60 protein-coding genes and 2 pseudogenes (1 of these 62 cut by a window edge) are annotated in these 54094 nt (G+C 65.1%); 35 read left to right on the top strand and 27 right to left on the bottom strand.

Annotated features, from left to right (window positions below; genetic code table 11):
- Together ASF45_RS14485 and ASF45_RS14480 are read left to right on the top strand one after the other, a co-directional pair.
- Positions 1-263, top strand: partial view of a tripartite tricarboxylate transporter substrate binding protein gene (locus tag ASF45_RS14485; RefSeq protein WP_056663512.1) — the 3' portion only. The gene continues 727 nt to the left of window position 1, outside the view; only the last 263 of its 990 coding nucleotides appear in the window; its start codon lies beyond the left edge, outside the window; its stop codon occupies positions 261-263.
- Between the two features lie 43 nt (positions 264-306).
- Positions 307-708 (top strand): RidA family protein, encoded by a 402-nt coding sequence (locus ASF45_RS14480; protein WP_056663509.1) that lies wholly within the window; start codon positions 307-309, stop codon positions 706-708.
- Between the two features lie 68 nt (positions 709-776).
- Here the strand turns inward: ASF45_RS14480 and ASF45_RS35310 are convergent, their stop codons facing one another.
- Complete coding sequence (locus ASF45_RS35310) at positions 777-1112, bottom strand: EF-hand domain-containing protein (RefSeq protein WP_063887687.1); 336 nt, start codon at positions 1110-1112, stop codon at positions 777-779.
- 163 nt (positions 1113-1275) lie between these two features.
- On the opposite strand from ASF45_RS35310, the gene ASF45_RS14470 reads away from it, so the two are divergent.
- The 4 genes from ASF45_RS14470 (at position 1276) to ASF45_RS14455 (ending at position 4246) form a co-directional block, all read left to right on the top strand.
- Positions 1276-1851, top strand: coding sequence for a cob(I)yrinic acid a,c-diamide adenosyltransferase (locus ASF45_RS14470; RefSeq protein WP_056663503.1), 576 nt, complete (start codon positions 1276-1278; stop codon positions 1849-1851).
- A gap of 109 nt (positions 1852-1960) precedes the next feature.
- Positions 1961-2887 (top strand): DMT family transporter, encoded by a 927-nt coding sequence (locus tag ASF45_RS14465; protein ID WP_235580919.1) that lies wholly within the window; start codon positions 1961-1963, stop codon positions 2885-2887.
- Positions 2884-3588 (top strand): glutathione S-transferase family protein, encoded by a 705-nt coding sequence (locus tag ASF45_RS14460; RefSeq protein ID WP_056663497.1) that lies wholly within the window; start codon positions 2884-2886, stop codon positions 3586-3588. The genes ASF45_RS14465 and ASF45_RS14460 overlap by 4 nt, the downstream gene beginning before the upstream one ends.
- Before the next feature lie 43 nt (positions 3589-3631).
- Positions 3632-4246 carry a TetR/AcrR family transcriptional regulator gene (locus ASF45_RS14455; RefSeq protein WP_056663495.1) on the top strand — a complete coding sequence of 205 codons (615 nt, stop codon included), beginning with the start codon at positions 3632-3634 and terminating at the stop codon, positions 4244-4246.
- On the opposite strand, the gene ASF45_RS14450 is transcribed toward ASF45_RS14455, so the two are convergent.
- On the bottom strand, positions 4218-4640 hold the full coding sequence (locus ASF45_RS14450; protein ID WP_056663491.1) for a hotdog fold thioesterase: 423 nt from the start codon (positions 4638-4640) through the stop codon (positions 4218-4220). The genes ASF45_RS14455 and ASF45_RS14450 overlap by 29 nt on opposite strands.
- A 151-nt stretch (positions 4641-4791) precedes the next feature.
- On the opposite strand from ASF45_RS14450, the gene ASF45_RS14445 reads away from it, so the two are divergent.
- From ASF45_RS14445 to ASF45_RS14430, 4 genes are all read left to right on the top strand, one after another.
- A complete protein-coding gene (locus tag ASF45_RS14445; RefSeq protein WP_056663488.1) occupies positions 4792-6063 on the top strand; it encodes an AsmA-like C-terminal region-containing protein in 1272 nt (423 codons plus the stop codon).
- A 131-nt stretch (positions 6064-6194) separates the two neighbouring features.
- On the top strand, positions 6195-6626 hold the full coding sequence (locus ASF45_RS14440) for a GNAT family N-acetyltransferase (protein ID WP_056663482.1): 432 nt from the start codon (positions 6195-6197) through the stop codon (positions 6624-6626).
- Positions 6627-6690: 64 nt separating this feature from the next.
- Entirely contained in the window at positions 6691-8700 is a 2010-nt protein-coding gene (locus tag ASF45_RS14435; protein WP_056663477.1) for an acetoacetate--CoA ligase, read from the top strand.
- Positions 8701-8704: 4 nt separating this feature from the next.
- Positions 8705-9760, top strand: coding sequence for a DUF72 domain-containing protein (locus tag ASF45_RS14430; protein ID WP_056663475.1), 1056 nt, complete (start codon positions 8705-8707; stop codon positions 9758-9760).
- Here the strand turns inward: ASF45_RS14430 and ASF45_RS14425 are convergent, their stop codons facing one another.
- The 3 genes from ASF45_RS14425 to ASF45_RS14415 are packed head-to-tail and all read right to left on the bottom strand — an operon-like array spanning position 9761 to position 11792.
- The gene (locus ASF45_RS14425; RefSeq protein ID WP_056663472.1) at positions 9761-10339 is read right to left on the bottom strand and encodes an amino acid synthesis family protein; all 579 of its coding nucleotides are present in this window, start codon (positions 10337-10339) and stop codon (positions 9761-9763) included. It lies immediately after the preceding gene.
- Between the two features lie 31 nt (positions 10340-10370).
- Complete coding sequence (locus ASF45_RS14420; protein ID WP_056663468.1) at positions 10371-11270, bottom strand: DMT family transporter; 900 nt, start codon at positions 11268-11270, stop codon at positions 10371-10373.
- A 3-nt stretch (positions 11271-11273) separates the two neighbouring features.
- Positions 11274-11792, bottom strand: a complete 519-nt coding sequence (locus tag ASF45_RS14415; protein ID WP_056663466.1) for a flavin reductase family protein — start codon at positions 11790-11792, stop codon at positions 11274-11276.
- A 197-nt stretch (positions 11793-11989) separates the two neighbouring features.
- On the opposite strand from ASF45_RS14415, the gene ASF45_RS14410 reads away from it, so the two are divergent.
- The 5 genes from ASF45_RS14410 to ASF45_RS14390 all read left to right on the top strand — a co-directional run bounded on the left by ASF45_RS14410 (position 11990) and on the right by ASF45_RS14390 (position 16299).
- On the top strand, positions 11990-12247 hold the full coding sequence (locus tag ASF45_RS14410; protein ID WP_056663464.1) for a hypothetical protein: 258 nt from the start codon (positions 11990-11992) through the stop codon (positions 12245-12247).
- A gap of 122 nt (positions 12248-12369) precedes the next feature.
- Positions 12370-14694, top strand: coding sequence for a xanthine dehydrogenase family protein molybdopterin-binding subunit (locus tag ASF45_RS14405; RefSeq protein ID WP_056663461.1), 2325 nt, complete (start codon positions 12370-12372; stop codon positions 14692-14694).
- A gap of 83 nt (positions 14695-14777) precedes the next feature.
- The gene (locus tag ASF45_RS14400) at positions 14778-15035 is read left to right on the top strand and encodes a ParD-like family protein (RefSeq protein WP_056663458.1); all 258 of its coding nucleotides are present in this window, start codon (positions 14778-14780) and stop codon (positions 15033-15035) included.
- A 10-nt stretch (positions 15036-15045) separates the two neighbouring features.
- Positions 15046-15837, top strand: a complete 792-nt coding sequence (gene map / locus ASF45_RS14395) for a type I methionyl aminopeptidase (protein ID WP_056663722.1) — start codon at positions 15046-15048, stop codon at positions 15835-15837.
- 54 nt (positions 15838-15891) lie between these two features.
- Complete coding sequence (locus ASF45_RS14390; RefSeq protein WP_056663455.1) at positions 15892-16299, top strand: GFA family protein; 408 nt, start codon at positions 15892-15894, stop codon at positions 16297-16299.
- A gap of 57 nt (positions 16300-16356) precedes the next feature.
- On the opposite strand, the gene ASF45_RS14385 is transcribed toward ASF45_RS14390, so the two are convergent.
- The 3 genes from ASF45_RS14385 to ASF45_RS14375 all read right to left on the bottom strand — a co-directional run bounded on the left by ASF45_RS14385 (position 16357) and on the right by ASF45_RS14375 (position 18909).
- On the bottom strand, positions 16357-17007 hold the full coding sequence (locus tag ASF45_RS14385; protein ID WP_063887677.1) for a DsbA family oxidoreductase: 651 nt from the start codon (positions 17005-17007) through the stop codon (positions 16357-16359).
- A 1-nt stretch (position 17008) separates the two neighbouring features.
- Complete coding sequence (locus ASF45_RS14380) at positions 17009-17584, bottom strand: DUF2889 domain-containing protein (protein ID WP_056663454.1); 576 nt, start codon at positions 17582-17584, stop codon at positions 17009-17011.
- Between the two features lie 95 nt (positions 17585-17679).
- Positions 17680-18909: an MFS transporter gene (locus ASF45_RS14375; protein ID WP_056663453.1), complete on the bottom strand. Its 1230-nt coding sequence runs from the start codon at positions 18907-18909 to the stop codon at positions 17680-17682.
- Positions 18910-18967: 58 nt separating this feature from the next.
- On the opposite strand from ASF45_RS14375, the gene ASF45_RS14370 reads away from it, so the two are divergent.
- Positions 18968-19873 carry a LysR family transcriptional regulator ArgP gene (locus ASF45_RS14370; protein ID WP_056663452.1) on the top strand — a complete coding sequence of 302 codons (906 nt, stop codon included), beginning with the start codon at positions 18968-18970 and terminating at the stop codon, positions 19871-19873.
- Between the two features lies 1 nt (position 19874).
- On the opposite strand, the gene ASF45_RS14365 is transcribed toward ASF45_RS14370, so the two are convergent.
- The 3 genes and pseudogenes from ASF45_RS14365 to ASF45_RS14360 form a co-directional block, all read right to left on the bottom strand.
- The gene (locus ASF45_RS14365) at positions 19875-20411 is read right to left on the bottom strand and encodes a hypothetical protein (RefSeq protein ID WP_056663451.1); all 537 of its coding nucleotides are present in this window, start codon (positions 20409-20411) and stop codon (positions 19875-19877) included.
- A gap of 120 nt (positions 20412-20531) precedes the next feature.
- Positions 20532-20654 (bottom strand): annotated as a pseudogene (locus ASF45_RS35305) (metallophosphoesterase); the annotation flags it as partial.
- A 574-nt stretch (positions 20655-21228) separates the two neighbouring features.
- The gene (locus tag ASF45_RS14360) at positions 21229-21483 is read right to left on the bottom strand and encodes a helix-turn-helix domain-containing protein (protein ID WP_056663448.1); all 255 of its coding nucleotides are present in this window, start codon (positions 21481-21483) and stop codon (positions 21229-21231) included.
- Between the two features lie 181 nt (positions 21484-21664).
- On the opposite strand from ASF45_RS14360, the gene ASF45_RS35300 reads away from it, so the two are divergent.
- From ASF45_RS35300 to ASF45_RS14350, 3 genes are all read left to right on the top strand, one after another.
- Complete coding sequence (locus ASF45_RS35300) at positions 21665-22189, top strand: hypothetical protein (protein WP_156473005.1); 525 nt, start codon at positions 21665-21667, stop codon at positions 22187-22189.
- An 854-nt stretch (positions 22190-23043) separates the two neighbouring features.
- Positions 23044-23874: a BPSL0761 family protein gene (locus ASF45_RS14355; protein WP_056663445.1), complete on the top strand. Its 831-nt coding sequence runs from the start codon at positions 23044-23046 to the stop codon at positions 23872-23874.
- Positions 23875-23977: 103 nt separating this feature from the next.
- Positions 23978-24493 (top strand): hypothetical protein, encoded by a 516-nt coding sequence (locus ASF45_RS14350; protein ID WP_156473004.1) that lies wholly within the window; start codon positions 23978-23980, stop codon positions 24491-24493.
- 27 nt (positions 24494-24520) lie between these two features.
- Here ASF45_RS14350 and ASF45_RS35295 read toward each other — a convergent pair whose 3' ends face one another.
- Both ASF45_RS35295 and ASF45_RS14345 read right to left on the bottom strand, forming a co-directional pair.
- Positions 24521-24985 carry a hypothetical protein gene (locus ASF45_RS35295; RefSeq protein ID WP_156473003.1) on the bottom strand — a complete coding sequence of 155 codons (465 nt, stop codon included), beginning with the start codon at positions 24983-24985 and terminating at the stop codon, positions 24521-24523.
- Positions 24986-25050: 65 nt separating this feature from the next.
- Entirely contained in the window at positions 25051-25437 is a 387-nt protein-coding gene (locus ASF45_RS14345; RefSeq protein WP_056663438.1) for an H-NS family nucleoid-associated regulatory protein, read from the bottom strand.
- Between the two features lie 442 nt (positions 25438-25879).
- On the opposite strand from ASF45_RS14345, the gene ASF45_RS14340 reads away from it, so the two are divergent.
- Entirely contained in the window at positions 25880-27064 is a 1185-nt protein-coding gene (locus ASF45_RS14340) for a hypothetical protein (RefSeq protein WP_156473002.1), read from the top strand.
- 86 nt (positions 27065-27150) lie between these two features.
- Here ASF45_RS14340 and ASF45_RS14335 read toward each other — a convergent pair whose 3' ends face one another.
- Both ASF45_RS14335 and ASF45_RS35290 read right to left on the bottom strand, forming a co-directional pair.
- The gene (locus ASF45_RS14335) at positions 27151-28659 is read right to left on the bottom strand and encodes an SH3 domain-containing protein (protein WP_082551022.1); all 1509 of its coding nucleotides are present in this window, start codon (positions 28657-28659) and stop codon (positions 27151-27153) included.
- Positions 28660-28758: 99 nt separating this feature from the next.
- Positions 28759-28911 carry a hypothetical protein gene (locus tag ASF45_RS35290; RefSeq protein ID WP_156473001.1) on the bottom strand — a complete coding sequence of 51 codons (153 nt, stop codon included), beginning with the start codon at positions 28909-28911 and terminating at the stop codon, positions 28759-28761.
- Between the two features lie 419 nt (positions 28912-29330).
- Here ASF45_RS35290 and ASF45_RS37095 point away from each other — a divergent pair, with 419 nt between their 5' ends.
- The 3 genes from ASF45_RS37095 to ASF45_RS14325 all read left to right on the top strand — a co-directional run bounded on the left by ASF45_RS37095 (position 29331) and on the right by ASF45_RS14325 (position 32375).
- Positions 29331-29780 (top strand): HNH endonuclease, encoded by a 450-nt coding sequence (locus ASF45_RS37095; protein ID WP_156473000.1) that lies wholly within the window; start codon positions 29331-29333, stop codon positions 29778-29780.
- Between the two features lie 290 nt (positions 29781-30070).
- Entirely contained in the window at positions 30071-31585 is a 1515-nt protein-coding gene (locus tag ASF45_RS14330) for a hypothetical protein (RefSeq protein WP_156472999.1), read from the top strand.
- A 163-nt stretch (positions 31586-31748) separates the two neighbouring features.
- The gene (locus ASF45_RS14325; RefSeq protein ID WP_056663424.1) at positions 31749-32375 is read left to right on the top strand and encodes a hypothetical protein; all 627 of its coding nucleotides are present in this window, start codon (positions 31749-31751) and stop codon (positions 32373-32375) included.
- Positions 32376-32504: 129 nt separating this feature from the next.
- On the opposite strand, the gene ASF45_RS14320 is transcribed toward ASF45_RS14325, so the two are convergent.
- Positions 32505-33020 (bottom strand): arsenate reductase ArsC, encoded by a 516-nt coding sequence (locus tag ASF45_RS14320; protein WP_056663718.1) that lies wholly within the window; start codon positions 33018-33020, stop codon positions 32505-32507.
- A gap of 51 nt (positions 33021-33071) precedes the next feature.
- Between ASF45_RS14320 and ASF45_RS35285 the strand changes: the two genes are divergently transcribed.
- The gene (locus tag ASF45_RS35285; RefSeq protein ID WP_156472998.1) at positions 33072-33254 is read left to right on the top strand and encodes a hypothetical protein; all 183 of its coding nucleotides are present in this window, start codon (positions 33072-33074) and stop codon (positions 33252-33254) included.
- A gap of 10 nt (positions 33255-33264) precedes the next feature.
- Positions 33265-35625, top strand: coding sequence for a DNA/RNA non-specific endonuclease (locus tag ASF45_RS14315; protein WP_056663421.1), 2361 nt, complete (start codon positions 33265-33267; stop codon positions 35623-35625).
- A gap of 45 nt (positions 35626-35670) precedes the next feature.
- On the opposite strand, the gene ASF45_RS35280 is transcribed toward ASF45_RS14315, so the two are convergent.
- Entirely contained in the window at positions 35671-36417 is a 747-nt protein-coding gene (locus ASF45_RS35280) for a hypothetical protein (RefSeq protein WP_235580922.1), read from the bottom strand.
- Positions 36418-36535: 118 nt separating this feature from the next.
- On the opposite strand from ASF45_RS35280, the gene ASF45_RS14300 reads away from it, so the two are divergent.
- Entirely contained in the window at positions 36536-37615 is a 1080-nt protein-coding gene (locus ASF45_RS14300; RefSeq protein WP_056663413.1) for a DUF2252 family protein, read from the top strand.
- A 170-nt stretch (positions 37616-37785) separates the two neighbouring features.
- On the opposite strand, the gene ASF45_RS14295 is transcribed toward ASF45_RS14300, so the two are convergent.
- The 4 genes from ASF45_RS14295 to ASF45_RS14280 form a co-directional block, all read right to left on the bottom strand.
- Entirely contained in the window at positions 37786-38052 is a 267-nt protein-coding gene (locus ASF45_RS14295) for a hypothetical protein (RefSeq protein WP_056663410.1), read from the bottom strand.
- A gap of 304 nt (positions 38053-38356) precedes the next feature.
- On the bottom strand, positions 38357-39196 hold the full coding sequence (locus ASF45_RS14290; protein WP_056663407.1) for an ImmA/IrrE family metallo-endopeptidase: 840 nt from the start codon (positions 39194-39196) through the stop codon (positions 38357-38359).
- Positions 39193-39591, bottom strand: a complete 399-nt coding sequence (locus ASF45_RS14285) for a hypothetical protein (RefSeq protein WP_056663404.1) — start codon at positions 39589-39591, stop codon at positions 39193-39195. Before ASF45_RS14285 ends, ASF45_RS14290 begins: the two co-directional genes overlap by 4 nt.
- Positions 39588-40205 carry a hypothetical protein gene (locus ASF45_RS14280; RefSeq protein WP_056663402.1) on the bottom strand — a complete coding sequence of 206 codons (618 nt, stop codon included), beginning with the start codon at positions 40203-40205 and terminating at the stop codon, positions 39588-39590. The genes ASF45_RS14285 and ASF45_RS14280 overlap by 4 nt, the downstream gene beginning before the upstream one ends.
- Before the next feature lie 163 nt (positions 40206-40368).
- Between ASF45_RS14280 and ASF45_RS14275 the strand changes: the two genes are divergently transcribed.
- The 4 genes and pseudogenes from ASF45_RS14275 (at position 40369) to ASF45_RS14265 (ending at position 44950) form a co-directional block, all read left to right on the top strand.
- On the top strand, positions 40369-41373 hold the full coding sequence (locus tag ASF45_RS14275; protein WP_056663397.1) for a nucleotidyltransferase: 1005 nt from the start codon (positions 40369-40371) through the stop codon (positions 41371-41373).
- Positions 41373-43115, top strand: coding sequence for a ThiF family adenylyltransferase (locus tag ASF45_RS14270; RefSeq protein WP_056663394.1), 1743 nt, complete (start codon positions 41373-41375; stop codon positions 43113-43115). The genes ASF45_RS14275 and ASF45_RS14270 overlap by 1 nt, the downstream gene beginning before the upstream one ends.
- Positions 43090-43392 (top strand): annotated as a pseudogene (locus ASF45_RS37090) (Mov34/MPN/PAD-1 family protein); the annotation flags it as partial. The gene ASF45_RS14270 and the pseudogene ASF45_RS37090, both read left to right, overlap by 26 nt.
- A gap of 160 nt (positions 43393-43552) precedes the next feature.
- The gene (locus ASF45_RS14265) at positions 43553-44950 is read left to right on the top strand and encodes a dsDNA nuclease domain-containing protein (RefSeq protein WP_056663392.1); all 1398 of its coding nucleotides are present in this window, start codon (positions 43553-43555) and stop codon (positions 44948-44950) included.
- A 158-nt stretch (positions 44951-45108) separates the two neighbouring features.
- Here the strand turns inward: ASF45_RS14265 and ASF45_RS36440 are convergent, their stop codons facing one another.
- Together ASF45_RS36440 and ASF45_RS35275 are read right to left on the bottom strand one after the other, a co-directional pair.
- Complete coding sequence (locus tag ASF45_RS36440) at positions 45109-45384, bottom strand: DUF5710 domain-containing protein (RefSeq protein WP_082551016.1); 276 nt, start codon at positions 45382-45384, stop codon at positions 45109-45111.
- Positions 45385-45444: 60 nt separating this feature from the next.
- Positions 45445-45633 (bottom strand): hypothetical protein, encoded by a 189-nt coding sequence (locus ASF45_RS35275; protein ID WP_156472997.1) that lies wholly within the window; start codon positions 45631-45633, stop codon positions 45445-45447.
- A 285-nt stretch (positions 45634-45918) separates the two neighbouring features.
- Between ASF45_RS35275 and ASF45_RS37085 the strand changes: the two genes are divergently transcribed.
- The 4 genes from ASF45_RS37085 to ASF45_RS14255 all read left to right on the top strand — a co-directional run bounded on the left by ASF45_RS37085 (position 45919) and on the right by ASF45_RS14255 (position 50412).
- On the top strand, positions 45919-46362 hold the full coding sequence (locus tag ASF45_RS37085) for an HNH endonuclease (protein WP_082551015.1): 444 nt from the start codon (positions 45919-45921) through the stop codon (positions 46360-46362).
- Between the two features lie 81 nt (positions 46363-46443).
- Positions 46444-48816, top strand: a complete 2373-nt coding sequence (locus tag ASF45_RS14260) for a DNA polymerase II (RefSeq protein WP_056663390.1) — start codon at positions 46444-46446, stop codon at positions 48814-48816.
- Between the two features lie 191 nt (positions 48817-49007).
- A complete protein-coding gene (locus ASF45_RS35850; RefSeq protein WP_162244001.1) occupies positions 49008-49325 on the top strand; it encodes a hypothetical protein in 318 nt (105 codons plus the stop codon).
- Between the two features lie 10 nt (positions 49326-49335).
- Positions 49336-50412 carry an ImmA/IrrE family metallo-endopeptidase gene (locus tag ASF45_RS14255; RefSeq protein WP_162244000.1) on the top strand — a complete coding sequence of 359 codons (1077 nt, stop codon included), beginning with the start codon at positions 49336-49338 and terminating at the stop codon, positions 50410-50412.
- On the opposite strand, the gene ASF45_RS14250 is transcribed toward ASF45_RS14255, so the two are convergent.
- From ASF45_RS14250 to ASF45_RS14235, 4 genes are all read right to left on the bottom strand, one after another.
- Positions 50409-51350, bottom strand: a complete 942-nt coding sequence (locus tag ASF45_RS14250; RefSeq protein WP_056663383.1) for a phage DNA packaging protein J — start codon at positions 51348-51350, stop codon at positions 50409-50411. The two genes, ASF45_RS14255 and ASF45_RS14250, sit on opposite strands and share 4 nt — an antisense overlap.
- On the bottom strand, positions 51347-52159 hold the full coding sequence (locus ASF45_RS14245) for a hypothetical protein (protein WP_156472996.1): 813 nt from the start codon (positions 52157-52159) through the stop codon (positions 51347-51349). The genes ASF45_RS14250 and ASF45_RS14245 overlap by 4 nt, the downstream gene beginning before the upstream one ends.
- The gene (locus tag ASF45_RS14240; protein WP_063887683.1) at positions 52156-53100 is read right to left on the bottom strand and encodes a thymidylate synthase; all 945 of its coding nucleotides are present in this window, start codon (positions 53098-53100) and stop codon (positions 52156-52158) included. The genes ASF45_RS14245 and ASF45_RS14240 overlap by 4 nt, the downstream gene beginning before the upstream one ends.
- A gap of 351 nt (positions 53101-53451) precedes the next feature.
- Entirely contained in the window at positions 53452-53817 is a 366-nt protein-coding gene (locus ASF45_RS14235) for a hypothetical protein (protein ID WP_156472995.1), read from the bottom strand.
- Between the two features lie 82 nt (positions 53818-53899).
- Here ASF45_RS14235 and ASF45_RS14230 point away from each other — a divergent pair.
- Positions 53900-54094: transposase (locus ASF45_RS14230; RefSeq protein WP_156472994.1), on the top strand; the 195-nt coding region annotated here is incomplete at its 3' end.

Here is a 54094-nt window from a genome sequence, read left to right as displayed (position 1 = left end):
CCTTCGCGGAGAGTGGCATCCAGGGCCTGGAGCCCTATGGCTGGTACGGCATCTTCGCCCCGGCCGGCACGCCCGAGAAGGTGGTGCGCAAGCTCTCAGCGGCCTGGGTCGACGCCGTGCACGCCGCGCCCATCCACACGCGCATGGTCGACATGGGCCTGGTGCCGGTCGGCGAGCCGTTCGACGCCTTCGCCACCATGCTGCGCACCGACACACCCATCTGGGGCAAGGCCATCCAGGACGGGGGCATCACGCTCGATTGAGGGTGCGAACATGGCCGCCCGTCCACCAACCCAGGGAGCCGCCATGTCCACCACCATCGAACACTTCGCCCCGGTCCGCGCCAAGACGCCGCCGCTGTCCTCCGCCACGCGCGTGGGCCATCTGGTCTTCGTCTCCGGCACGCCGGGCTACCACGACGACGGCCGCATCGACGAGGACGACTTCGCGGCCCAGTTCGACCAGGCCCTCGTGAACCTGCGTGCCATCCTGGCCGAGGCTGGCAGCAGCCTGCGCGGCATCGCCAAGGCCAATGTGCTGCTCACGCGCGCGCAGGACGTGGCCGAGATGAACGTGCGCTACGCGCTGGCCTTCGGTCCTGCGCCGTTCCCGGCGCGCACCACCTGCGTGGTGGCGGCGCTGCCCGACCCGCGCATGCTGATCGAGATCGAATGCGTGGCCGTGGTGCAGGACGGGGCCGGTTCATAGGCCTTGCGCGTGCTGCCCGCTGAACGGCGCGCAGCGCAGCTGCCGGGCGCTCCATGCCCGGCCATGCGTCAGTCGATCACGCCGCGCTGGAATTCCTCGCGCGACAGGGTGCGGTTGCCGTTGCGGTCGATCTCGTCGAAGCGCTCGGCCACGGCCGGCAGGCGTTGCGCCTCCTCGCGGCTGAGGCGGCCATCGCCGTTGGCATCGGCACGGTCAAAGGCTGCATCGACGCGCTGGTGGGCCGCGTCGCGTGCGGCGCGCGGCGCGCTCTGCTGCACCTGGGCCTGCACCAGGGTGCCGTACTCGCGCGCGTGCACCGCGGCGCCCGTGCCCCCCATCACCAGTGCGGCGAACAGGGCCAGGCTGTGTTCTTCGAAGCGGGCGAGGGGGCGGAACTTGCGCATGCAGAACAGGTGGTCGGAGTGATCAAGCTGCCATTGCAGCAAACGCACGCGCGTGGCGCCAGCACTCTTGCGCCCTGTTGCCGGGCTCACATCTGGCGGCGCGACTTCACATTTGGAAGCGGCACAATGCCTCGCTTTGCACTCACCACCACGGGGACATGGCATGGGCAAGCGCCTCACGCAGATCGCCACGCGCACCGGCGACGATGGCACCACCGGCCTGGGCGACAACACGCGCGTCGCCAAGGACAGCCTGCGCATCACCGCCATCGGCGATGTCGACGAACTCAACTCTCACCTGGGCCTGCTGCTCTGCGAGCCGCTGCCGGCCGAAGTGCGCGAACTGCTCGTGGACGTGCAGCACCAGCTGTTCAACCTGGGCGGCGAGCTGTCGATCCCGGGGTTCGAGCTGCTCAAGCCCGAGGCCCTGCTGCAGCTCGACCAGGCCCTGGCCGACCACAACGCGCAGCTGCCGCGCCTGGCGGAGTTCATCCTGCCGGCCGGGACGCGCGCCGCAGCGCAGGCCCATGTGTGCCGCACCGTGGCGCGCCGCGCCGAGCGGGCCGTGGTCGCGCTGGGCCGCGCCGAGGCCGTGCGCGAGGCACCGCGCCACTACCTGAACAGGCTGTCGGATCTGCTGTTCGTGCTGGCGCGCGTGGTCAACCGCATGGACGGGGGCGACGACGTGTACTGGAAGAGCGAGCGCATGGCGCGCGCCGAGGGCGACAGCGCCGACTGAAGACGGGCCGCTGGCCGCAGGGCGGCGCTGCGACGGGGCCACCGCGACGGTTTTATATCGATCGATCTAGAATTCATTCTTCATCGATCACCGGATGCCGCGCAGCCCCATGCCCGCACGCAACGAAACCACGCCCCCTTGGCTGGCGGGCTTGCTCTGGGCTGGCCTCACCGTGACCATCTTCGCCGGCTGGTTCGTCGTCACGCGCTTCAGCGTGACGCGCGAACTGCGTCTGTGGGATGTCACCGCGTTGCGCTTCGGCGTCGGCGCGCTGCTGCTGTCGCCGGCCTTGCTGCGCCGCGGCCACCGGCTGCCGGCCGCGCGCTGGGGCGAAGGCCTGCTGTATGCCTGCCTGTGGGGCTTGCCCTTCGTGCTGCTGGTGGCGTTCGGTTTGCAGCGCACCTCGGCCGGCCAGGCCGCTGCCATCGCGCCGACGCTGATGCCGGTGTTCGCCGGGCTGTTCGCCTGGGCGGTGCTCAAGGAGCTCCAGGGCCGGGTGCGCTGGCTGGGCCACGGGATCATCGTGGCGGGCATCGTGTGCATGGTCGCCGCCGGGGCCGCGGCACACGGCATGGCCGATCCGCTGGGGCTGGCGGCGCTGGCGTGCGGATCGTCCATGTGGGCGGTCTACACACTGCTGTTTCGCCGCAGCAGCCTCACGCCCGTGCAGTCGGCCGCGCTGATCTGCGTGTGGTCGGCGCTGCTGTTCCTGCCGGTCTACGTGCTGGGCGGGTTGAGCCGGCTGGGCCAGGCCTCGGGCGCTGAGATCGCGCTGCAGGTGCTGTACCAGGGCGTTCTCATGAGCGGCGTGGCGATCGTCTCGTTCAACCGGGCCGTGGCGCTGCTGGGGCCGGCGGCGGCCTCGGCCATCATCGCGCTGATCCCGGCCGTGGCCGCGCTGGCCGCCATTCCCGTGCTCGGCGAATGGCCTGCACCGGTAGAGGCCGCGGCACTGGCCTGCGTCGTCGGCGGCGTGCTGCTGTCGGCCCGCCGGGCCCCTTCCATCACCACCACCCACGGAGACCGCACACCATGATCCGCTTCTACTTCCACCCGACGCCCAATCCGGCCAAGGTCGCGCTGTTCCTCGAGGAAACCGGCCTGGCCTGCGAAACCGTGCCGGTCGACACGAGCAAGGGCGAGCAGCACGCGGCGGCGTTCCGCGCGGTCAACCCGAACGGCAAGGTGCCGGCCATCGTCGACACCGAAGGCCCCAGCGGGCGCGAGGCGCGCGTGTTCGACTCGACCGCCATCCTGCTGTACCTGGGCGAGAAAACCGGGCAGCTGATGGGCACGCCGGCCGACCGGCCCGAGCTGCTGTCGTGGCTGATGTTCATCGCCTCGGGCCTGGGACCGTTCTCGGGCCAGTCGGTGCACTTCCAGCATGCCGCGCCGGCCGGGCTGGACTACGCCGTCACGCGCTACCGGCGCGAGGCCGAGCGCCACTACCAGGTGCTGGACCAGCATCTTCAGGGGCGCGACTTCATCGTGGGCGACCAATACACCATCGCCGACATCTCGGCCTGGGGGTGGATCGACCGGGCCGCGCGCGTGCGCAAGGGTGAGGCCGAGCCGCTGGCGCCGTTCCCTGCGCTACAGCGCTGGTTCGCCTCCGTGGATGCGCGCCCGGCCACGGCGCGTGCCCGCGCCATGCTGAAGAGCCACGCCTTCAAGAGCGTCAACGACGACGAGACCAAGCGCGCGCTGTTCCCCACCAACTACGCCCCCATCGTCTGACCGCAGGCCGGCAGCCCAGCGCACGCGACGGGAGGAAGGAACCATGGCACGCCCCCGCCAGTTCGACGAAGCGGCCGCGCTCGATGCGGCGATCCGCTGCTTCTGGTCGCGCGGCTACGCGGCCACCTCGGTGCGCGATCTGGCCGAGGCCATGGGCATCACCGGCCCCAGTCTGTACAACGCCTTCGGCGACAAGCGTGCGCTGTACCTGAAGGCCATCGACCACTACGTGGAGAACGGCTTTTGCGACCGCGTACGGCGCTTCGAGCACCAGCTTGCGCCGCACGCGGCGATCGCTGCCTTCTTCGACGAGATCGTCGCGCTGTCGCTGGCGGACGCCGAGCACAAGGGTTGCCTGGTCGTGAACGCGGCGCTCGAGGTCGCGCCGCACGACGCGGAGTTCCAGGTGGCGCTGGCGGCGGTGCTTGGCGACATGGAGTCGTTTTTCCTGCGCTGCGTGCAGGCAGGGCAGGCCGATGGCACGGTGAATGCCACACAGGCAGCCACCGACCTCGCGCGCATGCTGCTGGGCCTGCTGATGGGCTTGCGGGTGCTGGCGCGCGCGCGGCCCGAGCCTGCCCTGCTGCGCGGCATGGTCCGGCCGGTGCTGGCGCTGCTGCAGACCGGCGTCAGCGCGGTGCCAGCACCGCCATCGTGATGCGCGAGACGCAGGTCAGCTCGCCCGCTTCGTTGACCAGGTCGATCTGCCACACGTGGGTGCTGCGGCCCATGTGCACCGGCCGCGCGGTGCCGGTGACCCAGCCGCTGGTGGCGCCGCGCAGGTGGTTGGCATTGATGTCCAGGCCCACGGCGCGCCAGTCCTCGGGCACGGCGAAGGCCGCGCCGCACGAGCCCAGCGTCTCGGCCAGCACCACGCTCACGCCGCCGTGCAGCAGGCCGTAGGGCTGGCGCGTGCGCGCGTCGACCGGCACGCGGCCGCGGATGAAATCGTCGCCAACCTCGAGGAACTCGATGCCCAGGTGTTCCACGGCCGTGCCGCGGTTGCCCTGCGTCAGCAGCTCGACGGAGATCGGTTTTTTCCAGATGGGCATGGTGGACTTGGGCAGCAGCGGTTGGTCGTGGGCAGCGCCGCACTATACGGGGCGGCCGGCCAGGCCGCTGGCCCGCAGGCGACATGCGCCTACGCGCGCATGCGCTCCATGGTCGGGTGGCGGCGTGCGTCGCGGGAGCACACTGCGCGCCATGCGCAAGACCTTGCTCGCCCTGGCCGTCGCCGTGCCCGCCGCCGCGGCACTGGCGGCATGGTGGTGGTTGCCCTCCAGGGAGGAACTGGCCGCGCGGCTGGCCCAGGAGGCCGAGGCCGCGCTGGGCGTGGGCGTGCGCGTCGGCGCGCTCGACTGGCGGCTGCTGCCGCGCCCTGCGCTGGAGTTGCGCGACATCGCCACCGACCAGCAGCGCCCGCTGGAACTGCGCCGCGTGCTGGTGCAGCCACGCCTGCTGCCACTGCTGGCCGGCCGCATGGAGCTGCACAGCCTGGAACTCGATGGCGGCACCATCGTGCAGCGCTCGCTGCGCGAATTCAGCCGCGCAGCGCCCAAGGAGCCGGATCGCGAGGCGCCTGCTTTGGAACTGGACCGGCTGGCGATCCGCGACCTGACCTGGGTCTCGTACAGCGGCGTGGCCGTGGTGTACGCGGGCGATGTCGAATTCGACGCCGGGCTGCAGCTGCGCCAGGCCAGGTTCTGGCGGCCCGGCCTGGAGCCGGTGGCCGATCTGCGGATCACGCGCCTGGCGCCCGCGCCGCAAGCGGCCACGCAGCGCTTCGGCCTGCGCCTGCGCCTGGCCGGCGGCAGCGCCGAGGGCGAAGCCACGCTGCACACCGCGGCCGACGGCCGGCTGCGCCTGCAGGGCGAACTGGCGCCGCGCGGGGTGGAGCTGCAGCAGGCGCTGGCTGCCTTCAACCGGAATTCGCCGGTGGAGGGAAAGGCCGACGGCCAGACCCGTCTGTCCGCCACCGGCGAGAACGCTCTGGCCCTGGTCCAGGGCCTGCACACGGCCACGCGCTTCACGGTGCGGCCGGCCACGCTGCTGCGCTTCGACCTGCAGCGCGCGGTGGACACGCTGGGCCGCGAACACCAGGGCCAGACGCGGCTGGACCTGCTGGAGGGCCAGGTGGACACGCAGAACACGCCGGGCCAGGGCATGGAGATCCGCTTCACCGACATCCGCGCCCAGGCCGGCGCCCTGACGGCCTCTGGCTCGGCGCGGCTGCACCAGAGCCGGTTGCAGGCCAAGGCCGCGGTCGATGTGGTCGACGGTGTGGTCGGCGTGCCGATCTCGGTGCGCGGGCCGCTCGGCGACCTGCAGGTGCAGGTCTCCAGGGCGCCGGCGATCGGCGCTGCCGCCGGCACCGTGGTGCTGCCAGGCATCGGCACGGCCATCGGCGCGGCGATCGGACGCATGCTGGGCGGGGACGACGTGCCCGAGCCATCCCAGCCAGCGCCCCGGCGCTGAGCCCCCGTCGGTCTTCCGTCGGCGCTGCCGCCATCGTCCGGAGGGCCAGCCCTGGGGTGTGGCTCGGGGACCCGGCCTGGAGCGGCCCGACTGCGCTACGCTGCCAGCTTTCGGCCGACACGGAGAACCGCATGCCGCTGCAATGGAAGTACGACACCGAGTCCGTCGACTGGGAGGCGCTGTCCGCGCTGTACCGCGCCGCGCCGCTGGGCGAGAAGCCGCCGCAGCTGCTGCAGACGGTGTTCGGCAACAGCATGTTCAAGTGCTTTGTCTACGACGGCGCGCGGCTCGTGGCGGCGGGCCGCGTGCTGGCCGATGGCGCCGATTGCGCCTACGTCTGCGACATCGCCGTTCTGCCCGAGCAGCAGGGCACGGGCCTGGGCAAGCAGGTGGTGCAGCACCTGGTGGACGCTGCGCGTGGCCACAGGAAGATCCTGCTGTATGCCGTGCCGGGCAAGGAACCGTTCTACCGCCGCTTCGGCTTCCTGCGCATGAGGACGGCGATGGCGATCTTCGAGAACCAGGAGGCGCAGCTGGCGCGCGGCTACCTCAGCGAGGACTGACGGCCTGCCTATCATGCAGGCCGCAGGCGCCACGCACGGCGCCGCCAGGAGGAGATACCAGCACATGCGATCCGACCCGACAGACCGCACCCCGCACATCACGCACTACCTCGACTGGCTGCAGCGCACGCGCGGCCTGGCCTTCGCCGACTACGACGCGCTGTGGCGCTGGTCCACCACCGACCTGGAAGGCTTCTGGCAGAGCATCTGGGACTACTTCGCCATGCAGTCGCCCACGCCGCACCACGCCGTGCTGGCCAACGACGCCATGCCGGGCGCCGAGTGGTTCCCCGGCGCCCAGACCAACTACGCGCGCCAGGTGCTGCGCCATGTGGACGCGGCCCACGCCGCGGGCTGCCCGGCCATCGTCAGCGACAACGAGCGCGGCCAGCGCCGTGACCTGTCCTGGCCCGCGCTGCGCCGCCAGGTGGCGGCCCTGGCCCTGCACCTGCGCGCCCAGGGCGTGCAGCGCGGCGACCGCGTGGCCGCCTATCTGCCCAACATTCCCGAGACCATGGTGGCCTTCCTGGCCGTGGCCAGCATCGGCGCGGTCTGGAGCGTCTGCGCGCCCGACATGGGCCAGGCCGCCGTGCTCGACCGCTTCCGCCAGATCGAGCCCGTGGTGCTGATCGCCTGCGATGGCGTGACCTACGGCGGCCGCGACCTGGACCGCGCCCAGACCGTGGCCGAGCTGCGCGCGGCCCTGCCCAGCGTGCGCCACCTGCTGGTGCTGGACAACCTGGGCGGCCGGCCGCCCGTGGCCGGCAGCCATCCGCTGGCCGCGGTGCTGGCGCGCGACGACGCCGATACCGCCGCCTTCGAGCCCGACTGGCTGCCGTTCGACCACCCGCTGTGGATCGTCTACTCCAGCGGCACCACGGGCCTGCCCAAGCCCATCGTGCACGGCCACGGCGGCATCGTCCTGGTGGCCCTGGCGCTGTCCACGCTGCACAACGACATTGGCTGCAGCTACGAGGGCCCGGGGAAGGGCGAGCGCTTCCTCTGGTACAGCACCACGGGCTGGATCATGTGGAACTGCCAGGTCGCGGGCCTGCTGGCCGGCACCACCTGCTGCATCTTCGACGGCAGCCCGGGCGGCAGCCGCGAGCAGCCCGACTGGGAGGTGCTGTGGCGCTTCGCCGACAGCACGGGCGTGACCTTCTTCGGCGCCGGCGCGGCCTACTTCGCCAACTGCATGAAGGCCGGCGTGGACCTGGCGCGCTACCCGGGGCTGGCGCGTGTGCGCGCGCTGGGGACCACGGGCTCGCCGCTCGCGGAAGACGTGCAGCGATGGGGCACGGCGCAGTTCCAGCGCCTGGGCGTGCAAGACATCTGGTGGTGCAACATCTCGGGCGGCACCGATTTCGCGGGCGGCTTCATCGGCGGCCTGCGCACGCTGCCCCTCGTGCCGGGCAAGATGCAGTGCCGCATGCTGGGCTCGGCCGTCGAGGCCTGGAGCGATGAAGGCAAACCGCTCATCGGCGAGGTCGGCGAACTGGTCTGCACGCGGCCCATCCCCTCGATGCCGCTGCACTTCTGGAACGACCCTGGCAATGCGCGCTACCTGGCCAGCTACTTCGACACCTTCCCTGGTGTCTGGCGCCATGGCGACTGGCTGCGCGTGGACCCCGACGGCAGCTGCGTGATCTTCGGCCGCAGCGACGCCACCATCAACCGCCACGGCCTGCGCATGGGCACCAGCGAGATCTACAGCGCGATCGAGGCGCTGCCCGAGGTGCTGGACGCCATGGTGGTCGATCTCGAGTACCTGGGCCGGCCGAGCTGGATGCCGCTGTTCGTGGTGCTGCGCGACGGGGCGGTGCTGGACGATGCGCTCAAGGGCCGGCTCAACGAGGCTGTGCGCCGCGCGCTGTCGCCGCGCTTCGTGCCCGACGCCATCTTCCAGGTGCCCGAGATCCCGCGCACGCTGTCGGGCAAGAAGCAGGAGCTGCCGATCAAGAAGCTGCTGCTGGGCCAGAGCGCCGACAAGGTGCTCAACCGCGGCACCATGGCCAACCCGGCCTGCCTGGCCTGGTACGAAGACTTCGCGCGCCGGCGCGCGGCCGAGGGCTGAGGGCTTGCAGGACCGGCTGTTTCCCGAGGCCGAGGCGCCTCCAGTGGCGCCGCCGCCAGCACCGGCACCGCCCGCCGTGGCCGCGCCGCGCTCGCGCCTGCGCCAGGTCAGGCCCGCGCCCTGGCCGACAGAGTTGGCCGACCTCGCGGCGCGCTTGCCCGAGCGGCTGCATCTGGGAACCTCGTCCTGGTCCTTCCCGGGCTGGGATGGGCTGGTCTGGGAGGGCGAGTACACCGAATCCATGCTCGCGCGGCGCGGCCTGGCCACCTACGCCCAGCACCCGCTCATGCGCGCGGTCTCGCTGGACCGGGCCTTCTACCAGCCCCTGACCGTGGCCCAGTACGCGGGCTACGCCGAGCAGGTGCCGCCGGACTTCCGCTTCGTGGTCAAGGCGCCCAGCGTGGTCGCCGACGCGCTGGTGCGGCGCGAGGACGGGCAGGGCATGCGGGCCAACACCGGCTTCCTCGATCCGGGCCTGGCCTGGTCGGCCTTCGTCGAGCCGGCTCTGCAGGGGCTGGGTGCCAGGGCTGGCGCGCTGGTGTTCCAGCTGAGCCCGCTGGCGCCGGCCATGCTCGGCCGCATGCCGCACTGCATCGAACGCCTGCAGGCCATGCTGGCCGCGCTGCCGTCCCTGGCGCAGCTGCGCGCGCAGGCGCCCGACCTCGTGATCGCGGTGGAGGTGCGCAACGCCGAATGGTTGACGCCGGCTTTCGCCGAGGCCCTGCGCGCCAGCGGTGCCACCTACTGCCTGGGCGGCCACGCCAAGCTGCCGCCGATCGCCGAACAGCTGCCCGTGCTGCGCGCGCTGTGGCCTGGGCCCATGGTCTGCCGCTGGAACCTGAACCGCCTGCACGGCGCCTATGGCTACGAGGACGCCAAGGCGCTGTACCTGCCCTTCGACAAGCTGGTCGACCCGGACCTGGAGACGCGCACGGCGCTGGCCCGCGTGGCGCGCGCGACCACGGCCGCGGGCCACCACGCCTACCTCACGATCGGCAACAAGGCCGAGGGCTCGGCGCCACTGACGGTGGAGGCGATGGCGCGGCTGCTGGCCGATTGATCAGCGCTGCCCGTCGTGGACGGACACGTTCTCCTTGAGCAGGCCGCCCAGCCGCGAGTGCACGCGCCCGCCCGTGCCCATCACGAGCGCGAACAGGATCTCCTTGGGCCGCGGCGCATCCTGGATGCCGACCTCGATGCTGTTGAAGTGGCTGCGCACGTAGCAGGCGTGGATGTAGTGCACGGGCACCATGAGCCGGTAGCCCGCGCCGGCCACGGCCTTGGCCGCCGGCACGATGGCCTTGGGCTCGCCCAGCACCGTGCGCATGGCCCAGCCGCCGGCCTCGTGCCAGACGGCGCCGTGTTCCATCTCGCCATCCACGCCCACGATGGCGGCCTTGCTGTAGACCTCCACCTTGTCGCGGCCCAGCGTGTCCACCAGCTCCTGCGCGAGCAGCGTGCCGAGGCTGCGCAGCTCGGCCATGAAGGGCATCAGGTCGGGCTCGTAGCGGCCCGCGTAGGGGTTGCGGATCACGGCGCAGGCCGCGGCCAGCTTGAGCGGCGTCTCCACCGGTGGGCCACCCTCGTGGTAGGTGGTTTCGATGGTCAGGCTGCGCTTGCGGATCTCGATCAAAGACATGGGGCTTCCTTGCAAGGGAGGAAAGGGGCGATCATCGCCGAAGCGGCGCACGGTTGACCAGCCAGATGCCGGCCGCCACGAGCGCCATCGCGCCCAGCAGGCTGGGCGTCAGCAGCTCGTGCAGCGCCAGCGCACCGAACACCAGCGCGCACAGTGGCGTCAGGAAGATGAAGGCCGACAGCCGCGTGGCCGGGTAGCGGCCCAGCAGCCACATCCATGCCAGGTAGCTCGCGAAGGCGCCGACCACGGTCTGCAGCAACAGCGAGGTCACGACGAAAGGCGTGAACTGCACGTCCCAGCGCTCGCCCATGGCCAGCGACAGCGGCGGGAACAGCAGCGCGCAGACCGCCAGCTGGTAGAACAGCAGTTTCTCGGGCGCCAGCCGCGTGAGGCCCGTGGCGCGGATCAGCACCGTCGTCAGCCCCCACAGCAGCGCCGCCAGCAGCGATAGCAGGTCGCCGCGCCAGGTGTCCAGCCCGGTGCCGAAGCCCTCGCGCAGCGCGAAGGCCACGGCCACGAAGGCGAAGGCCAGCCCGGTCCACTGCGCGGGCCGCAGCCGTTCGCTCGGCACCCACCAGGGCAGCAGCAGCGCCACCCAGAACGGCGAGGTGTACAGGAACACCGTGGCGCGCGAGGCCGTGGTGTGCACCAGGCCCAGGTACAGGCAGACGAACTCGCCGAAGAACAGCAGCCCGGCGGCCAGCCCGGCCTTGAGCGAGCCGTCGCGCCCGAACAGCGCGATGCCGCGCCAGCGGCACCAGCCCATCAGCAGCAGCGTGGCCGCGACGAAGCGCAGTGCGCCCTGCAGCACCGGTGGCATGTGCGCGATGGTGGCCTTGACCAGCACCTGCTGGCCGCCCCAGAGCACGCAGCAGACCAGCAGCAGGCCGACCGCCAGGCCATCCAGGTGGTCCTTGCGCTGGGGTTGCATGGTTCAGAGGGGATGCTCGGTGTAGAAGCGCCCGCCATGGAACAGCAGTGGCGAGGCGCCGGGCCGGTGGGCGCAGTGCTCCACCTCGCCGACGAAGATGACGTGGTCGCCTTCCTCGTAGCGGCTGCGGTTGAAGCACTCGAACACGGCGGCTGCGCCGTCCAGCAAGGGTGCACCGGCCACGCCCTCGTGCCAGGCCACGCCGCTCCAGCGGTCGGCGCCGCGCTTGGCGAAGCGTTCGGCCAGCGCCTTCTGGTCCGAGGCCAGGATGTTGATGGCGTAGTGCGAGCCGGCGCTCAGCGCGGCCATGGACGAGGCCGCCTGCGCCAGGCTCCACAGCACCAGCGGCGGGTTCAGAGAGACGGAGTTGAAGGAATTGGCGGTCAGCCCGATCAGCTGGCCGTCGGCCCGGCGCGCGGTGACGATGGTCACGCCGGTGGCGAACATGGACAGGCCCTGGCGGAACTCGGCGGCGGAAAAACTCGGTGCGCGCGCTTGCGGCGGCACGGCGGGAACAGGCATGGACCGGGAATCTACCCGAACTGCCGGGTGGCCCCGCGCCGCGCCCCCGATTGGCGGGCCTCGCCAGGGCGAATGGTGGCGCGGCTGTCCTACGGCACCTCTGCTCGCTCTCCGACAACGCCGGCGCGTCGGCGGTCGCAGAGTTCGCAGCTTGCCCATTGCTGCCCGGCTCTGCCTGGCGGCCAGGAGAACACCACATGGCAGCCAACGACAGGCCCCCCGGCTCTTCCAAGCCCCGCGTCAACTACCTGCGCCGCCGTCCCCGGCCCGGGGCGTTGGTGCGGCCGGTCGACGACCTGGCCTTGCCGCACGAGCGCGACCAGTCTGAGCAGGGCATGACCGATGGCGGGGTCCCTGCCGAAGGCCGGCAGGCGCATGGCGACCTGCAGCGCGGTGTGCAGGACACCAGCAAGGCGCCCGAGATGGACCGCGCCTACCGTCACCAGAAGGACTGAACACCGGTCGCCCAGGCGCCGCACCGCGGCCCGATTTCTGTTAATTTCCGGCGCTGCTCCGCTTCGCAGCCATCCGGGCCCGCGAAGTGCCCGATGGACCCTGATCCCCGAAAGGCGCAGCTTTGGACACCCTCGCTTCCCCCACCCGTTTTGGCAGCGGCCAGGCGGTTCGCCGGCTCGAAGACGACGCTTTGCTGGCCGGCCGTGGCCAGTTCACCGACGACGTGGTGCCCCAGGCCCAGTTGCGCGCGGTGTTCGTGCGCTCGCCGTATCCGCATGCCAGCATCGTGTCGGTGGACGCCGAGACCGCGCGCGGCATGGCGGGCGTGGTGGCCGTCTACACGGGCGCCGATCTCGTGGCCAAGGGCGTCAAGCCGCTGCCGGGCACGGCCGGCTTCAAGCGTGCCGATGGCGGGCCGGGCGTCACGCCGCCGCTGCACGCGCTGGCGCACGAGCGCGTGCGCTTCGTGGGCGAGCCCGTGGCCCTGGTGGTGGCCGAGACGCTGCAGCAGGCACGCGACGCGGCCGAGGCCGTGTTCGTGGACTACGCCGAACTGCCCGCCGTGACCACGCTGGCGCAGGCCCTGTCCGCCGGCGCGCCGGTGTTGACCGAGGCCGCGCCCGACAACATCGCCGCCGAAATGCGCCACGGCAATGCCCAGGCCACGGCCGAGGCCTTCGCCCGCGCGCGCCACCATGTCACGCTGGACCTCACGCACCAGCGCCTGGCCGCGCTGACGCTGGAGCCGCGCAGCGTGTTGGCAGGTGTCGATCCGGACGATGGCCGGCTGACCATCCGCATGTCCACGCAGATGCCTTCGGGCGTGCGCAACACCGTGGCCGACGCGCTGGGCATCGCCCGCGAGCAGGCACGCGTGGTGGTGGGCGACGTGGGCGGCGGCTTCGGCATGAAGACCGGTGCCTACCTGGAGGACGTGGCCTTGGCGCATGCCGCGCACCAACTGCGCCGCAGCGTGAAGTGGGTGGCCGACCGCAGCGAGGAATTCCTCTCGACCTACCATGGCCGCGACGTGCAGACGCATGCCGAACTGGCCTTGGACGCGGGGGGCCGCATCCTCGCGCTGCGCATCGCTTCGCAGGCCAACGTGGGCGCCTACGCCACCGGCACCGGCGTGGCGATCCAGCTCTTGATCGGCCCCTGGGTGCAGACCAGCGTCTACGACATCCAGACCATCGACTTCCGCTTCCAGGCCGTGCTCACCAACCAGGCGCCTACCGGCGCCTACCGCGGTGCCGGCCGGCCCGAAGCCATCTTCAACATCGAGCGCCTCATGGACGAGGCGGCGCGCCAGACCGGCATCGACCGCATCGCGCTGCGCCGGGCCAACTTCATCCGCCCCGAGCAGATGCCGTACAAGAACCCGATGGCTCAGACCTACGACACGGGCGCCTTCGAGCAGCAGATGAACCAGGCATTGGCCCTGGCCGACTGGACCGGCTTTGACGCGCGCGCCAAGGCCTCGGCCGCGCGCGGCAGGTGGCGCGGGCAGGGCATCGCCACCTTCCTCGAATGGACCGGCGGCAACGTGTTCGAGGAACGCGTGACGGTGGAGGTGCAGGCCGACGGCATGATCGAGGTGTTCTCGGCCGTCAACGCCATGGGCCAGGGCATCGCCACCTCGCTCGCGCAACTCGTGGTCGACGCCTTCGGCGTGCCGGCCGAGAAGGTGCGCGTGGTGCTGGGCGACACCGACCGCGGCGATGGCTTCGGCAGCGCCGGCTCGCGCTCCATCTTCACGGGCGGCTCGGCCGTGCGCGTGGGCAGCGAGCGCACCATCGACAAGGCGCGCGCACTCGCGGCCAAGGAACTCGAGGCCGCCGCCGAGGACATCCGCTACGAACAGGGCGCGTTCACGGTGGCCGGAACCGACCTCAAGATCGGCCTGTTCGAACTGGCCGCGCGCCAGCCCGAGCGCCGGATCTTCATGGACTCCACCAGCAGCGTGGCCGGCCCGACCTGGCCCAACGGCTGCCACATCAGCGAGATCGAGCTCGACCCGCAGACCGGCGCCGTGGAGGTCGTGGCCTATGCCTCGATGAACGACGTGGGGCGCGTGATCAACCCGCTGATCGTGACGGGCCAGCTCGACGGCGGTGCCGTGCAGGGCATCGGCCAGGCGCTGTGCGAGGAGGTGGTCTACGACCGCGAGACCGGCCAGCCCGTGGCCGGCAGCCTGATGGACTACGCCGTGCCGCGCGCCGACATCCTGCGCGCCGACTTCGTCACGCGCATGGACCAGAGCGTGCCCTGCAAGAACAACCCGCTGGGCGTGAAGGGCGTGGGCGAGCTCGGCACCATCGGCGCCACGCCGGCCATCGTCAACGCTGTGGCAGATGCGCTGGCGCGCAACGGGCTGGCGGGCAAGACGACGCAGCTGCAGATGCCGGTGACGGCGGCGCGGCTGTGGACGCTGATGCACGGCTGAGCGGGTGGGCGCCCGCCCGCCCGCGCATGCGGCGATGCCGGCCGGCATATATGGTTCATATACGTTCCATATAGAATCTCCGCATGGGCATCGTCAAGATTTCAGACCTCATGCACGAGAACCTGCGCGTGGCAGGCAACGCGCTGAGCCGTTCCATCAACGCGCAGGCCGAGCACTGGATGCGCATCGGCATGCTGAGCGAGATGCATCCGGAACTCGACCACCGCGACATCTGCCAGATGCTGGTGCGGGCCGAGTTGGCGGGTGGCTTCGACATCACGGCGGCCGTGGCGCCACCGCCCAGCGGGAAGCCCCGGGTAGCAGCGAAGGCCAGGCACTGAACCGATGCTGATGCCGCGCACCATCGCCATCAAGTCGCCCGAGGAAATCGCCAAGGCGCGGAAAGCCGGGCGCCTGGCCGCAGAGGTGCTCAGCGTCATCGCACCGCATGTGGTGCCGGGCGTGAGCACCGAGGAACTCGACCGCATCTGCCACGCGCACATCGTGCAGGTGCAGCGCGCCAGGCCTGCCAACATCGGCTACCAGGGCTATCCGAAGACCGTGCTGACCTCGGTCAACCACGTCGTGTGCCACGGCATACCTTCGCCCGACAGGATCCTCAAGAAGGGCGACATCGTCAACATCGACGTGGCCGTCATCCACGACGGCTGGTTCGGCGACACCAGCCGCATGTTCTGCGTCGGCAGCCCGAGCCCGCTGGCGCGCCGCCTGGTCGACACCACCTACGAGGCCATGCGCGCCGGCATCCGGCAGGTGCGCCCCGGCGCCACGCTGGGCGACATCGGCCATGCCATCCAGACCGTCGCGCAGCACGCGCACTTCAGCGTGGTGCGCGAGTACTGCGGCCATGGCATCGGGCGCAACTACCACGAGGCGCCCGACGTGCTGCACTACGGCAATCGCGGCGAAGGGCTCCGGCTGGAGGCCGGCATGGTGTTCACCATCGAACCGATGCTCAACGCGGGCAAGGCCGGGACGCGGGAACTGGCCGATGGCTGGACCGTGGTGACCCAGGACGGCTCGCTGTCGGCACAGTGGGAGCACATGGTGGCGGTGACGCCGCAGGGGTATGAGGTGCTGACGGCGTGGCCGGAGGGCACCGGGGACTACGCGCCAGTGTGAGCCCGTCGCGGTGAGCGATCATCGAAGCGGTCCGCACCAACACCGAGGAACAGCATGAAAGTCGAAGGCCAATGCCACTGCGGTGCGATCGCGTTCGAGGCGCAGGTGGAACCGGGCACCACCACGGTCTGCCATTGCACGGACTGCCAGACGCATTCCGGCTCAGCCTTCCGGGCCAACATTTCCGCACCGGCGGCCAGCTTCCGGCTGCTGCGGGGCGAGCCGCGCACTTACGTCAAGACGGCCGCCAGCGGCGCGAAGCGGCTGCTCGCGTTCTGCGGCAACTGCGGCAGCCCGCTCTACGCCTGTGCCGTGGAAAAACCGCCGTCGTATTCGCTGCGCACCGGCGTGCTGCAGCAGCGGCATGCACTGGGCACACCACAGCGGGAGATCTGGACGCGTCGGCGCCTGCCTTGGGTGGGCCTGGCCGGCGTGGGGCAGAGCTGCGACGGCCAGCCGTGAGCGGCTCCCGTGCCCAGCGAAACAGGCGCTGCGCGCGGGTCTCCTGCTTGCAGGAGCTCAGGCCTGCTCGACAGCCTGGCGCATCGCGCCGATCAGCGTGGCCGGCTCCTGCGCGCCCGACACTGCGAGCTTGCGGTTGAAGATGAAGAAGGGCACGCCGCTCACGCCCATCTGGCGCGCTTCCTGGTCGGCCTGGTCGATGGCGGCCAGGGCTTCGGGGTCGTTCAGGTGCGCGCGTGCGGCTGCGGCGTCCAGGCCGGCCTCGGCCGCGATGGCGGCCAGCACCTCGGCATCGCCGACGAAGCGGTTCTCGATGAAGTAGGCGCGCAGCAGGCGCTCCTTCATGTCGGTGGCGTCGGCACCGCTGCGCTGCGCGAAGTCGATCAGCGCGTGGGCCAGGCGCGTGTTGGGCTGGCGCGTGATGCCGTCGATGTTGAGCTCCAGCCCGGCCGTGCGGCCGGCGGCGCGCACGCGCTCGTAGATCGCGGCGGCGCGTTCGGGGCCGCCGAATTTCTCTTCGAGGTAGGCCTTGCGGGCGATGCCTTCGGCCGGCAGCTCGGGGTTGAGCTGGAACGGGTGCCAGGTGATCTGCACGGGCGGCAGGCCGGCCGCCTCGGGGCTGGCCAACGCGGCCTCGAGCCGGCGCTTGCCGATGTAGCACCAGGGGCAGACCACGTCGGAGACGATGTCGATGCGCAGCGGATCCATGTCAGTTCTCCTGGCGGCGGTGCCAGCCGATGAATTGGGGGGCGATGCGTGCGATCACCGGGCCATCGAAGTCCCAGGACATGCAGCCGCCCATGAAGAAGGGTGGGGTGGTGCGCACGGGCTCGGGCTCGCCGCGCTGCTGGCGCAGGTGGTCGCGGTAGGCCCCCAGGGTCTGGAACGCGGCCGTGGCCGTGCCGAACAGCAACTCGCGCAAATGGGTGCAGCCGCGCGTGCTGCCGATGGCCTCGTCCAGTGCACGGCGCCAGCCGCGGCCCAGCGTGGCGCCGATCAGCTGGCGCACGGGGGGCTCGGCGCGCGGGCATTCCTCGAACGGGGTGGTCAGCATCGCGGCGTGGATGTCGACGATGGTCATGTTGTCGTCGATGGTCACGCGCACCTCCATGTCGTGCACGGGCGCACCGGCGGCGCGCTCGCGGCCACGCACGGTCTTGCCGTAGGGCTTGGTGTCGCGCAGGTGGCCCTCGATGTCCCACAGGCCGTCCTCGCGGTGGAAGCCGCGGTAACTGATGTGGCGGTCGTGGGCGGGCGCGCGGGGGGCTGGCGGCGGAAGAGGCATGGCGCTGGTGGCTGGCTGGCAAAGCGAAAATTCTAGGAGCCCCATCCCGGCCGTGCTCTGAAGGGGCCAATGGCCCCGACGCGCGGGCGACAGGCTCAGCCGGGCTTGCGCGCGAGCAGGAACAGCAGCGAGCCGCTGGCCGCCAGCAGCGCCAGCACCGTGAAGCCGGCGCGGTAGTTGCCTGTCAGGTCGACCAGCACGCCGGCCACCAGCGGCCCTGCCACCTGGCCGATGGCGATGATCAGCGTCGACAGGCCCAGGATCATGCCGATCGCGTTGCGGCCGAAATAGTCGGCACGGATCGCCTGCATGAGCGGGCCGCGCAGGCCCCAGGCCGCGCCGTGCAGCACCGCGAAGGCGGCCACCATGGCCGTGGCGTGGTGGCCGTAGGTCAGCAGCAGCAGCGCTACGCCGTGCGCCAGCATGCAGCCGGCCGAGAGGTAGCGCTTGTCGTAGCGGTCGCCGATCAGCCAGCCCAGCAGCACGCCGCCGATCTGCGCACCGGTCAGGAGCGTGATGACCAGCGCGGCCTGCGCCACGCTGTAGCCCAGGCCTTCCTTCATGTGGCTGATGGCGTGCACGTTGACGGCCGTGACCACCAGCAACGCGAAGCCGTGGCCCAGGCCCAGCAGCCAGAAGGCGCGCGTGCGCAGCGCCTCGCGCGCGGTGAACTCGCGTTGCGGCACCACGGCGGGTGCCGCACTGCTGCCGTCAGCCGGTGGTGGCGCGACGGGGTCGCCGTCCACGGTCGCGCCGTGGTCCTCGGGCCGGCTGCGGAACATCGAGGCCAGCGGCCAGCCGACCACGATGGACAGCACGCCCGAGGCGAAGGCCGTGGCGCGCCAGCCGTTGGCCACCAGCGACCAGGCCACGATGGGCACGAACAGCCCGCCCATGGCCATGCCTAGGTTCATGGCCGAGAGCGCCCGCGCACGCTTGCGCGAGAACCAGCGGATCACGGCGACGTTGATGGGGAAGTAGCCCGACAGGCTGGTGCCGATGGCGATGACGGCCACGGCCATGTAGAAGCCGGCCACGCTGTCGATGCGGCTCAGCAGCATGAAGCCGACACCGAAGGCCAGCACGCCGGCGCGGATCATGGCGCGCGGGCCGATCCGGTCCACCAGCCAGCCCAGCACCGGGCCCAGCAGTGCCGATTCCGCCGACTGCATGGCGGCGGCCCCCGACAGCGTGGTCTTGCTCCAGCCGCGCTCTTCGGCCAGCACGGCGACGTAGGCGCCGAAGGCCTGTTGCAGCAACATGGCCTGCAGGAACTGCAGGCCGCCACCCGCGCCGACCATGCGCCAGCCGTAGAAGATCTTCATCGGTGTGGCGCGCGGCGCCGTCTCCTCTTGTGATGGCGCTGACCATACCATCGCCCCCATGCACATGTTCGATCCCGATGCGCTGGAATGCCTGGCCGCCATCGTCGAGGAGGGCGGCTTCGAGCGCGCCGCGCAGCGCCTGCACATCACCCAGTCGGCGGTGTCGCAGCGCCTGCAGGCACTGGAGGCGCAGGCCGGCACCGTGCTGCTGGTGCGGCGCCCGCTCAAGGCTACGCCGGCCGGCCAACTGCTGCTCAAGCACACGCGCCAGCTGCGGCTGCTGCGTGCCGACCTGGACCGCGACATGCGCGCCTTCGCACCGCAGTCCGGCGGCCGGTTGCGCGAGCAGGAGCGCGTGGCCGTCGCGGTGAACGCCGACAGCATCGCCACCTGGGTGTTGCCCGCGCTGCAGGAGCCCGTGGCGCAAGGCCTGCCGCTGGAGATCATTGCGGACGACCAGGATTTCACGCAGGAGTGGCTGCGCGAGGGCCAGGTGCTGGGCTGCGTGACCACGCTGGACCAGGCCCTGCGCGGCTGCCGCATGGTGCCGCTGGGCGCGATGCGCTATGTGGCCGTGGCGGCGCCGGCGTTCGCGCAGCAGCGGCTGGGTGGTGCGCTCACGCCGCACAACTTCCACCAGGTGCCGTTCGTGGCCTTCAACCGCAAGGACGACATGCAGCGCGAGTTCGTCTCAAGCCGGCTGGGCCTGCCGCGGCTGGCACTGAACCAGCTGTTCGTGCCGAGTTCGGAAGGCCAGGTGCGCGCCGTGCTGGCGGGCTGGGGCGCCAGCGTGGTGCCGGAACTGCTGGTGCGCGGGCTGCTGGCGGCCGGCGAACTCGTGGACATCGCGCCTGGCCACGCCGAGCGCGTGGCGCTGTACTGGCACTGTTGGAACCTGGAGTCCGAGGTGCTGGACGGGCTCAGCCAGGCGCTGACGCAGGCCGCGCGCGCGGCGCTCGATTGATCTATTCGCCCAGCGTGGCGCGCAGCGCGCGGGCCTTCTCGGCGTCGAACGGACCTTCGACACGGGCCAGCACCTCGCCGCGGCGGTTCAGCACCACCACATGCGGCAGTTCCACGCCGGACAGGCCGGTGGAGCGCGCGAAGGCTGCACGGTCGGTGAACACAGGCACCACGGTGGCCTTTTCCTGCGCGTAGCGCTCGCGCAAGCGGTTCTCGATCATGCCGCGCTCGGCTGCGTCGCCGGGATCGTTGACCACCAGCATGCGCAGCCAGCGCACGGAGGCATCACCGCCCAGCTGCAGGCCGTCGATCCAGCTGTCGACGGCGGGACGCTGGTCGCGGTGGAAGCTGATGAGGGCCAAGGTGCGGTCGGCATCCAGGCCTTCGGGCAAGGCCAGCGGCCGCTGGTCGAGTTGGCGTGCCTGCAGGTTCGGCAGGCGTCCCATCACGCTCGATTCCGTGGGCGCCGCCACAGCGAGCAACAGCGCGGCCAGGATGGCAAAAAACCATGCCAGGGTAGGTGACCAGACGCTTTTCATACGGTGGCTCCTGTGCGCGATGACGGGATGGACGAAGAGCAAGATAGCGCGCGTGCGACAACCCTGGTCGCACATGGTGATTTCGAAACGTAAGAAGTTGCGACGAAATGCTGGGCGCGCTCAGATCTCGATGAGCAACTGGGGGCGGAAGCCTTCCTGCTCGCCGTTCTTGGCATAGCCCAACGGGTTGGCCACGACACGGCAGCCGCGGTGCACGTAGTCGCTGGGCGCATGCAGGTGGCCGTCCTTGGCAAGTGCGACAAAAATGGACATAGCTTAACTCATTGTTTTTTCGTGACTTTCCCGTTTCTGGTCCAACCCCAACGGTGTCCGTGAGCAAGCTTCGCACATGGACACCTTCGACCCTACTTCTGTCGTGGTCTTGGGGCCCCTTGATGCTCATGATGATGGCTTTGAGGCTTTGCGAGCACCCGTTCTGTGGTGTTTTCTCTGTGGGAAAGTTAATTCTTTCTAGTGAGGCAAGCCCGAAGGGCGCGTCAGCGCAGTTGTAGCGGGGAGAGTGCGAGAGGGTGTGAACAACATGTGAATCACCTGTTTAATTCCAGTGGAAAACTTTGGGCGGCGGTTACCGCTCTGGCAGCAAGGAAGGGGAGCAGCGCAGCCGTGGCGAGTGTGGCTTCCAATTCAGTGCGAGCCTGCTCACATCGCTTCCAACGAGGCAGGAGCACTGGAACTGAATGACCGCGCAGACGCTTGCCGCCGAAGAGCAATGCATCTCCATGACGCCAGGAGCGACTAGCCCGCTGCAGGCCTCCAGCTGCCGTTGAGGCATCAGCGCAAGACGCCGATATGCCCTCTACTTGTCAGGTGCTTCACCGCCACTAGGCTTCTCTAGCAAGGAGGCGACCGGTACTCCGAGCACGGCGGCAAGCTTCTCTATGTTGTCCACAGTGACGTTTGAGAGACCACGCTCAAGTTGGCTGATGTAGGTCCTGTGGAAGCCGGCCAATTCACCCAAGCGCTCCTGAGAAATCCGCTGCTTCATTCGCAGCGCGGCTACGTTCGCCGAGAGGAGCATCCGCGCAGTCAACACTTGATTCGGCTCACTCATCGACCGTTGGCTCTCACAGGGGCTGTCTAAAAAGAACGCGCAGCCTAAACATCTACTGCGCAGACTTCTACAGCCCAAACATCTACACGCTATACATCTACTGCCTATACATCTACACTCCCGCCTCTTGGCGACATGGCCTCACGTCGGTGCGCCTGATACGAGATAAGTGACGACAACCATGACCGAACCCTTTGGAGCATTCCGCGTTTCGCTGGATGACGAGCTGTCCCCGCGCGACCCCAGCCTTCATCTGCTCCAACACAGCTACTACTCAGCGGCGCAGGTTCTGGGTTGCATGGTCTTTCTTGTGGGCGGCAGGCTGAAAACGTCCTATGACGACGCCCGAGTGCAGTTCGTACATGTGTCAGCCAGCAGCGTTATCCAACTGACGCGGGACCCGCGTGTGCACATCGACCGCCTGATGGTCTCGTGCAGCCACGAGGACTCAGGGTCACATGAATTTGGTGAAGTGGAGTGCCTGTCTGCTACCGCGGACCACCAGCAGGTCGAGCTCAAATTGAGAACAGGCTGCGTTCTCCAGATAGCGGAGGGCGATGTGCGCCGCAGCGCGAACCTCCGGAACGCGCTGCCAGTGGTTTGGCGCGCGCCTCATACCGGCATCGCATATGGCGTTCAATCAAGAATTTCCACGAGAAAGACGGAACCGCTTATGGCACCGGCGCCGCTTGAGTCATGTGCTTGAGCGACTGTTCAGCCACTGCCTATACCCATCTCCTCCTGTGAAACGGCACTGAATGGACTGGAAGGTTTCGCCAATTGCTTCGGCTCCCACCAAAACTCTGGACGCATGGTCGGCGCTGTCGGTGCCCCTGTATGGTCGGACGAAGCCATGGCCCACCTTTCTCATCGGATTTCGCCGAGAAGGATGCACAGGGCAGGTCAGTTCGCCAATTGCCGTAGTTGACCCAGTCACGAGACGAGTCGTCACAGCTGATGGCCACGTCTACCTGCTCAGCAGACGCCCAGGATTGAATAGCGACGCATTTTGCCTTTGGCGGCTCTTTCGAGAGCGACACAGCATCGTCGAGGAGCGCGACATGACCGATGACATTGCCTCGCTGTTCACCGAGCCGAATCAAGCGGAGGAGGAGAGTCCATGAGACAACCGAACCCGCATCTTCAATCACCACCTGCGACAAGCCGCCACGGCGGTATCGACCCACGCGGTGCCGTGCTAGCAATACGCAGCGAAGAAAATCCAGCCGATACCGCTTCCAACGCGGAGCCTCCAATTGCTGCGCAGCGCCGTGCACCAAAAGGTCGAAGCGTCGCAATGGACGAGTTCTTGCGGCGGGTAAATGGGAGCTCCAGATTCACCTTTGCTGCTATCGAAGCGGCTCTGACAAAGTTTCGCGCCGAGCGCCCAAACTCGGACGCAATGCCTCCCCAGCCACTCCCGCTCGATGAATGAATTAGTTCTGTTGGGCTCGTTTCGCGCGCAGCTGAATTAACTTCTTGGAAGGTCGCATGCGCTCATTGCTGTCTAGAATTTTCTCGCACCGCACTGATGAAGCACGTCAACCAAGGAGCCAGCCGATGACCATGCCTGACGAACGAACGCGTGCCCTGACGGAGACGCGTGCATTCCTGGAGCAGCTGCAATCACGTGAAGCAATCCCCAATGTGCCGGACGATGTTCGAGACATTGCGCGATGGTTGCTGCGGCACTACCCCACGGCGGGCAATCTGCACTCTGCGCATCTCGGCATGCCGCATCTCTACGCACCGGTTCTGGGGTCCAAACAACCTGATGAGCTTGCGCAAAGACCGGAGCAAAGCGGCTTCTTCTGGCAAGACGACGCGACAGGCGAGGACCGGTCGGAGGCCGACGTCAGGCGGACGCTCACATGGCTGACCGACCCGGCACACAGCACCATCGCAGACGAACTCGAGTCTAAGCTGCCAGTGGACGTCTCCCTTCGTCGAGGGCGCCCAGTCTCATGCGATGACGCTCCGCCTGCAGCAGGAGAGCAGGCCAGCATTGCGGTGGAGCTCCGCCGGCCTCGCAGCGAGTGGTACGAGTACATGTCAGACGACCGCGACCGAGACACTGAACGCGCGACCACCGGCACTGCCGCTGCCGCGCGGGCATTCGAGCGCCTACTCTCGTTCGCAGAGCGCTCTGGGACGAACCAAACTGGAGTAGTTTCGAAATTCATCGCGTCCGTGGTGGGATGGACTCATTTCGACCTCTACGACCTGCGCAGACTAGACAGCCCCATTGCCGACGACATCCTGCTGTGCATTGATGGCATTCGCTGGGGCCGTTGCGCGATTCCCGACCTGCTTCCGGATGGGCCACAACGAGCTTTGCGGGTCTCGCAGAGCATTGGCTTTGGGCCGCGCGACCTACCGTCGAAGGGATAAGCCTTTGCTATGCGTTGCGGGAGAGAGGGGGCATGACGACGATTGCCGGCTATTCGCCCTTCCAGCCGAAGTTTTGCGCAATTCGATAGTGAAGTACCCGCTGATGGAAGCATTTGACGGTCTGCCTATGGCGCGTTCGACCGAAGAGCTTGGCGCTCCATGGGGACCGAGCACATGCTTCGACCGTTCAGCCAATCGTGCCCTTCGAATGGCTCCGCAAAGTTCAGCAACGACGGGTCAGCACAGGCGATTTCTGTACCTCGATTTCGACGGGGTGCTGCATCCTGCGGATGTGTGGCTGATTCCCGGACAAGGCTTCCGATTGGGAGCTAGTTCCGAGGGGCACACGCTCTTCGAACACGCCAATCTCCTGGCGGTCAACCTCCCATTCGGCATCACCATTGCCGTCAATGAAGACCGCGGCGCAGCCATCTCGGCGAGCAAGCTAGAGCGCGAGTTTTACTTGCCAGACGACGAGATTGGAAGCAAATCGGAGGTAGCGGCGGCGGCGTTTGAGTGCCTGCTCTTGGCGCTGATGGATGCTGGGTTCGAAATGGACTCGCCGCAGGGCCATCGGGCTATTCAGCGTGCGGTCGCCCTAACTGTGAGTCGGCTTTGAGACCCGCGCGCGAAGTCTGACTACCGGCTAGCGCAGGCCATTTTTCAGCGCTGCCACCACGGCACCAGCCGATGCAAAGACGCCACCGTACAGCGCGGCGTTGACCACTAGGAACGCAACGAGGACTTGTACAACCACTCCTGGCTGCATTCGCAACTTCAGCACAAGCAATGCGGCTGCAATGCGGCGAGGATGCGCGCCCCGAAGCCGAAGCCGTCGTGCAGCGCGCTCTAGTCGTTGATTCGGCCCAAGCGCGCTGTCCAAGAATGCTGACAAGTTGGCGAAGAACGCGAATGCCGAGACCAGCGCACAGACGATGAACGCAAACGTCGGCGCCCAGTTGCTCAAGTCGACACGATTGAAATCAAGTCGCACCGAAAGGAACAGCGCGACGGAGGCGAACAGAAAGCAGGGGGTCAGGTTCCGGAGAAACTCGAGAAAGGCGCTGCGACCTGCACCCAAGATGTGAATGCTTAAGAGGGGGGTGACCATGCCCGACAGGATGCTCCGGGCGAAGCGTCTGCGCTTGCGACCGATAGCAGTAGTTGGGGCGCGTTTCACGTGGTCGCGATGAGCAGGTCTTCCGCCGTCTTGCCGGCCGCGATTGCATCGAGGAACCACCTCGGCCGCTTTCCGTTCCCAGTCCAAGTCTTGCCGGTGCCATCGCCATACTTGGCGACGCCTGCGACTTTGGCGCTCTTCACCTTCCTCCTATGGGGGGCGGCAACAGGCCCCGCAGCAACTACGTTGCTACTACCTGCTTTGGAGCGTTTTGATACTGGGAAACCAAGCTGCTCTGCGCTCAACCCGTAGTGCGCAATCGCCGCCTTGATGCGGTCAACGACGCCGGCGACCTCAGCAGCGCGAAGTTCGGCGGCTTGCTGCTGCAGCTTTTCGATTTGCTGCTCAATGTCCGCGAGCGAGCCCTTTTGTCGACGAGCCATTTGAAACCTTGGAAGTGGAGGTGGAACGAGTTTAGGACTTTCGATGGAAGTGTGACCGGCTTCCGCGCTAAGCTAGCCTGCTATGGCCTTCCCGTTCACTCCGCCGCTCATTCATAGGCTTGTCTCTCGGCTGCCTCCGCGAGAAGAATCCACAGAAGACGCACGCCGAACCGTGCTTCGTGAGCTCCGCAAGTACAGCGCAGCTTCGATAGTGGCCGCAGCACTACGTCTTCTATCGTCACCGACGGTTGACAGACTGCATAGCATTCGAATGGCGCCGTGGCACGTCCTATTGCTGGTCAAGTGGGCAATGCAAGACCCGTATGTCCAACTCGAGAGTGGGCGAGCAATTACATGGGCCCAGTTCGACGAGTTGCGGCAGAGGCTGTGGGACTTGGGGGGAGAGGAACATCGGCGACATCCTCCCGACAATCTGGCTCTAATGCTGAGGACCCTTCTGCAGCAAATCGAGTTCCAGCGGCCCGTGAGCTATGGATTCTTGCGTTGGCCTGCGTTGATTGGGCGCCAGGACAGAAACCATCCCTCCTATCGGCAGTTTGTTGCCACGCTGGGGATGTCGCCCGAGCATTTCATTGACCTGAGCTATGGCGTCTATGCCGCTGTTCTGTCCGATGACGGCAAGGTGCCCGGCGGATGGTTCGACACCTTGAAGCCTTCGTATGGAGCGAGCGTTGACGCGTTTTGGGGGCTTTTCGTCCGTGACCTGTTTTCGCTGCGTCAGCAGCTGAGAGGCGAAGCTGCAGGACGCCTTACCTTGAAGCAGGAGCTCGCGTCATTTCCGCACCTGAAGCGGTATCCGCTGTTCAGAGGCGCGGGTGGGGCTGTTCGCTGTTGGCACCCACTTGTGTTCGCTCGAGGCCTCGAAGAGGCTGCCCATCTTCGTCTCTCTGAACTGCAAGACCAGTACACGAGGCCGTTCAGTCGATTGTTTGAGCAATACGTCATCGAGCTTGCCAAAACGATGCTCCCAGATGCGCTCAGCGACGCGGAGTACCTTGCCGCGGTTGGTGGAGGCGAAAACTCCAACGTCGAGGCTGCCGCGGTCCTCGGGGACTGCAACGTTTTCGTCGAAGCAAAGATGGCTTTGTTCTCCGACGAGCTTTTGTTGACAGACAGTGAATGGCAGGTTTACACCAAGACCAAGCCACTACGAAAAGCGATTGACCAAGCGTGGAACGTCGGCCGGGCCGTGCGGACCCCGTCGACGTCGCTGCGAGAGTTCTCCAGCGCCGACCAAGACTTCTTGCTTGTCGTGACGAGTCGCGAGTTGCATGTCGGCGGTGGCGAGAAGCTTCGTAGCTTGTACCGTCAGGGACGCCTTGAACATCCTGACGCGGAGGCGCAGCGCAATCTTCCGTTCCACAACGTGTTCGTTGTTTCTATCGAGAGCTTCGAACGCCTCACCATCGCCGTCGCAGCGGGAAAGGTGCACCTGGCAACGGTGCTGAAGGATGCGGCGCGCAGGTGCCAAGACCCGTCGACGGCGCGCCCGTTTTTCGAGGACTACTTCAGTCAGCAGGTTTCTGACTGGGGGATGTCGCCGCTACTCCTGCACGCCAGCGACGGCTCCGAGGCGCGGTTGTCGCACGCCCTTGGCGCAGACTGAATAGGTAGTTGGGGCCGTGAGCTGGGATGTCCAAGAATGGCCAACGAACCCCACAGCACCTCGCGCGCGTGCTTCTTCGCGCGCTCTCAGGTGAAGCGCCTCAGGTATCTTGAAAACACCCAGCCTTGCAGTTCAACCTTGCCATCCTCGCTGCGCCAGGCGACTAAGGTGAAGTCGCGGTCCTTCTCCAGTATCCGAACAGTTTGACTGAAACGCAGCTGACCGATGACCGGTGCTTTTGCTTTTGGTCCACTCCTCAGGTCCAGACGCTGCACGTTTACGAACCTATAGTTGCTGAGCAGCCTGACGTCGCCTACGGCCTCGCGCGCAGCCTCTTTTACCTGTTTGACGGCCTCTTGTTTCGGTGTGCCTTCCAGCCACTTCTTCACGTAGAAGTCAGCCACCGGGTTGACAAACGAGAAAACGATTGCCATCAGTACTGGTACAAGGATTGCGAACAGCAACCTTTGACTCTGGGGCTCTTTTGTGGCCAGGATGACCTGAATAATCCTGTCAACCGCCTCTTGCGCCGTGTAGGCTTTCGATACGACGTCGGTGACGCCTTGGACGAGCTGAAGAGCTTCTTCGCGAACTTCATCTGACTCCGGCAGGTGCGCAGCGTCTTCCAGCAGGCTAAGCAGGCCGTAGGGAGCGCTGGCCAGGGCCATGCTCTCGAGAAGCGCTCGCGCGGACGAGACACCCAGATGCTCATTGAAGCGGGCAAGTGACGCAGTGATGTCCTTATAGGGGTCGCTCCACCTTGCAGCTTGTTCCGCTGCCAACTGAAGCGTCGCACCTCCGCTCATCTCCTCAAGATATCTAGCCGCTACCTTGCTGGGCGTCAGCATCTCCTCAAGCGCCCGATTTCTCGCCAGCACTGCCGAGTCGAGAATCTCCATCCTAGCTGCAGCGCTTGCTGCCGACTCAAACGCGCCAAGCTGTGCCACGGTACTAGCAACGGAGTCAAAGGCCCCGAACCTTGCCGAGGTGGTGGCAACGGTATCGAACACGCCGAACCTTGCCGCTGCACTTGCTGCGGATTCAAAACCAACCACACTGGTGGCCGACTCAACAGCTCTCAATGTCCCATCGACGCCTGCGATGGACGAGAGACTGCTCACCTTTGCCGCGGCGATAGCGACCGATTCGAAGGCTCTAAGTTCGGCCATAGCGCTGGCCGGAGACTCGAACGCTGGCAGCCCTGCTGCGACGCTGGTGGCGGCTTCAAACGCTCTGAGCGTCGCATCAGCACCAGCGACGGAGGCCAATGTCCCCAGTCTAGCCGCGGCGCTGGCTTCCTTGGAGTAGCGCCGAATCTGCTCCAGCGCTGACGATTCCGCCGCCAGTGCTGCGAAGACTTGCTTCTCAGCAAACCTGGATTGCTCCACGCAGGCAAACGCGAGACGGTCCGCGTGCATTTCCTCGAGCTGTTTGCGAAGGGAGTCCACAGGTCGCGTCATGGCCTCGTGGGCGGCAAGCTCGGACGCAATGGTAGTCGGGTACCAGTTGGCCGCACTTAGGGCGGACGACCCGTCAGCCCACACTGACCGGTCGGGTGTGCCTGCCATTCTGCGAGGATGCATCTGGTGGTTCATGCTGAGATTGTGGCTTGGCGAGGCCGTGTGTCCAGCAACCAGAATCTCCGACCGGACGACCAGTTGCTCCGGTGCGCACAGCCGCGCCGACCTAGCTGCTCAGGAGCCGCGGAAAGGCTCGACAAGCTTTCCGTCGACAAACACATCGTCGCCCTTGACCTCAATAAGCATCTCCCCCCAACGACTTTGCCCGACGTAGCGCTGCACGCCTTCCGCCGCTACAGGCAACTCGGCCTGCGGGCTCGGCTCCACGCGGCGAATGACAGGTCGGTCGTTCTAAACCTCAAGTTCAGCGGCTGTCAGAACCAAGACCAGAGGCGTTGCAGCCAGGCTGGTATCTGGGGAGCGGGACGAATGCTGTACTGACGGTGTTGCTGCATGGGCCTCTCCAAAAGTCTGAGGTGAACTGTACAAAACAACAGCCGTGCGTGCAAGCGCTTTGTGGCATGGCGAGTGCGAGATTCGTCTGGCGGCCTAGTCAGGCTCGACTCCCTCGCAGGCGTAGCCCACCTAGCTGCGTGAACGTCGGTTAGGCGACCGGGCGCCGGGCGGCGTTCCGTTTGCATCTTGTCGGAATACGCGGCACACTTCCGTTGCGTTTGGCCGGGAGGCCAAACCCGCTGCGCTCGGACGAGCCAGCAACGCCGGCTTGCGCGACGCACCGGTGCCCGATGTGGCGTGACGCCGGCACGGGGACTTTCCTCAATCCAGGAGTCCTCATGCCAACGCGAATTCAATCTCTTCGACTTCAAGCCTTCCAGCGCCAGTGTGGCCTGTGCTTCTACTGCTCGGCTCCGATGTGGCTGCTGTGCCCGAGCGAGCTCCCCGGCTGTCATCCCGCGCAGCATGCCTTCAAGCAGCTTCGCTGCACTGCTGAGCACCTGCTACCGCAGAGCGAGGGCGGCCTGGACCGCGAGGACAACATCGTTGCAGCTTGCGCTCGTTGCAACCACACGCGGCACCAAAGGAAGCGGCCGCCTTTGCCGTCAGCCTACCGAGAAGAGGTGGCCAAGCGAATGCGCAGAGGCTGTTGGCACGATTCTTTGGTGCACAGGTGGTTGTCGCTGATATCCCAGCTGGCGGTTGCTGCCGCGCAGCCAGAGGTGGTCAGGACGCGGTAGTGTTGAACATGATGCGGGCCTCGAGGTGCACGGCCATATGGGTCTACGCATCTCCTCCTTCCAACGAATGATGCCATTCGCGCCGTTCCTTGGTACTCTCCGCGCCGGGTTGGTGGGCTCGGCTTGCAGTGTCGACGGCAGAGCGGTGCCGTTGGTCCTCATGCCGCGTGTGTGTCCGGACGGGCTGGGAGGCATCCATGGCAATCGGTCTGCTTCGCGCGAGTCTCGCAACTTTGGTACTTGTGCTGCTGCAAGGCGTAGGGGCCCCCTCGGCCGCGGCGCAATCGACGGTGAGGCCCATCACCTGTCGGTACGTTGAGCACAGACCCTTTGCCCCTACGTTGACAAGAATCTGGAACGGGGCCACGAGCAACGAAGCCCCCGAGGTCGTGGCCAAAGGTGTTCCCAGGGAGTGTCCGCCGACCTTGCGCCGCGGCAGCCTGCATCTTCAAGGGCCTGGTGCCATTCTGGTCGCCGTCCCTCTCGCGGCGTACGAGGATGTTAGGAAGACGGCAGGCGATAAGCCTTTGCGGCTGTTCCTCAACGGGTTCGATATGGGGGCTCAGGGGCACCTCAGTCACAGAGAACAGGTAGACGGTAAGCCCGCTCAGGAAGCTGCTGGTGGCAAGGAAGCGGTGCAAGCCATCGCTCCTCACGTCATTCTGAGGTTCAACGTGAGCGCGCGCCAATCCAGCGCTGAGGCAGGCTTCTGGTCGAACCTCTACGAGCAGGCTGGGCTCCTCGATACGACCACGTTGCGCGTTGGAGTAGGCTGGGACAAGGAACCGGTTTTCACCGACTCTCACCTGCAAACCGTTGAGGGGAACGAAATGACCGCGCAGGTCGCCCATCGTGGATACGTCGTTTTCTCGTCGGTGCTGCTCGTCGCGTTCCTTGGGCTGTTTCTGTGGGCGCTCTATCGGTGGGATATTTTCAGAACGAGGACGCTTGACCCTTGGTGGAGCGATGTGCGGGCTCTTCGAACCCAGCACGTGGCGAAAGCTCTAAGGGAAGGAAAGGTTTCGCTGCGCGACTGGCAGGCAGCGCGAGTTGCTTCGTTCCCAGCCCTGCCCGAGATATGGTGGGGGAAAGCGATTCTGCAGCCGTTTCGAGCGTACAACTTCAAGTTCGACAAGTTCGACGCGAACGGTCCGCATTTCACGGATTTGCAAAACTTGGTTCGTGCTTCCGGGCGGGGTTTCAGCTGGCCAACCACCACAACCGCAGCCGACCAGGCCAAGTGGTGGGAGGAGAGGAAGGACTTCGCTGGCCGGATGCTTAAAGGGGAAGCGCTGACGGACGACCAAAGGATTCAGGCGTTGCTAGGGCTGGTGACGCGAGAGGAGGGGTGGACAACGCCTCGTCTCCCGTTCAGTTTGGCTCGCGTCCAGTCCGGGACGTGGCTCATGTTCGCGGTTGGAGCCGCACTCTACCTTTGGGCCGTCTACGGACAATTCCCTGCATTGTCGGGGTCAGTCCTCGCTTTGTTGGCCATCAGTGCTGCCACCACCGGAACGTCGTTGATGGTTGATGGAAGTAAAGCCACCGGCGATGCACCGTCTAGAGGCATCCTGGACGACCTCATCACGGATGCAGACGGTGTCCATCAGGCTCACAGATACCAGGCCCTTGTCGTCAACCTTTTGCTTCTGGTCGTCGGCGTAGCGTTCGTAGCGCAGTACCTCGCCTTCCCGACGTTCGACCCAACTTGGTTGGGCTTGCTCGGGCTCAGCGGTATTGCGCAGACGGTAGGCAAGCAGGCGGTTGAGCGAGACAAGGGCGCCGCTCCGCCAAAGGTACCGTGAGGCCATCGCTGGAGGGCAAAAGTCATGTCCGGGAAGCTTGAAGCCCTTAGAGACTCATGCGAACCTGAACACACGCGCGTTGCGGTCGTCACGAGTCCGACATGTTGCGCCTGCATCGTGAGCCATGTTCCCTTAACGCTCTTGCGTCCATCGGAGGTGCAGCATGAACGGCTTTGAAGGTCCTTTCCATTTCGTGGTCGACGACGAGGGCACCGAGGTCCCGTGGGACCAGGTCAGCGATGCAGTGCGCGCGGAGCTTGAGGAAGCAGGAAGGCACAACCCCGAAAACTCCAAGCTCTACAGCTTCAAAGTTGCAGTGCTTGAGCATCCACATCGGCTTGAAAAGCACCATGATTGGAGCGCCGTCTCCAGGGTGTGCATTCAGGTCAAGCTTCCGAGCTCAGCAATGACCCTGGCAGGTGTCTCGCCAAGGAATAAGAAGGCATCCGATGTGTTTCAGAACGACCTTGGCATCGACGCAACGGTGAGCGCGGAAGGCCGACTATTTGACCTGCTGAACTACAAGCTGAACCTATCGAGCTTTGCCAAGCAGAATGCCAGCGAGCAACGCTACGCTGTTCTGAATTCGTTCAACCGACGCGTGGCACAGTGGATTTATTCTCGCGGCTGGCCATTTCTTGACTTCACAAAGTACCTCTACGTCGTCGTTCCGAATGGCCTCTCCGCCGAACGTCGAGTCATCAAAGTCTCGGTGAAGGCGGTGCGGCCCAAGAATGTGGAGTTGACGCAGGTCGGGCTGTTTGAAGAGCCCGTCAGCCTCCCGGCTTAGCCACTGAATGGCCGAGGCCAGGGGCATAGGTGGCGACCTTTGCACGGCGTGTCGAGGTCGCGACAAGCACTGAACGTCGTTGACGGCCGTCGAGGTCGCACTCGCGGTCGTGTCGTCAGCGCATCAGGCTCAATGGCGAGCGGCCCCGATGTCCGTCAGGTGCTGGTGGATGGCCATCCGGTCCAGCTTTTCCAGCGGTAGCGCGAGCATCAGGTCGATACGTCGCTTGAGCGCCAAAGCCGCGTCTCGGAAGGCATGCTGTTTTTGGCTCTCATCGCCTTGGACAGCAACCGGGTCCGGTATCCCCCAGTGTGCCGTCAGCGGCTGGCCTGGCCATACAGGACATGTCTCACCGGCTGCCTCGTCGCAGACGGTAAAAATGAAATCCATCGCTTCGGCGTCCGCCTTTGCGAAGTCGTTCCAGCTTTTCCCAGGCGTGGTTTCGACCGGAACCTGCATCGAACGCAGCTCCGCCACCGCCATCGGATGGGCTTCGCCCTTGGGAAACGTGCCGGCCGCGTGCGCCTTGAAGCGCCCTTTGCCAACGTGATTCAAGATTGCCTGGGCCATCACACAGCGGGCCGAGTTCCCCGTGCTGATGAATAGGACGTTATAGGGCTCGATGTCGACGATATCGTTGTCCATGTGCTGAAACCTCGTGATGCGCTGAAGTCGCGGCGGCGCTGCGCCATGGCCATGAGCATGAGCATGATGGCATTGCATGGCCGCCAGGGCAAGACGCAGCCGCAAGCGCATGGCGGCATCCTCTGTCACCGTGTCAGCGCCGTCCACCAAGTTGCCAATGACAGTCACCTCTCTGTCATCAACGTGATGCGCCGTCAGCGGATGCTGTCTGTCGCATCCCATTCCCCGGGGTGAAGGACACGCCATGGCCGACAGTGACGAACTGCGTCTGCGCAACCTCGTTCGACAGCGCATTGCAAACAAGCGGGTGGAAATCGACCGCTCCCTGCGCCAGATTTCCCTGGGCAACCCGCTGGGCTCCGAGCCCCGCAAGGAGCGCCTGGTCGCCCGCCTGGCCACCAAGACCGGAATGGCCGACCGCGACGTCAAGGCGGTGGCCGAGCAGGTCCAGCGCTGCGCCGCGCGCATCGACGATGCCGGCGCCACCAGAGCAGGCGCCGAGGCCCTGCAAGGCCCCAGCGTGGACTTCGTCGGTGTGGAGTTCCTGACTCGCGGCCGCCTGGCCGCCAATACGGTGGGACGGGTCAGCTTCCAGACGGGCCGCGCACAGGGCAGCGGCTTCTTGGTCGGCCCTAACTTGTTCCTGACCAACCACCACGTCATTTCCACCGCGCAGCAGGCCAACGAGTTGGTGGTGGAATTCGACTACGAGTTCGATGACCTGGGCCTTCAACGGCCCGTCACGACCTTCGCGTTCGACCCACAGTCCTGCTTTGTCTACCAGCCGACCGAAGGCCTGGACTTCGTGCTGGTGGCCATCGGGCCGCGCCTGTCCGGCGACAAAGCGGTGGAAGCCTTCGGTTTCAACCCGCTGTCGGATGCGGCGGACAAGCACATGCTGGGCGAAATCGCCAACATCATCCAGCACCCCGGCGGTCGGCTCAAGCAGCTCGTGCTGCGTGAGAACAACCTCATCGCGCGCGACGAGACGGCGCAGGTTCTGCACTACCTCGCGGACACCGAAAGGGGCGCCTCCGGTTCGCCGGTCTGCAACAACGACTGGGAGCCCATCGCGCTGCACCATTGGGGCGAGCCATCGCTGGAGGTCGACAGCCTGGTGGGCGAGCCGTTGCGCTCGGACGTGAACGAAGGTGTGCGCATCAGCGCCATCGTCAAGAATCTGCGCGCGCAGGCTGGCACCTTGAGCGGCCGCCATGCCGACGCCGTGCGGCGCGTGTTGGAACTGTGGTCCAGCCTGCCACGCTCGGGCCCGGTGGGCCCAAATGCGGCCAGCCAGACGGTGCGGAGCATGCCCGAGGCCAGGGAGTCCGGCAGCACGGGCGCTGGCATCCAGCAACGCGCGCGCGACGATGGCACCGTGACCTGGACTATCCCGCTGGAGCTGAGCGTGCGACTGCCCTTCCCGGTCGGCGGTCAGAGCGCTGCGGCTCAGCCCGTCGTTATGCCCCCGCCGACACCACCGGCGTCGGCGCCGGTGGACGGCCGCAGCGAGGCGGCAGCGACTCGGCCCAAGTCGGCCGAAGACTTCTCCGACCGCAACGGCTATGAGCCAGGCTTCATCCAAGGTTTCGTCATCCCGCTGCCGGACACCAGCCAGGTGCCCTACCGCCTCGCGCGCAACCAGTTGGCGCTGCAGGACGAGGACCCGCACGAGCTGCGTTACCACCATTTCTCCATCGTGATGAACGCAGAACGGCGGCTGTGTGCCTTCACTGCCTGCAACATCAACGGCCGGCACCTTGTGGCGGTCAACCGCGACGACAAGAGCACAACGGTCAACCCGACGCCGAAGATTCTGGGCGTCGAGTCGCTCGAAGGCGCCGAAGCCTCGGACGACTTCCGGCGCGACCCGCGCATCCTCGACAGCGAACAGATGGCGATGGAGTTCTACCGCAACCAGCGTGTGCCCGGCTACGAGCAGCCCAAGTACCCGGGCAAGGATGCGAGCAAGGAAGAGCGCAGCGCCTATGCCCGCCAGATGGCCGAGCGCACCGCCCGCATGCTGCAGAAGGGACATGTCATCCTGCGTGGCGACCCGGCCTGGGGCACACCGGACCAGGCCATCCTGGCCGAGGCCGACACCTTCTACTACACCAACGCGGCGCCGCAGCTGGGCTTCTTCAACCAAGGCAGCCCGGACAACCGACCCGGCATGAAGGGTTCACTGCGCTGGCGGGCGGTGGAGACCTTTGTGCTGCGCAACGCCCTGACCATGCGCAAGCGCGTCACGGTCTTCGCCGGCCCGGTGTTCGCGGACTCGGACCCGGCATACCGCTTCGATTCGCAGATACCGCTGCAATTCTGGAAGGTGGTCGTCTGGAAGGGGCGCAAGGGCTTGCAGTCCCTGGCGCTGTTGGCCAGCCAGGAGAAAGTGCTGGAAGAGCTCACCAAAGGCGTTCCCGAGGCCATGGAAGCATACGGTGACGAAGAGGAGCTTGCGCGCGTAAGCGAGTTCATGTCCACGGTGGAGGAAATCGAGCGGCTGACCGACCTACGTTTCAGCGACGAGGTGCGCGATGCCGACCTGCGGCGTTCACAGGCGCTGCAGCCAACGGTAGACGGCGACGCGCCACCGATGGACTGATTGCAAGGAAGCCCATTGCCGCATCTGCGGCGATGGGGCAGCTGCTTACTTGGACTTCTTCGGACGACCGGCCTTGAGCGGCGTCAACGCGTCCAGCGCGCTCTGTAGCTTGTCGTCGCTCAGCTGCGCTAGAGCATGGAGCCCCGCGCGCAGTAGCTCGCTTTTCTTGGCTGGGCGTTTGAAACCAAGAGCTCGGTCCTTCAGGACAGCAATCAAGCCGAAATCCTTCGGCGGCATCGTGAAGCTGTCACGCACCAGCTTTTCCTTGCCGGCCTTGAGCGCTGCGTCTTGTCGGATTGGCTGAGCCACCTTCTGCGGTGCGGCCTTGAAGGAGGGCTTCACCGCAGCCGGGACAACGGCCTTCTTCGATTTCACCGGTGCAAGTTTCACTGCTGTGGACTTTACGGGTGCACCTTCCACCGGCACGGACCTCTTTGCCGACTTGCCAGCCGACTTGGTTGCAACTGTGGGCGCCTTCGTCAGCGGCTTGGTCGCTGCGGCCTTGGGGACAGCAGGCTTCTTCTTCCGAGCCGGCGTGGCCTTCTGCAAAGCCTTGGTAGCCGACTTCTCCGCCGTTGCTTTAGGGACTGCAACCTTCGCCTTGGCCGCGGGGGGCTTGCGTGCAGCGGTCTTGCGAGCGGGTGCCGTTGCGGCAGGCGCCGACGCGGGGGCGGCGTCAGCGAGCGGTGCGCTCACTGGCGCAGCAGCTGCTGCTTCCGTCGCGGCTAGGGCGGGCGTCTCGGCGCTCGGTGCAGTCATCACGTCGTTCATGGCTTCCTTGTTGTTAGGCATGTTGCTCACGTCAGATTGAATTCTTGGAAATGAAGTAAATGATTTACACGATATTGTATTGTTGGCACTGACGCTCAGTCACTATGACCCATGCCGGCTGAGCACTTTCAGGAGACCCATGCAGACCATCATCGAAGATGCAGCCGCCTACGAGGGCTGGCTTCGCGGCCAGTGCGACGTCGTAGAGAGCGGAATCAAGAAGAAGCACGAATTGATGTCGGAGGACCCGTTCCGATTCCTGCGTGCCACCTACTTCCGATGGGCCAAGACCGCACCAGTGTTCGCAGGGCACCTGGCCCGGGCGCCGCTCGCTCTGTGCGTCGGCGATGCGCACGCGGAGAACTTCGGCACCTGGGTCGACGCCGAGGGGCGGCGGGTCTGGGGCGTCAACGACTTCGACGAAGCTGCCCGCATGCCCTATCCGTTGGACCTCGTCCGGTTGCTGGTGAGCGCATGGCTGGCCAAGGAGCTCGACGTGGGGCGGACCCAAGCCACACGCGCGGTACTGACGGGTTACCTCCAGGGCCTGAAGTCTCCGGGACCTGTGCTCGTCGAACATGGCGACGATTGGTTCCGGGAACTGCTCGCGGGGCTGGCTACTACCGCAGACTCGTACTGGGCCCAGTACCGCGAGTTCAAGTCCGCGAAACCGCCAGAAGGCGTGCGTGCGGCGCTGCTGCGAGCGCTGCCGCCTGGGACACAGGGCATCACCTTCTTGCGGAAGCAAAAAGGTGGCGGAAGCCTTGGCAGGCCGCGCTTCTATGCCCTAGGGCAGTGGCGTGGAGGCACTGTCGCACGCGAGGCCAAGGCCAGTGTTCCATCCGCTTGGGACTGGTCCGCCGGAGACGCAGTAGACCCCCGCGGCACCGAGATGGAAGCCGGCACCTACCGCTCGCCGGACGCGAGCCTGACCCGCTCGGGAAAGTTCATCATCCGCCGGGTGGCGCCGGATGCGCGCAAACTCGACCTAGGCGACGTCGCCAAGCAGGGGCGTGGTCCAGCTCTGCTGAGGGCTATGGCCGCCGACCTGGCGGCTATCCACGCGGCATCGGTCTCCACAGAGGTACTGGTACAGCACCTGCGGCAGCTACCGGAGGGTTGGTTGACGCAAGCCGCTGAGCTGGCAGAGGCTATCGTGCGTTCGGACTTCCAAGCGTGGAACGAGCGCCGCGCGCGACGACCGCCTGGCGAAGCCTAGTACCGCGATGGATACAACCCGAGCAGCATGAACGCCGGCTTTGAAGCCAAGAACCCCTTGACGGGCCCACGCTGCGCTTGGCCGGTAGGGTCGGACGCCCATCTTGAGGGCCGCCTTGCCGGACGAACGTACGTACGACCGTCATAGACAGGAGGGCGCGCGAACTTTCGTTACGCCAATGGGCCAAATCCCGACAGCGCCTGCGCCTCCAATGACAGGTCCACGAGCTTGCCCTTCTTGGCAAAGTAGCGGTCAAGGCGCCACTCTTGAATCAGGCTCACGGCAAGTTCGAAAGTCTTCAAGTCGACGCCGTACAGACGCTCCAGCTCGAACTTTTCATGTGATTCGAGTGCGACCACCAAGTCCCGTAGGACGCGTGCGGGGTCCGAGTGAGGATTGGATGCAATAAGTCGACGCGCTTCCTCGATTGCAATCATGTACTCTCCAAATCGCGTTGCTCGACAAGCATTTGACTCGTTGGCAAGATTATTATGATGTCATTTTTGTGACGACTCGGAGATTCGCGAAGGGTGCCCGCTAATGTCGGGCGGCAGATGGATATCTACCAAAGCCTTCGGCACATCGGCGTCGGCGGCGTCGGCTGCGTCATCGGGCCGACCATGCCGGGGCCCCTCGAGAGCGCTGAAAGTACTCCCGGGTGACTGAGGGTGGGCACATCGAAACTGCGGTCACAAAGCACCTGCCGCAGACGCGCACCCCGAACTGATTTCGCGAAAACACTCAATGAGCGCCTCGCGGAGCTACGTACGAGCCCCGCTCGTTGTACCGACGATTCCCCACACCTGGGTCAAAGCCCGCGTACATCATTTTCGCGTCGGTTAGGTAGATGAGGACGAGCACCTCATCTCCTCGAAGCGGCACACATTGCTCCAACACTTCGTAGCGCCCCGCGTCGTCGTTGGTGAACCATGTGTCCGCTGCTTGCTTGCCGAGTGTGCGGCATTCTTTTCCGCTGAATAACAGGTCGTATGTGAAGCTGTCGTCGTCGACCTGGTCCTTGAGATACCAACGGCGAGGCACATGCTTCGCAGCGACATGCCAGCGAAGGCCGTTGCGGTTGTAGCAGGCGATGATGGCCGGCAGAGTGTCGACTCCCACCAAGCGAAGCGCGGTGGCGGTCAAGCTCGTCTGGAAAGATGAAGCAACATCGGCCAACTGCTTGAAGTTCGGCTTGCCGAACGGAAGGATGGCTTCGTTGAACATGCGTGCCGGCATCAGCAGGTGCGATGCGAAGGTGTCTGCCTCCTTCTCAAGCTCGCTTGTCGACGCAAAGTTCTCCTCGACTTGGTCGCCTCTACAGCGGAAAGAGCGTCCCTTGTGTAGCGTCCAATGTCCGACTTCATGAGCGACAGAGAAACGCGCGCGGCCTCGGTAGCTGGACGGATTGATGGTTGCAATTGCTAGGTCACCGACGCCAACGAGGGTCGCCTCACAGCCGCTGAGTTCCTCGTAGACCACTTCGACGCCAGCGTCGAACGCAATCGCCTCAACGTCGAGCTCGCCTACCTCGGTTATGCCCAGGTCCTCGATGATGGCTTCCGCCGCTTCCGCGGGCGTCATTTGTCGCGGCCCTTACTGCTTGCATCTTCCAGGTGCTTCATCTGGGAATAAAGACGGAGTACTTCTTCATCGGTCATGTCGCCCAGCTTGCGCGCTGCGAGGGTGTAGCGGGAATCGTTCTGGGCCTGGGCAACGAAGCGGCGCGCCTCGGCTGCCGACACGTTCTCCATCTGAACATTCGAGGTGCTCGGCTTAGCTCTCGACGCGCTCACGCCGGCCTTCGCCGCGGCCATGCGTCTTTTGCCGGCCTCGGCCCGGGCAGACTTCAAGAGCACCTGCGCAGCAGCCTGCAGCTGTACCGCGTCTCGGCCCTCGAGCACCTGCTCATCTGGCATATCGATAAGCTCCTGCGTCAGGGCGTCAACAAAAGTGGTGATGTTCGAGGGCTTGGTCATTTCGGTCTCCGGTCAGGGTCAAGGGCATCCAAGCGGCGTGTGAGCCGTTTTCGGGCCGCCTCGTACTTCTTCTTGTCCCAGTCCAACTCCTTGGCCGCATCCTCGCCTCGCTGTCCATCGGCCCATACCATCACAAGCAGCTCCAGTTCATCGTCACCAGCAACCGCCGCATAGACTGCGGCCAGCTGCTCCTTGCCGGACAACTCGTCCTCTGGGGTCGAGCTTGCCACTCCGTGCACCTGCGGCCGAGTGTCGGTGACGGCATCCTCTCCGCCGACGGTCGCCAGCGCGACGTTCTCGTCAACAGGGCTAATGGCGATGCGCTTACGCATGTCACTGGCGATGCTGTGCATGGCGCTCTTGAAGATGACAAGCGGGTGCAGACCGCGCGGCCATGTTCTGCGCCCTTCGTAGAAGCGGACCACGGCCTCGTTCAAGAGGTCGTCGCCAGACAGGCCGGTGACACCTGCGGCCAGGGCGCTTGCGATGGACCGTAGCCTGGCGAAGTTGGCCGCCGAGGCCAGCAGCGCACGGATTTCCTTGTCCACATCCTCTGCCGGCAGCCGCTCGTAGTCGGGTTCTTGTTCGGCTGGGTAGTCTGGTTCCTCAATCATGTACGGGGCTCCCTCCTATGAAGACGCCGCTAACCGGCTTGGCGGACGCGTTGTTTTTTTTTCTGCCCCGCGTCCGTGACGACATTCTCGGGCGTCTTAGCTGGTGTGGCACCGGGGTTTAGCCCGCCGCCAGCAAGCAAACTTCCGCCAGAAAGGGGCAGAAATGACGACACAACAACAATTTCTCGACATGCTCTCCGAAATCGAGCCATCAGCCTCAACCGTAGCGGCGTGCTCGAGCGCGCACAACAGGCTGCGCGATGGCCTGGCAGAGCACGACGAGTTCCGGGAAGTGCACATCCGGTCCTTCCTGTCGGGCTCGTACAAACGGGACACGGCCATCCGGCCGACTAGCGTCGGGGGCATCTTGCAGCGCGCCGATGTGGACATCATTGCGGTCACGGGCCACACAGCGCAGGATGAGCCTCAGGTGGTGCTGGATGCTGTGCACCAGGCTCTGAAAGACGCCGGCTACGTGAATCTCACGGTCAATCGCCGGTCCATCAACGTGAGGATGGTCACCGTGGACATGGACGTAGTGCCCGTCATCGAGGACGGCGACGCCTACCTCATCCCGGACATGCACTTGGAAGAATGGCTCGCCACGAATCCTTCTGCCCATACCCAGTGGACCATTGACGTGAACGCGGCCGCGGGTGGCCGCTTCAAGAAAATGGTCAAGCTGTTCAAGTGGTGGCGGCGGCTGCACATGCCGGCCGACCTCAAGAGGCCAAAGGGCTTCATCCTCGAGTGCTTGGTGGCCAAACACATGAGCTTCAGCGAAACCAACCTGGAGACGCTGTTCGTGACACTGCTGGAGGCCATCCGGGATGCCTACGCCTTCACCGTGCTGCTGGAGCGGGTGCCGTTTCTGGAGGACCCAGGCGTTCCGGGCAATGATGTCTTCTCCGCCGTCAAGGCGGAGGAGTTCAAGACTTTCTACGACAAGGTTTCGGAGCATGCGACGCTCGCGCGCAAGGCCAAGAACGAAACCGACGAAAACGAGGCCTTGAAGTTGTGGCGGCGAGTGCTCGGTTCTTGCTTCCCAGCTTCGGCCGGCCAGCGCTCGACCTCTTCGCTCTCGTCGCTACTCCGTCCCGCTGTCGGTGCCGGGCTGACCTTCCCCGCGACAGCCGTGTACCCGAACAAGCCTGGTGGCTTCGCCTGATGCTGCCGCTGCTGCAGGACCAGGCTCAGCGGATGGCTCGCGAACGCCGTCTGCTTAAGGACTACGCCAGCGCGACCCCGAGCTTCACCATGCAGCGCTGGGTCGCCTCCAAGGACGGAGAGCTGTGCGTCGAGTTTGAGCTGAAGCTGCTGAAAGGTGCATTTGCCGGGCTGTTGGTCTACCCTGAGTTGTTCCCGGACGTGCCAGCGTTTGTTCGCCCACACAAGGCCGATGAGGCGTGGAGCACACACCAGTTCGTCAACTCTGGTGTCCTTTGCCTGCAGTATGGGCCTGACAACTGGCATCCTGGCGTCACCGGCGTGGACCTCATACGCAGCGCAACCACGCTCATTTGGGGCGAAATTCTGGACGGGATAGTCCCCGGCATCGGGCCGATTCCGTCACGTCACGAGGTGACCGACGAGCAACTGCTCGGCGCCCACAACCAGCGGCTGCTCGTGACAACGACGTTGAATGCGCTCCTGGCAGGCCCGGGTCAAGCGACGGCGATTCCGTTTCAGTGTGTGGTCGACTCGCTCAACGGCGAGTCCGTGGCTGTGGTCGTTCAAACCGGTGACCCGCTTACAGCGGTCGCTGACGTGCCCAGTGCGCTCTTACAGGGCCCCGGCGTCCAGATACAGGGCATGGCCGTCGCGGTCCCTGCAGCGACCGCGCTGGCGGATGTAACGGATGCAGGGGGTCTGCAGGCGATTCTCGGTCCTGCCTGGCCATGGTCCGAAGGCATCCCCGACAAGCTGGTCTTCCTGGTTGCTCACGACCCAAAAGGCCAGTTGTGCTCGTTCATGCTCAGGGGCGCAGGCAGCACCTTCTTCCAGCGCTACCACCCGCTGGCTGTGCTGCATGCAGACGCGCCACGGCTTCCCGGCAGTTTCTCGAGGCTTGCTGGTGTGTCCGTGGCCATTGTTGGCGTTGGCTCCCTTGGCAGCAAGATTGCAGTGTCGCTTGCGCGTGCCGGTGTGCGCGACTTCGTCTTGGTGGACGACGATGTGCTGCTGCCTCAGAATCTTGTCCGCAACGAGTTCAGTTGGATGGATGTCGGCTTCTCCAAGTTTGCCGCTGCGACGCGCGCGCTGCAGCTTGTTGCGCCAGACGTTGCGGTGAAATCCTGGCCGGTCCGTATTGCTGGGCAGGGCAGTCCGACGGTCGCGGTGAGGCTTGCCCAAGCCGTGGCGGCTTGCACACTGGTCGTAGACGCAACCGCGAATCCGAGCGCGTTCGTTGCGCTCGCGGCGCTCACAAAGCGTGCCGGCAAGGCCTTGGTATGGGGCGAAGTCTTCGGAGGTGGTGGTGGCGCGCTCATGGCGCGCAGCCGGCCCGGCTTTGACGCTGATGCGTTGAGCATCCGGGCGCATCTGCATGGCGTCATGGAGAAGATGGCTCCCGCGCCGACCGCGCGGATGACTGCCTACGGTATGGAGACAGACGGCGTGGTTTATGTGGCCTCCGACGCGGATGTCGGGTCGCTGGCGGCGTCCATGACCCAGTTCTGCTTGGACACCCTGTGCGCAGACCCTACCGATTATCCGGCCGCGGCATACCTTATCGGGTTCCGCAAGTTCTGGGAGTTCCGCTGCCCGTTTGATGTCATCCCTGTCGACTGCCCCGCGGCGACACCGTCAGAGCCGGCGCCGCACCTATCCGACCAGGAGCAGCAAGACCTGGCGGCCATCCAAAAATCCATCCGCGGGAGCGACGGTGCTGCGCATCACGGTTCCGCGTGAAGTGCAATCCAAGCTGCACGCTGCGCTCAGCAGAGCGGGCTCACGTGAATGCGGCGGGGTGCTGATGGGTGAGCACGTGGGGCTGAACCATTTCGCGGTTCGCGCGTTGGACGTGCAAAAGCCCGGGGCTATCGCGCACTTTTGGCGCAATGTTGCTGGAGCAGCCCGCGCCATCAAGGCGTTTTGCCTGTCCAATGGCAACAACTTTCGGCGCTTTAACTACCTTGGCGAATGGCACACGCATCCGCTGTTCAGCGTTCAGCCGAGCACGCGTGACCACGCAACAATGCGCGAGCTTGCAACGGATGCGCAGGTCGGCGCGAACTTTGTTGTTCTGCTGATTTTTCGCCTCAACGGCGCTGCGCTGGAAGGCAGCGCACACACCTACCTGCCTGACGGCAGCGTTCATCGGTCCGAACTGGACCTGGAGAAACAATATGAGCGTAGGACTGCTAGAGAAGGAGTCGACGGGAGGCGCAACAGCGCGCGTAGGCTTCGAGTACCAGGACGCGTACGTCCTTCAGAACCTGCCCAAGTGGCTATCGCAAAGCGCGTTCAGCCACGTCGTGAGCGAGGCAATCGGCGACGTGGAAGTTTGCTACCACGGCTCGGGGGGGCGCGTGGTTCACCTAATGCTCGAGGCAAAGAACCATGAACTGAGCTCAACGGCCTTCTGGGCGGAGGTCGCTCGGTTCAAGAGCGTGCATGAGGCCGCACCGCAAGAGCTCGTGCGCTTCGGCCTGGTCTGTCTTGGCTACAACGGCAAGACGAGCCCCTTCGTTTCGATGCTTGGCCGGCTGCGTGGCGTCGGCATGTCGTACCAGCCGGACTCTGTCATCCTGCAGCGAGACCGAGATGAGGTCATGGCTTGGGCGGCAAAGCAAGGAGTCGACGAAGACTTCGCAGGCTTCGCACTGCAGCACGTCGACTTTGAAACCTATTCGCCCGAAAGCGCCGACGCGGCATTCGCAGGAGAGGTCGAACGCCATCTCAGGACTATCGACCTGGGCGGCAGACAGGCCGCGCGACTACGCGACCGCTTCAAGGCGCACATTGCAAGGTCTTCCACGGCTCCAGTCCATCGCTGCCAACTAGAACTAGACATCTGCGAGGTCTTGGAACATGACCGCGGCGACTGGCTCAGCAGCCCGACGCGCGTGCGCCTGGTTGGCTCTGAGACTTCGTTGGACCAGCTCACAGTTGCCGCAGACGAGTTCATCGGCCCTGCGCGCATCTCCAAAACTACCGCCGACTGGCAACAGCTCTCGGCGTCCGCGCGCGAGGTGGCCGTATTCCTAAGCAACTGCACTGAGCGTCGGAGCGTGGTTCTCGATGGGCGGCAAGGCATGTCCGCAGCGTGCCTCCTGGGTCACGCATTCCGTGCAACCAACAAGTTCGTCTTGCACGTCGAACACAACGGCCTACTGTATCGAACGGATGTCTATGACCAAGCCAATGGCCCCTTCTTCCAGGAGTCCACGCGCGATGCCCCCAGCACGTCTGCTGAAGGGGTAGCGTCCATCTCGTTCACCACCGCTGTCGGCGCCGACCTCACCGTCAGAGTCGGTGCTGCGCTCCAGGACCTCCCGGTTCTGACGCTCTGCAGCGGTCGTGCCATCTCTGGCCAGTCAGAAATGAACTTGGCGGTGAATGAGGCGAAGGCGGCGTTGGTCAAGTTCCGGTCGGAGAAGCGGCTCGATGTCATCCACTTGTTTCTCAAAGGCCCTTCTGCCTTCTCCATGCTTCTTGGCCATCGATTGAATGCGGTGTGCAAGGTCCAGCTCTATGACTGGGTCGACGGGGCTTACCGGGCAACTGCGATGTTGGACGGGTGAAGCTGCGATTTCTGCATGCGGTCCCGCACCAGGCGCAAAGCTAAAGGCCATCGGCGGCCCGGCCGCACTTGGTCGAAACGTCAGACCCTGGCGGTAAACGATGCCGTCGGGCAGCGACTTGTAATTCTCGAGGCGGGTCGCTCATGGCTGACGCATTTTCATCGCAGAGGAGGAAGCCCATCGTGTGCCAGTTGGATGCACTGACCCGTGCGACGGTATGAAATGCCGCGCTGCGCAGGTGCTGCCTCGGTAGACGGAAGGAGCGAGCTTGTATGGGCGACAGCGCCGGCCGGAGCAGACAACCACGCCGCGAAGGGCGTGAGCTCCAAGCCGTCAGGCACGTACCAGCGGCTCTCGGTCCCATCCCATCGCGCGCCCAACGCTTTGGCGGCATCTTTCTCCCGAAAAGCGACAGTGAGGAACGTCCGAGACATGGCCGCCCAGTCTAGCCGGCGCTCTGGTAAAGGCGTGGGCGCGCCGGCTGGCTTGCCGGCCTAAAAACCGCGAAATGGCTCAACAAGCTTTCCATCTACGAACACCTGCTGGCCGATGACTTCGATGAGCATCTCTCCCCAACGGTGTTGCCACACATAGCGCTGAACGCCTTCTGCTGCCAATGGCAGTTCCGCTTGCGGGCTAGGCTCCACGCGCCGAAGAATCTCCAGCAACAAAGGCGCATTCATGGCAGAGCTCCACGTATGGATTGCCCTTCGCTAGAACCACGACCAGACGCGCTGCAACCAGGCAGGTGCGGGACGGGTAGGACGAAAGCGGTACTGACGGTGATGCATGGTTTGCTCCAAGTGGCTCGAACGAAGACTGTATAAAATATCAGTCCTCGGCGCAAGGGCCAGCGCTTCGGGTTGAGTCGCTACCGCTTGCTTTGCGGCGAGCGACGCTGCACACTTGCATCGCGTCTGGCTGGGAGGCCAGACCCGCTGCGTTCAGTCGAGCCAGCACCGCCGGACATGCGCGATGCACCGGTGCCCGTACTTGGCGTGACGCCGGCGCGGGGACTTTCCTCAAAGGAGTCCTTCGTGCCATCAAACATCGCATCCCTCCGGCTTCAAGCCTTCCAACGCCAAAACGGCCGATGCTTTTACTGCTCGGTCTCCATGTGGCTTCAGCCTCCAAGCGAACTCGTGGCGACGCCATCGACTTCGGCAGGGCTGCATCGACTCCGTTGCACCGCCGAGCATCTCATTGCGCGCAGCGACGGTGGACGGAACATCGCGGACAACATCGTTGCTGCGTGCGCTTGCTGCAACAGCACCAGGCACAAGAAGAAGCGGCCGCCTTCGCCCGCGGCGTACAGGCAACAGGTCGCCAGATGGGTCCTATGCAGAGCGTGGCACCACGCCTGGGTGTACGACTTAGGGCTTGTGCACCAATGCGGCATCGGACCTGCCTAGGGCGATGCATAGGCGACGATATTCATCGTCGAGAATTGGGTCTCGATTCAGCACCCTAGGCTTCCCAGAATTCAAGCTCCCGTGGCCTCCAACGAACTGACGGGCTTCATCCTGACGCGCCACTGGCGGGACGGTCAAGCAGGGACCCAACTCGAATTCTGGCTGGCGACGGATGTCGGTCCTCGCAAGGTCGTCCTGACGGCGCAGACGTCGGTGGCGTTTGTCCAGGCTCGCCATCGGTCTGTGGTCGAGGCGCAGCTGGCATTCCTGCCTGGGGCGGAGGTCCGTGAGCTTGCTCTCAGAACCTTCGGCCGCGAGCCGGCGCTCGGCGTCTATGTCCGGCAGTTCCGTGACCTCGGCAAGCTGGCCCGGGCGCTGCAGTCCCAGCAGGTTCCGCTGTACGAGGCTGATGTCCGTCCGCACGACCGGTACCTCATGGAACGCTTCATCACGGCTGGCGTGCTGGTGGAAGGTGGACGGCAGGACGGCGCCACCATCGTCGACTGCCGGCTCAAGCCTGCTGCGGGCTACCGTCCCACAGTCAAGGTGGTGTCGCTGGATATCGAGACCAGTGCCTCCGAGGAGCTGTACTCCATCGCCCTGGACGGTGAGGACGACCGCGTGGTCTTCATGCTTGGCACGGCGCCGCTGCAGTCGGCCGCGGCGATGGGCTTCACGGTCGTCTACTGCGCGCACCGCGCGGAGATGGTCGAGCGGCTGAACGCCTGGTTCGTCGAACACGACCCGGATGTCATCGTGGGCTGGAGCGTCGTGCAGTTCGACCTGCGGGTTTTGCAGAAGACCGCCGATGCCTGCGGTGTGCCGCTGCTGTTGGGCCGCGAGCGAATGCCCATCGCCTGGCGCACCCATCCTGGCAAACAAGGCTACCTGTTCGCACCGATGCCCGGTCGGGTAGTCATCGACGGCATCGAGGCGCTACGTGCCGCTAGCTGGAGCTTTCCCTCGTTCAGCCTGGAGGCCGTCTCGCAGGAGCTGCTGGGCGAAGGCAAGGACATCGGCGACGCGTACGACAAGATGGCCGAAATCGAGCGGCGCTTTCAAGAAGACAAGCCGGCGCTGGCCACCTACAACATCCGCGACTGCGCACTGGTGCTGCGCATCTTCGAAAAGGCCAGGCTGCTTAACTTCGTGCTGGAACGCGCGCAGACGACCGGCCTACAGGCAGACCACTTCGGCGGCTCCATCGCCGCGTTCAGCCACCACTACTTACCGCGCATGCACCGGCTCGGATACGTGGCGCCGAACGTCGGCGACATCGCGGCCAAGGCCTATCCAGGCGGCTACGTCATGGACTCCAAGCCCGGGTTCTACGACTCCGTGGTGGTCCTGGACTACAAGAGCCTGTACCCCTCCATCATCCGGACCTTCTTAGTCGACCCCGTGGGCCTGGTCGAAGGCGAGAACGCGGGAGACAACGAGGCCCTCGTGCATGGTCCGCAAGGCACGCGGTTCTCGCGCGACGTGCATTGCCTGCCGGACATCGTGACCACCTTGTCGCGCGCCCGTGACGAGGCCAAGCGCGCCAAGAACGAGCCGTTGTCGCAGGCACTGAAGCTGCTCATGAACTCGTTCTCCGGGGTGCTGGGCGCATCCGAGTGCCGGTTCTTCAACCCCAAGCTCGTCTCCGCCGTCACGCTGCGAGGGCACGAGATGATGAAGCTCACTCGGGACTTTGTGGAGCGGCGTGGGTACGAAGCCATCTACGGCGACACCGATTCCATCTTCATCTGGCTCAAACGCACCCACACCAACGCCGAGGCGCACGCAGTCGCTGCGGAGCTCGTACGAGACATAAACGCCTGGTGGACGGGCAAGCTGCGCGACGAGCAGCAGCTGGAGAGCTTTCTGGAAATCGAGTTCGACACGCACTACGCGCGGTTCTTCATGCCGACCATCCGTGGCTCGGACGTCGGCAGCAAGAAGCGCTACGCCGGGCTGAGCGTGGATGCCAGCGGCAAGGAGGAGATGGTCTACCGCGGGTTGGAGATGGCCCGCAGCGACTGGACGCCATTGGCGCGCCAGTTCCAGGAGGGTTTGCTGTCACGCATCTTCCGCCACCAGCCGTACCGCGAGTTCGTGGCTGAGTACGCGCAGGCGACGTTGGCGGGGCGCAAGGATGAGCTACTGGTGTACCGCAAGCGCCTGCGACACCGCCTCGACGCCTACCAGGTCAACGTTCCACCCCAGGTTCGCGCAGCGCGGCTGGCCGACACCCACAACGTCAAGCTGAGCCGTCCTCGGCAGTACCAACACGGCGGTTGGATTCGGTACGTGATGACCCAGAGCGGACCAGAACCTCTGGAGGCGCGGCAGTCGCTCATCGACTACGAGCACTACCTTGGCAAACAACTACAACCGATTGCCGACGCGATTCTGTACCCTCTGGGCGAGAGCTTCGTCGCGCTGACAACGATGCAACGCAAACTCTTTTAGCCGTTCTGTGCCTTGGCCCTGGCGCAGCGAGCAGGAACGGTCCGTCTAAAGCGCAGTTGGTCAGCGTTTTAGCTTATAAACGCGCAGGCTTATCGGCTGCCGTCTCACGCGACCGCTCTTCCTGATGAGGTCTCCTTGACGGCCGCTTCGAAGGCTTCTGCCAACACTTCGAAGAACGACTCGCTAGCACCTTGGAACTCAACTTCGAAACAGAACAACTGCGCGACTTGTGTAGCGAGGAGGACCTCGCCGTGGCGAAGTTTGGACCAGATGTCGCGGATGCGTTGAGGCGCAGACTCTCCGACATCCGCGCAGCAGATTCAATGTTAGAAGTGCCTGTTGGCGCTGCCCCTGGTCACTGCGCCTTCGGTGAGTGCTACGACATCAAACTTGGGAAGGCAGCGCAGATGACGGTTGTACCCAACCATGCGCCCCCCAGAACCTCGCCTGATGGCACCGCAAATTGGCCCCGCATTCGCCGGGTCAAGGTCGTCGCTCTGGAGTCATAAAATCATGTCCATGAACACGTTCGAGCCAAACTGGGCGAGTCCTCCCGGTGCAACGGTGCTTGACCTGTTGCAGGAGCGAGGCCTTCAGATGAAGGAACTCGCGGAACGCGCGCACAGAGATGTTCAGAGCGTTACTCGCCTCATCTTCGGGGTGGAGCCGCTGACTTCAGACTGGGCGGAATGCCTATCCAACGTGCTGGGGGCGACCACGGGTTTCTGGTTGCGTCGCGAGGAGACGTATCGCTCGGACCTCAGGCGCATCTGCGAAGCTGTGGGTGAATCGCCCGCCGAGTGGATGTCAGAAGTTCCACTGAAGGACATGGTCAAGCTGGGGTGGATTGAACGAGGCACTTCCGCCCATGAGACTGCGCTGAACGCGTGTGCGTTCTTTGGCGTGACCACGTCCAGCTCGTTCGAGCGGAAGTACACGCGCCTCATGGCTGCATCGGCGTATCGGGCAAGCAATGCATATGCGACCCGGCCATCGGCCGTGGCCGCGTGGCTTCGACAAGGCGAAATCGCGGCGAGCGCCGTGGACTGCGCGCCGTGGAATCCCGACCGTCTGCATGCATCGCTCGAGGCGATTCGCGAACTGACGTTGGAAGCCGACCCCAACGTCTTCTTGCCCACCCTTGAAGCCATTCTTGCCGCAAGCGGCGTTGCAATGGTTGTTGCAAGAACGCCTGAGGGGTGTCGCGCAAGCGGTGCAACGCGGTTTCTCAACTCGGACCGCGCGCTCATGCAGCTGAGCTTCCGCTATTTGGCGGACGACCAGTTCTGGTTCACGGTCTTTCACGAAGTCGGGCATCTGCTCCTGCATGCACGCGACGAGGTCTTTCTCGAGGGCCTCGAGGACCGCAACAGCGAAGCCGAGAAGGAGGCCGATGACTTCGCACTTCAAAACCTGTTCGCGAAGGTTGGCACAGAAGTGCTTGAAAGCGCGCCGCCGTCCTTGCGAAGCATTCTGCGATTGGCGCAGAACGCGGGTATCGCGCCCGGCATCGTTGTTGGCCAGCTTCAACGGTGCGGGCGTGTTCCCTACAAGCACTTCAACAATCTGAAGGCGCGGTATAGCTGGGCCGACTAGCCTCTGAAGTACGTGTAGGCGCCTGGGTTCTTGCCCCAGTTGCAAAGGGCGTCTTCCATCTCCTGCATACCCACTCCCAGGTGCTGCCCGAGAACCTGCGTTCGGCGTTCCAGCTCGGGCAATGTCAGCTGCTGCGCTCCCCCCTCATACAGCAGACGAGCTCCCTTGTTCGGTCCCGTAGTTCCTGAATCGAAATAGGGCCTGCCTGGCAGGATGTTCGCGAACCCGAGCTTCTGAAGCATCGTGAGGTAGTCGAACTTGCCGATGCGCCCGAACGACGCCACGGCGTTCATCGACTTGTAGAGCCATTCGAATGCCTGGGCGGGGTCGTTGTTGGACTGCTGGAGCGCATCTGAAAAAAGAGTCGCGTGGTCGACGTGGGCCGTTACCCATTGAACATACGTCTCAAATGCGTGCCCCGTCCCGTTCGGCTTGGTACCTGAGAAGCTCAGGTACTTGCGGTGGTTTCCGAAGCCGCGGTCGCCCTTGCCGCGTCGCAGGATTGCATCGTTCTGGTCGAGCCAAGCCTTCATGCCTGGGATGTCTGCCTTCACTGCAGCGAAAGTCCACGGTGGACGCTGGCCGAGGGCGCTGTAAAAGTCCCGCGTGTAGCGGTATCCGGAAACGGGATGGCGGCCAAAATGAACAAAGAGGAATGCGAGCCAACAGGCTTCGTCAAACTCGCCGGCCTGCTGCTTCAGCTTGGCGGCCCTGATGGGGTCGAAGTCGGGAGAAAGACCATCCGCCCGATTCGCGTTGATGTCGCGCCCGGCAATCACAGAGACGAACTGGACTCGGCGGACGCTGTCGATAAGCTGCCGCACGAGTACGCTCTGGTGCTGAGGGTTGTTCAATCCAGGCAGAGGAAAGTCGTACTGGATGCATGCAGCGATTCCTTGCTGCAGCTGGTTGTTGAGCGCCGCTACTTTCTGTCTCATGCAAGTACTCCGGCCGACTGGCAGCCTATCCACGCCGCGATGTTCGACACCACTTGGGTCGTCACACCGAAGCTGCTCTGAATGTTGTGATTGAAGCCTAGAACGAGCAGTTCGCGACGCAGCGCGATGCCGCCAACCTCAGAAACCCGACCGACGTGCGCCACGCCTTGAACACGTCCATCCTGCAGTGTCCAGGACGGCTCGATGTGTGACCGCAGGCACTCCGGCGCTACCAGGCGGGCGAACTCGCGCACGACGGTACTGCCGTTCAGAACCAGAACCCGCACGTCCGATGCACTGAGCGTTCGGGCCAGAGATGGCACCCCGATTTCTATCAACCGGGCGCGCTGGTCCGGACTGAGCGCGGACCACTTCGCCTCTGTCGCAAACGGGACCAAGTCCAGGTGACAGGCGCCGTCACCCAAGCGCGTGTAGTAGGAAGCCCCTGTCTCGACGAGCACCTTGTCGAGCCGCTTGAACCACTGGTCGTAAGGGTTGCGGAAGAAGTAGTCCTCACAGGCCTGCAAGATGCGCTGAACATCTCCGCGCGCAAGGCTTCCCCAACTGCGTGCACCGAGGCTCATCAACGACTCGAAGCGGTGATGGGGCGCGACGAGCCGCCGACCTGCAGCGTCCATGAACTCCAGGTTGCTTGGATTGAGCCCGAGCGTGGCCACTGTGCTCGTCGCCGGATTGCCGAACGAAACGACAGGAGAAGCCCAAGGAATTCCGCCGAGCTTTGCCGGCAACCCTCCGTGGAGCAGTGACAGCAGTTGCTCCACCTCGTTAATCAATGCTGTGTTGCTCACGAGCGCGCCAAGGCAGAAACCTCTGCCTCCAAAGAATCTACCTTTGCTTCGACGAACATCTTGAACACGGTCGGCCGAAGCCGTTTCATCAGCTCCTGGAGCGCTGGAAGGTCCTTGTTCTTTGACGCTCTGAACGCGGCCAGTAACTCGCCAATGCTTTGCCAGTACGGGTCCCAACCTGGGGGTGGTAGGTCGGTGCTGCCGTGTCGCAGCCTGTGCTCGTATGCCTTGAGCTCCTCGATTGCTGCTCGAGGGTCTCCGTTGGGCATTGGGGGCATCTCCGAATGAGACTGAAATCCCTCTGCCAGGTACTGGGCGGCGCCGGCTCGCTGGTCCTCGTAAAGGTGCAAGCTGCCGACGCAGTGCTTGTATTCCCCGACCTCCATATCGACGGAACGGGCGACCAGCTCCTGAAGCATGGTGAAGGTAAAAACGTCATGCGGAAGGCCGAAGAATGCATCGTTCGAGCGCATCGAAGCGAGCATGTGCAACTGCCCTTCCCGGCCTATGAACTGAAGCGTGTTGGTACACGGGACCGATTGGTAGGAGGCGGCGATATCGGAGGCATCGAACAGCTGGATGACGGCCCTGCGCGATGAGGGCTTCGAGTTCAGCAAATCAATGACGTTCTGCAGCTGGTTGATGCCGTTGAAGGACAGGAGACGCTCACCATAGCCGCTGCGGACATTGATTTGGTCGTCGGATTCCTGCTGGTATCTGTTCGGCAAGTAGTAGTCGATGAACGCCAGCTTGGTCTCACCGGAGAGGTACCACATCAACTCGCCAATCGCGCTGAACACCTTGCTCCTCCCTTCGCTGCGGCTTAGGCGGGCGCGAGGGTTTCGAAGATGGAGGCAACAGCCGAATAGCTCCGAGAACTTGCCGCGGGTGGCCTGGAACTGAGGCTGGTCTTTCAGCAATGCTGCAAGAACCGCGCGCATGGCGTCATCCAACGAGTTGTACGAGCCGCCCAAATTGCCTCCCAACATCTCAAGCCAAACGAAAGCTGAAGCTCGTTACAAATGGTACCAGCCCGCGGAGATGCCCGGTGGGGTGCGTGAATTTGCACGTGCAGCGTTGTCTTGAGGCTGGAGGCTGTCCCGGACGACGAAAATGGAAGCAAGTCGGAGGCAGCGACCGGCTACGTTCGAATCATTGCTTATGGGCGATGATGGAGGCAGGGTTCCAAATGGACTGCCCCAACGGTCATAAGGCCGTCAGAGACGCCGCGGCGGCGACTGCTCTGCGCCTCTAGCCCGGTGGTGACAACCTCTTGGGCAAGGGCTGCCAACTCATTGCACTGGAGTGCTGGTGCTGGTCCTGGTGCGCATAGACTGCGTCGCAATGGCCGAGCGAAGCGATTCGACGGACTCGCGCATCGCTGCGGCCTCCTTGGCCTGATGTTCAAGCGCCTGGCGTTGCAATTCGACCTGCTGTCGAAGGATAGCGTTCGATTTCTCAGCCTGCGCCGCGCTGTCGATGCCTGCAGAGCGGCTTTCGTTGAACTGGAACACGGCGATGCCGAGGCTTACCAAAACAGAAGCGACCAGTGTCCACTTCGTCCAGAACAGAGAGCGCGCTGCTTGTTTGAAGGTCTGCTCAGCTCCTGCTTGGCTCTCCTGAAGCGACTTCGACCACTGGGGAAAAACGACGGACACGAAGGTCTTCTGTGAGATAGCCCCTTGATTCCCCGGCCCCGTCCTGTCGCTTATCTTTGGAGATAGGAACAGGACTGTGCATATGACTAGGCATACGGAGTCAGTAGAGGTAGTCGTTAAAGACCAGCGCCGCAGGCGCTGGTCCCTGGCAGAGAAGGCGACCYTSGTGCGCCGCACCTACGARCCAGGCATGAGCGTTTCGCTGGTGGCTCGCCAGGAGGGCGTCTCGGCGGGGCTGCTGTTCCAGTGGCGCAAGCTCGAACGCCAGGGCGCCTTG

The sequence above is a fragment of the Pseudorhodoferax sp. Leaf265 genome (assembly GCF_001422365.1).
Classification (GTDB): Bacteria; Pseudomonadota; Gammaproteobacteria; order Burkholderiales; family Burkholderiaceae_C; genus Pseudorhodoferax.
The sequence above is the reverse complement of the archived record's forward strand: the minus strand, read 5'-3'. Positions and strand labels throughout refer to the sequence as shown.

Excerpts from the sequence above, each read along its gene's own strand:
- ASF45_RS14350 (WP_156473004.1), top strand. The coding sequence starts at position 23,978 with ATGGAAGCATTTGACGGTCTGCCTATGGCGCGTTCGACCGAAGAGCTT.
- ASF45_RS14290 (WP_056663407.1), bottom strand. The coding sequence starts at position 39,196 with ATGACGCCCGCGGAAGCGGCGGAAGCCATCATCGAGGACCTGGGCATA.
- ASF45_RS14415 (WP_056663466.1), bottom strand. The coding sequence starts at position 11,792 with ATGCCTGTTCCCGCCGTGCCGCCGCAAGCGCGCGCACCGAGTTTTTCC.
- ASF45_RS14340 (WP_156473002.1), top strand. The coding sequence starts at position 25,880 with ATGCTGAGGACCCTTCTGCAGCAAATCGAGTTCCAGCGGCCCGTGAGC.
- ASF45_RS14255 (WP_162244000.1), top strand. The coding sequence starts at position 49,336 with ATGAACACGTTCGAGCCAAACTGGGCGAGTCCTCCCGGTGCAACGGTG.
- ASF45_RS14445 (WP_056663488.1), top strand. The coding sequence starts at position 4,792 with ATGCGCAAGACCTTGCTCGCCCTGGCCGTCGCCGTGCCCGCCGCCGCG.
- ASF45_RS14280 (WP_056663402.1), bottom strand. The coding sequence starts at position 40,205 with ATGATTGAGGAACCAGACTACCCAGCCGAACAAGAACCCGACTACGAG.
- ASF45_RS14455 (WP_056663495.1), top strand. The coding sequence starts at position 3,632 with ATGGCACGCCCCCGCCAGTTCGACGAAGCGGCCGCGCTCGATGCGGCG.
- ASF45_RS35275 (WP_156472997.1), bottom strand. The coding sequence starts at position 45,633 with ATGAATGCGCCTTTGTTGCTGGAGATTCTTCGGCGCGTGGAGCCTAGC.
- ASF45_RS35300 (WP_156473005.1), top strand. The coding sequence starts at position 21,665 with ATGACCGAACCCTTTGGAGCATTCCGCGTTTCGCTGGATGACGAGCTG.
- ASF45_RS14380 (WP_056663454.1), bottom strand. The coding sequence starts at position 17,584 with ATGCCTCTTCCGCCGCCAGCCCCCCGCGCGCCCGCCCACGACCGCCAC.
- ASF45_RS14315 (WP_056663421.1), top strand. The coding sequence starts at position 33,265 with ATGGCCGACAGTGACGAACTGCGTCTGCGCAACCTCGTTCGACAGCGC.
- ASF45_RS14375 (WP_056663453.1), bottom strand. The coding sequence starts at position 18,909 with ATGAAGATCTTCTACGGCTGGCGCATGGTCGGCGCGGGTGGCGGCCTG.
- ASF45_RS14240 (WP_063887683.1), bottom strand. The coding sequence starts at position 53,100 with ATGCGCGCGGTTCTTGCAGCATTGCTGAAAGACCAGCCTCAGTTCCAG.
- ASF45_RS35280 (WP_235580922.1), bottom strand. The coding sequence starts at position 36,417 with ATGCCTAACAACAAGGAAGCCATGAACGACGTGATGACTGCACCGAGC.
- ASF45_RS14300 (WP_056663413.1), top strand. The coding sequence starts at position 36,536 with ATGCAGACCATCATCGAAGATGCAGCCGCCTACGAGGGCTGGCTTCGC.
- ASF45_RS14480 (WP_056663509.1), top strand. The coding sequence starts at position 307 with ATGTCCACCACCATCGAACACTTCGCCCCGGTCCGCGCCAAGACGCCG.
- ASF45_RS14370 (WP_056663452.1), top strand. The coding sequence starts at position 18,968 with ATGCACATGTTCGATCCCGATGCGCTGGAATGCCTGGCCGCCATCGTC.
- ASF45_RS14385 (WP_063887677.1), bottom strand. The coding sequence starts at position 17,007 with ATGGATCCGCTGCGCATCGACATCGTCTCCGACGTGGTCTGCCCCTGG.
- ASF45_RS14295 (WP_056663410.1), bottom strand. The coding sequence starts at position 38,052 with ATGATTGCAATCGAGGAAGCGCGTCGACTTATTGCATCCAATCCTCAC.
- ASF45_RS35310 (WP_063887687.1), bottom strand. The coding sequence starts at position 1,112 with ATGCGCAAGTTCCGCCCCCTCGCCCGCTTCGAAGAACACAGCCTGGCC.
- ASF45_RS14250 (WP_056663383.1), bottom strand. The coding sequence starts at position 51,350 with ATGAGACAGAAAGTAGCGGCGCTCAACAACCAGCTGCAGCAAGGAATC.
- ASF45_RS14270 (WP_056663394.1), top strand. The coding sequence starts at position 41,373 with ATGCTGCCGCTGCTGCAGGACCAGGCTCAGCGGATGGCTCGCGAACGC.
- ASF45_RS14420 (WP_056663468.1), bottom strand. The coding sequence starts at position 11,270 with ATGCAACCCCAGCGCAAGGACCACCTGGATGGCCTGGCGGTCGGCCTG.
- ASF45_RS14265 (WP_056663392.1), top strand. The coding sequence starts at position 43,553 with ATGAGCGTAGGACTGCTAGAGAAGGAGTCGACGGGAGGCGCAACAGCG.
- ASF45_RS35295 (WP_156473003.1), bottom strand. The coding sequence starts at position 24,985 with ATGGTCACCCCCCTCTTAAGCATTCACATCTTGGGTGCAGGTCGCAGC.
- ASF45_RS14400 (WP_056663458.1), top strand. The coding sequence starts at position 14,778 with ATGGGCATCGTCAAGATTTCAGACCTCATGCACGAGAACCTGCGCGTG.
- ASF45_RS35285 (WP_156472998.1), top strand. The coding sequence starts at position 33,072 with ATGAGCATGAGCATGATGGCATTGCATGGCCGCCAGGGCAAGACGCAG.
- ASF45_RS14335 (WP_082551022.1), bottom strand. The coding sequence starts at position 28,659 with ATGAACCACCAGATGCATCCTCGCAGAATGGCAGGCACACCCGACCGG.
- ASF45_RS14325 (WP_056663424.1), top strand. The coding sequence starts at position 31,749 with ATGAACGGCTTTGAAGGTCCTTTCCATTTCGTGGTCGACGACGAGGGC.
- ASF45_RS14435 (WP_056663477.1), top strand. The coding sequence starts at position 6,691 with ATGCGATCCGACCCGACAGACCGCACCCCGCACATCACGCACTACCTC.
- ASF45_RS14390 (WP_056663455.1), top strand. The coding sequence starts at position 15,892 with ATGAAAGTCGAAGGCCAATGCCACTGCGGTGCGATCGCGTTCGAGGCG.
- ASF45_RS14345 (WP_056663438.1), bottom strand. The coding sequence starts at position 25,437 with ATGGCTCGTCGACAAAAGGGCTCGCTCGCGGACATTGAGCAGCAAATC.
- ASF45_RS14470 (WP_056663503.1), top strand. The coding sequence starts at position 1,276 with ATGGGCAAGCGCCTCACGCAGATCGCCACGCGCACCGGCGACGATGGC.
- ASF45_RS14440 (WP_056663482.1), top strand. The coding sequence starts at position 6,195 with ATGCCGCTGCAATGGAAGTACGACACCGAGTCCGTCGACTGGGAGGCG.
- ASF45_RS36440 (WP_082551016.1), bottom strand. The coding sequence starts at position 45,384 with ATGTCTCGGACGTTCCTCACTGTCGCTTTTCGGGAGAAAGATGCCGCC.
- ASF45_RS37085 (WP_082551015.1), top strand. The coding sequence starts at position 45,919 with ATGCGCGATGCACCGGTGCCCGTACTTGGCGTGACGCCGGCGCGGGGA.
- ASF45_RS14360 (WP_056663448.1), bottom strand. The coding sequence starts at position 21,483 with ATGAGTGAGCCGAATCAAGTGTTGACTGCGCGGATGCTCCTCTCGGCG.
- ASF45_RS14320 (WP_056663718.1), bottom strand. The coding sequence starts at position 33,020 with ATGGACAACGATATCGTCGACATCGAGCCCTATAACGTCCTATTCATC.
- ASF45_RS14465 (WP_235580919.1), top strand. The coding sequence starts at position 1,961 with ATGCCCGCACGCAACGAAACCACGCCCCCTTGGCTGGCGGGCTTGCTC.
- ASF45_RS14355 (WP_056663445.1), top strand. The coding sequence starts at position 23,044 with ATGACCATGCCTGACGAACGAACGCGTGCCCTGACGGAGACGCGTGCA.
- ASF45_RS14460 (WP_056663497.1), top strand. The coding sequence starts at position 2,884 with ATGATCCGCTTCTACTTCCACCCGACGCCCAATCCGGCCAAGGTCGCG.
- ASF45_RS14365 (WP_056663451.1), bottom strand. The coding sequence starts at position 20,411 with ATGAAAAGCGTCTGGTCACCTACCCTGGCATGGTTTTTTGCCATCCTG.
- map (WP_056663722.1), top strand. The coding sequence starts at position 15,046 with ATGCCGCGCACCATCGCCATCAAGTCGCCCGAGGAAATCGCCAAGGCG.
- ASF45_RS14425 (WP_056663472.1), bottom strand. The coding sequence starts at position 10,339 with ATGTCTTTGATCGAGATCCGCAAGCGCAGCCTGACCATCGAAACCACC.
- ASF45_RS14275 (WP_056663397.1), top strand. The coding sequence starts at position 40,369 with ATGACGACACAACAACAATTTCTCGACATGCTCTCCGAAATCGAGCCA.
- ASF45_RS14410 (WP_056663464.1), top strand. The coding sequence starts at position 11,990 with ATGGCAGCCAACGACAGGCCCCCCGGCTCTTCCAAGCCCCGCGTCAAC.
- ASF45_RS14450 (WP_056663491.1), bottom strand. The coding sequence starts at position 4,640 with ATGCCCATCTGGAAAAAACCGATCTCCGTCGAGCTGCTGACGCAGGGC.
- ASF45_RS14285 (WP_056663404.1), bottom strand. The coding sequence starts at position 39,591 with ATGACCAAGCCCTCGAACATCACCACTTTTGTTGACGCCCTGACGCAG.
- ASF45_RS37095 (WP_156473000.1), top strand. The coding sequence starts at position 29,331 with ATGTGGCGTGACGCCGGCACGGGGACTTTCCTCAATCCAGGAGTCCTC.